General features: G+C 66.1%; 59 protein-coding genes and 1 tRNA gene (2 of these 60 cut by a window edge). 33 read left to right on the top strand and 27 right to left on the bottom strand.

Annotated elements, in window-relative coordinates; all coding sequences use genetic code 11:
• A protein-coding gene (locus DXK21_RS03810) for a DUF2336 domain-containing protein (RefSeq protein ID WP_245945088.1) crosses the window boundary here: on the bottom strand, window positions 1-818 show its 5' portion. 319 nt of this gene lie to the left of the window's left edge; 818 of the gene's 1137 nt are visible here — the first part of the coding sequence; it begins with the start codon at window positions 816-818; its stop codon lies beyond the left edge, outside the window.
• A 164-nt stretch (window positions 819-982) separates the two neighbouring features.
• On the opposite strand from DXK21_RS03810, the gene DXK21_RS03805 reads away from it, so the two are divergent.
• From DXK21_RS03805 to DXK21_RS03790, 4 genes are all read left to right on the top strand, one after another.
• Window positions 983-1747 carry a class II aldolase/adducin family protein gene (locus DXK21_RS03805; protein WP_114816444.1) on the top strand — a complete coding sequence of 255 codons (765 nt, stop codon included), beginning with the start codon at window positions 983-985 and terminating at the stop codon, window positions 1745-1747.
• Complete coding sequence (locus DXK21_RS03800; protein WP_245945087.1) at window positions 1744-2520, top strand: hypothetical protein; 777 nt, start codon at window positions 1744-1746, stop codon at window positions 2518-2520. The genes DXK21_RS03805 and DXK21_RS03800 overlap by 4 nt, the downstream gene beginning before the upstream one ends.
• Window positions 2521-2630: 110 nt before the next feature.
• Window positions 2631-3788: an efflux RND transporter periplasmic adaptor subunit gene (locus DXK21_RS03795; protein ID WP_114816443.1), complete on the top strand. Its 1158-nt coding sequence runs from the start codon at window positions 2631-2633 to the stop codon at window positions 3786-3788.
• Window positions 3788-7021: an efflux RND transporter permease subunit gene (locus DXK21_RS03790; RefSeq protein WP_211305962.1), complete on the top strand. Its 3234-nt coding sequence runs from the start codon at window positions 3788-3790 to the stop codon at window positions 7019-7021. Before DXK21_RS03795 ends, DXK21_RS03790 begins: the two co-directional genes overlap by 1 nt.
• Before the next feature lie 18 nt (window positions 7022-7039).
• On the opposite strand, the gene DXK21_RS03785 is transcribed toward DXK21_RS03790, so the two are convergent.
• On the bottom strand, window positions 7040-7573 hold the full coding sequence (locus DXK21_RS03785) for a c-type cytochrome (protein ID WP_114816480.1): 534 nt from the start codon (window positions 7571-7573) through the stop codon (window positions 7040-7042).
• A gap of 148 nt (window positions 7574-7721) precedes the next feature.
• Here DXK21_RS03785 and DXK21_RS03780 point away from each other — a divergent pair, with 148 nt between their 5' ends.
• Both DXK21_RS03780 and feoB read left to right on the top strand, forming a co-directional pair.
• Entirely contained in the window at window positions 7722-7994 is a 273-nt protein-coding gene (locus tag DXK21_RS03780) for a FeoA family protein (RefSeq protein WP_114816479.1), read from the top strand.
• Complete coding sequence (gene feoB, locus DXK21_RS03775; RefSeq protein ID WP_114816441.1) at window positions 7994-9865, top strand: ferrous iron transporter B; 1872 nt, start codon at window positions 7994-7996, stop codon at window positions 9863-9865. Before DXK21_RS03780 ends, feoB begins: the two co-directional genes overlap by 1 nt.
• A gap of 144 nt (window positions 9866-10009) precedes the next feature.
• Here feoB and DXK21_RS03770 read toward each other — a convergent pair whose 3' ends face one another.
• Both DXK21_RS03770 and DXK21_RS03765 read right to left on the bottom strand, forming a co-directional pair.
• Window positions 10010-10636, bottom strand: coding sequence for a TetR/AcrR family transcriptional regulator (locus DXK21_RS03770; RefSeq protein WP_114816440.1), 627 nt, complete (start codon window positions 10634-10636; stop codon window positions 10010-10012).
• Between the two features lie 22 nt (window positions 10637-10658).
• Window positions 10659-10734, bottom strand: a tRNA-Thr gene (locus DXK21_RS03765).
• A 51-nt stretch (window positions 10735-10785) separates the two neighbouring features.
• On the opposite strand from DXK21_RS03765, the gene DXK21_RS03760 reads away from it, so the two are divergent.
• Entirely contained in the window at window positions 10786-11136 is a 351-nt protein-coding gene (locus DXK21_RS03760) for a DMT family protein (RefSeq protein WP_105564781.1), read from the top strand.
• Here the strand turns inward: DXK21_RS03760 and DXK21_RS03755 are convergent, their stop codons facing one another.
• Complete coding sequence (locus DXK21_RS03755; RefSeq protein WP_114816439.1) at window positions 11137-11574, bottom strand: HIT family protein; 438 nt, start codon at window positions 11572-11574, stop codon at window positions 11137-11139.
• Window positions 11575-11689: 115 nt separating this feature from the next.
• Here DXK21_RS03755 and DXK21_RS03750 point away from each other — a divergent pair, with 115 nt between their 5' ends.
• Window positions 11690-12043, top strand: coding sequence for a phage holin family protein (locus DXK21_RS03750; protein WP_114816438.1), 354 nt, complete (start codon window positions 11690-11692; stop codon window positions 12041-12043).
• A 70-nt stretch (window positions 12044-12113) separates the two neighbouring features.
• Complete coding sequence (locus DXK21_RS03745) at window positions 12114-12689, top strand: DUF2239 family protein (RefSeq protein WP_114816437.1); 576 nt, start codon at window positions 12114-12116, stop codon at window positions 12687-12689.
• On the opposite strand, the gene DXK21_RS03740 is transcribed toward DXK21_RS03745, so the two are convergent.
• Window positions 12686-14134, bottom strand: coding sequence for a D-alanyl-D-alanine carboxypeptidase (locus tag DXK21_RS03740; RefSeq protein ID WP_114816436.1), 1449 nt, complete (start codon window positions 14132-14134; stop codon window positions 12686-12688). The genes DXK21_RS03745 and DXK21_RS03740 overlap by 4 nt on opposite strands.
• A gap of 265 nt (window positions 14135-14399) precedes the next feature.
• Here DXK21_RS03740 and DXK21_RS03735 point away from each other — a divergent pair, with 265 nt between their 5' ends.
• On the top strand, window positions 14400-14870 hold the full coding sequence (locus tag DXK21_RS03735) for a phasin family protein (RefSeq protein WP_114816435.1): 471 nt from the start codon (window positions 14400-14402) through the stop codon (window positions 14868-14870).
• A 65-nt stretch (window positions 14871-14935) separates the two neighbouring features.
• Here the strand turns inward: DXK21_RS03735 and DXK21_RS03730 are convergent, their stop codons facing one another.
• Window positions 14936-15478, bottom strand: coding sequence for a nuclear transport factor 2 family protein (locus DXK21_RS03730; RefSeq protein ID WP_245945086.1), 543 nt, complete (start codon window positions 15476-15478; stop codon window positions 14936-14938).
• 140 nt (window positions 15479-15618) lie between these two features.
• On the opposite strand from DXK21_RS03730, the gene clpS reads away from it, so the two are divergent.
• Entirely contained in the window at window positions 15619-15948 is a 330-nt protein-coding gene (gene clpS, locus DXK21_RS03725; RefSeq protein ID WP_105564763.1) for an ATP-dependent Clp protease adapter ClpS, read from the top strand.
• A 13-nt stretch (window positions 15949-15961) separates the two neighbouring features.
• Complete coding sequence (gene clpA, locus DXK21_RS03720) at window positions 15962-18262, top strand: ATP-dependent Clp protease ATP-binding subunit ClpA (RefSeq protein ID WP_114816434.1); 2301 nt, start codon at window positions 15962-15964, stop codon at window positions 18260-18262.
• Window positions 18263-18334: 72 nt separating this feature from the next.
• Here clpA and DXK21_RS03715 read toward each other — a convergent pair whose 3' ends face one another.
• The 4 genes from DXK21_RS03715 to DXK21_RS03700 form a co-directional block, all read right to left on the bottom strand.
• Window positions 18335-18640, bottom strand: coding sequence for a CsbD family protein (locus tag DXK21_RS03715; protein ID WP_114816433.1), 306 nt, complete (start codon window positions 18638-18640; stop codon window positions 18335-18337).
• Window positions 18641-18727: 87 nt separating this feature from the next.
• Window positions 18728-19960, bottom strand: a complete 1233-nt coding sequence (locus DXK21_RS03710) for a GNAT family N-acetyltransferase (RefSeq protein ID WP_114816432.1) — start codon at window positions 19958-19960, stop codon at window positions 18728-18730.
• Window positions 19957-20415 (bottom strand): RidA family protein, encoded by a 459-nt coding sequence (locus tag DXK21_RS03705; protein WP_114816431.1) that lies wholly within the window; start codon window positions 20413-20415, stop codon window positions 19957-19959. The genes DXK21_RS03710 and DXK21_RS03705 overlap by 4 nt, the downstream gene beginning before the upstream one ends.
• 55 nt (window positions 20416-20470) lie before the next feature.
• Window positions 20471-21727 (bottom strand): DNA polymerase IV, encoded by a 1257-nt coding sequence (locus tag DXK21_RS03700; protein ID WP_376856803.1) that lies wholly within the window; start codon window positions 21725-21727, stop codon window positions 20471-20473.
• Window positions 21728-21853: 126 nt separating this feature from the next.
• Here DXK21_RS03700 and DXK21_RS03695 point away from each other — a divergent pair, with 126 nt between their 5' ends.
• Together DXK21_RS03695 and DXK21_RS03690 are read left to right on the top strand one after the other, a co-directional pair.
• On the top strand, window positions 21854-22219 hold the full coding sequence (locus DXK21_RS03695) for a response regulator (protein WP_114816429.1): 366 nt from the start codon (window positions 21854-21856) through the stop codon (window positions 22217-22219).
• 4 nt (window positions 22220-22223) lie between these two features.
• Complete coding sequence (locus DXK21_RS03690) at window positions 22224-23588, top strand: PleD family two-component system response regulator (RefSeq protein WP_114816428.1); 1365 nt, start codon at window positions 22224-22226, stop codon at window positions 23586-23588.
• Between the two features lie 101 nt (window positions 23589-23689).
• Here DXK21_RS03690 and rpmG read toward each other — a convergent pair whose 3' ends face one another.
• Complete coding sequence (gene rpmG / locus DXK21_RS03685; protein ID WP_003164451.1) at window positions 23690-23857, bottom strand: 50S ribosomal protein L33; 168 nt, start codon at window positions 23855-23857, stop codon at window positions 23690-23692.
• Between the two features lie 135 nt (window positions 23858-23992).
• Here rpmG and DXK21_RS03680 point away from each other — a divergent pair, with 135 nt between their 5' ends.
• Window positions 23993-24550, top strand: coding sequence for a hypothetical protein (locus DXK21_RS03680; RefSeq protein ID WP_376856800.1), 558 nt, complete (start codon window positions 23993-23995; stop codon window positions 24548-24550).
• 46 nt (window positions 24551-24596) lie between these two features.
• Here DXK21_RS03680 and DXK21_RS03675 read toward each other — a convergent pair whose 3' ends face one another.
• Both DXK21_RS03675 and rnr read right to left on the bottom strand, forming a co-directional pair.
• Window positions 24597-25304, bottom strand: coding sequence for an NUDIX hydrolase (locus DXK21_RS03675; RefSeq protein ID WP_114816426.1), 708 nt, complete (start codon window positions 25302-25304; stop codon window positions 24597-24599).
• 184 nt (window positions 25305-25488) lie between these two features.
• The gene (gene rnr / locus DXK21_RS03670; RefSeq protein ID WP_114816425.1) at window positions 25489-27816 is read right to left on the bottom strand and encodes a ribonuclease R; all 2328 of its coding nucleotides are present in this window, start codon (window positions 27814-27816) and stop codon (window positions 25489-25491) included.
• A gap of 114 nt (window positions 27817-27930) precedes the next feature.
• On the opposite strand from rnr, the gene DXK21_RS03665 reads away from it, so the two are divergent.
• Window positions 27931-29334 carry a pyridoxal-phosphate dependent enzyme gene (locus tag DXK21_RS03665; RefSeq protein ID WP_114816424.1) on the top strand — a complete coding sequence of 468 codons (1404 nt, stop codon included), beginning with the start codon at window positions 27931-27933 and terminating at the stop codon, window positions 29332-29334.
• Between the two features lie 4 nt (window positions 29335-29338).
• On the top strand, window positions 29339-30502 hold the full coding sequence (locus tag DXK21_RS03660; RefSeq protein ID WP_114816423.1) for a cystathionine gamma-synthase: 1164 nt from the start codon (window positions 29339-29341) through the stop codon (window positions 30500-30502).
• 22 nt (window positions 30503-30524) lie between these two features.
• On the opposite strand, the gene DXK21_RS03655 is transcribed toward DXK21_RS03660, so the two are convergent.
• From DXK21_RS03655 to DXK21_RS03630, 6 genes are all read right to left on the bottom strand, one after another.
• Entirely contained in the window at window positions 30525-30785 is a 261-nt protein-coding gene (locus DXK21_RS03655) for a hypothetical protein (protein WP_114816422.1), read from the bottom strand.
• 101 nt (window positions 30786-30886) lie between these two features.
• Entirely contained in the window at window positions 30887-31099 is a 213-nt protein-coding gene (locus DXK21_RS03650; RefSeq protein WP_114816421.1) for a cold-shock protein, read from the bottom strand.
• Between the two features lie 270 nt (window positions 31100-31369).
• On the bottom strand, window positions 31370-31582 hold the full coding sequence (locus tag DXK21_RS03645) for a cold-shock protein (protein WP_003167329.1): 213 nt from the start codon (window positions 31580-31582) through the stop codon (window positions 31370-31372).
• 169 nt (window positions 31583-31751) lie between these two features.
• On the bottom strand, window positions 31752-31985 hold the full coding sequence (locus DXK21_RS03640) for a hypothetical protein (RefSeq protein ID WP_114816420.1): 234 nt from the start codon (window positions 31983-31985) through the stop codon (window positions 31752-31754).
• 52 nt (window positions 31986-32037) lie between these two features.
• Entirely contained in the window at window positions 32038-32733 is a 696-nt protein-coding gene (locus tag DXK21_RS03635) for a TorF family putative porin (protein WP_114816419.1), read from the bottom strand.
• A 30-nt stretch (window positions 32734-32763) separates the two neighbouring features.
• Entirely contained in the window at window positions 32764-33690 is a 927-nt protein-coding gene (locus DXK21_RS03630) for an NAD(P)H-dependent flavin oxidoreductase (protein ID WP_114816418.1), read from the bottom strand.
• Between the two features lie 434 nt (window positions 33691-34124).
• Between DXK21_RS03630 and queF the strand changes: the two genes are divergently transcribed.
• From queF to DXK21_RS03615, 3 genes are all read left to right on the top strand, one after another.
• On the top strand, window positions 34125-34586 hold the full coding sequence (queF, locus tag DXK21_RS03625) for a preQ(1) synthase (RefSeq protein ID WP_114816477.1): 462 nt from the start codon (window positions 34125-34127) through the stop codon (window positions 34584-34586).
• Between the two features lie 161 nt (window positions 34587-34747).
• Window positions 34748-35746, top strand: a complete 999-nt coding sequence (locus DXK21_RS03620; RefSeq protein ID WP_162790568.1) for a ParA family protein — start codon at window positions 34748-34750, stop codon at window positions 35744-35746.
• A gap of 33 nt (window positions 35747-35779) precedes the next feature.
• Entirely contained in the window at window positions 35780-36652 is an 873-nt protein-coding gene (locus tag DXK21_RS03615) for a DUF817 domain-containing protein (RefSeq protein WP_114816416.1), read from the top strand.
• A gap of 113 nt (window positions 36653-36765) precedes the next feature.
• Here the strand turns inward: DXK21_RS03615 and DXK21_RS03610 are convergent, their stop codons facing one another.
• Complete coding sequence (locus DXK21_RS03610) at window positions 36766-37362, bottom strand: nitroreductase family protein (protein ID WP_114816415.1); 597 nt, start codon at window positions 37360-37362, stop codon at window positions 36766-36768.
• Between the two features lie 45 nt (window positions 37363-37407).
• On the opposite strand from DXK21_RS03610, the gene DXK21_RS03605 reads away from it, so the two are divergent.
• The 3 genes from DXK21_RS03605 to DXK21_RS03595 all read left to right on the top strand — a co-directional run bounded on the left by DXK21_RS03605 (window position 37408) and on the right by DXK21_RS03595 (window position 39191).
• Window positions 37408-38037 carry an NUDIX domain-containing protein gene (locus DXK21_RS03605; RefSeq protein WP_114816414.1) on the top strand — a complete coding sequence of 210 codons (630 nt, stop codon included), beginning with the start codon at window positions 37408-37410 and terminating at the stop codon, window positions 38035-38037.
• 27 nt (window positions 38038-38064) lie between these two features.
• A complete protein-coding gene (gene cysE / locus DXK21_RS03600) occupies window positions 38065-38886 on the top strand; it encodes a serine O-acetyltransferase (RefSeq protein ID WP_114816413.1) in 822 nt (273 codons plus the stop codon).
• A 95-nt stretch (window positions 38887-38981) separates the two neighbouring features.
• Window positions 38982-39191: a DUF3126 family protein gene (locus DXK21_RS03595; protein ID WP_105564438.1), complete on the top strand. Its 210-nt coding sequence runs from the start codon at window positions 38982-38984 to the stop codon at window positions 39189-39191.
• A gap of 218 nt (window positions 39192-39409) precedes the next feature.
• On the opposite strand, the gene DXK21_RS03590 is transcribed toward DXK21_RS03595, so the two are convergent.
• Complete coding sequence (locus DXK21_RS03590; RefSeq protein ID WP_162790567.1) at window positions 39410-40021, bottom strand: hypothetical protein; 612 nt, start codon at window positions 40019-40021, stop codon at window positions 39410-39412.
• A gap of 79 nt (window positions 40022-40100) precedes the next feature.
• Between DXK21_RS03590 and DXK21_RS03585 the strand changes: the two genes are divergently transcribed.
• The 5 genes from DXK21_RS03585 to DXK21_RS03565 all read left to right on the top strand — a co-directional run bounded on the left by DXK21_RS03585 (window position 40101) and on the right by DXK21_RS03565 (window position 45092).
• Window positions 40101-40967 carry a 50S ribosomal protein L11 methyltransferase gene (locus DXK21_RS03585; RefSeq protein WP_114816411.1) on the top strand — a complete coding sequence of 289 codons (867 nt, stop codon included), beginning with the start codon at window positions 40101-40103 and terminating at the stop codon, window positions 40965-40967.
• A gap of 163 nt (window positions 40968-41130) precedes the next feature.
• Window positions 41131-42954 (top strand): aminopeptidase P family protein, encoded by a 1824-nt coding sequence (locus DXK21_RS03580; RefSeq protein WP_114816410.1) that lies wholly within the window; start codon window positions 41131-41133, stop codon window positions 42952-42954.
• A gap of 4 nt (window positions 42955-42958) precedes the next feature.
• On the top strand, window positions 42959-43327 hold the full coding sequence (locus DXK21_RS03575) for a CidA/LrgA family protein (protein WP_114816409.1): 369 nt from the start codon (window positions 42959-42961) through the stop codon (window positions 43325-43327).
• Complete coding sequence (locus tag DXK21_RS03570) at window positions 43324-44016, top strand: LrgB family protein (RefSeq protein WP_114816408.1); 693 nt, start codon at window positions 43324-43326, stop codon at window positions 44014-44016. The genes DXK21_RS03575 and DXK21_RS03570 overlap by 4 nt, the downstream gene beginning before the upstream one ends.
• A 92-nt stretch (window positions 44017-44108) precedes the next feature.
• On the top strand, window positions 44109-45092 hold the full coding sequence (locus DXK21_RS03565; protein WP_114816407.1) for an aldo/keto reductase: 984 nt from the start codon (window positions 44109-44111) through the stop codon (window positions 45090-45092).
• Window positions 45093-45153: 61 nt separating this feature from the next.
• Here the strand turns inward: DXK21_RS03565 and DXK21_RS03560 are convergent, their stop codons facing one another.
• The 3 genes from DXK21_RS03560 to ligA form a co-directional block, all read right to left on the bottom strand.
• Window positions 45154-45576 carry a DUF2147 domain-containing protein gene (locus tag DXK21_RS03560; RefSeq protein WP_114816406.1) on the bottom strand — a complete coding sequence of 141 codons (423 nt, stop codon included), beginning with the start codon at window positions 45574-45576 and terminating at the stop codon, window positions 45154-45156.
• 308 nt (window positions 45577-45884) lie between these two features.
• A complete protein-coding gene (locus DXK21_RS03555) occupies window positions 45885-46496 on the bottom strand; it encodes a 3'-5' exonuclease (protein ID WP_114816405.1) in 612 nt (203 codons plus the stop codon).
• Window positions 46497-46695: 199 nt separating this feature from the next.
• Window positions 46696-49239 (bottom strand): NAD-dependent DNA ligase LigA, encoded by a 2544-nt coding sequence (gene ligA / locus DXK21_RS03550; RefSeq protein ID WP_245945092.1) that lies wholly within the window; start codon window positions 49237-49239, stop codon window positions 46696-46698.
• Window positions 49240-49381: 142 nt separating this feature from the next.
• Between ligA and DXK21_RS03545 the strand changes: the two genes are divergently transcribed.
• From DXK21_RS03545 to DXK21_RS03535, 3 genes are all read left to right on the top strand, one after another.
• On the top strand, window positions 49382-50338 hold the full coding sequence (locus tag DXK21_RS03545) for a M28 family peptidase (protein WP_114816403.1): 957 nt from the start codon (window positions 49382-49384) through the stop codon (window positions 50336-50338).
• Window positions 50339-50430: 92 nt separating this feature from the next.
• On the top strand, window positions 50431-51054 hold the full coding sequence (locus DXK21_RS03540; RefSeq protein ID WP_114816402.1) for a methyltransferase family protein: 624 nt from the start codon (window positions 50431-50433) through the stop codon (window positions 51052-51054).
• An 8-nt stretch (window positions 51055-51062) separates the two neighbouring features.
• Window positions 51063-51614, top strand: coding sequence for a hypothetical protein (locus tag DXK21_RS03535; RefSeq protein ID WP_245945085.1), 552 nt, complete (start codon window positions 51063-51065; stop codon window positions 51612-51614).
• 155 nt (window positions 51615-51769) lie between these two features.
• On the opposite strand, the gene DXK21_RS03530 is transcribed toward DXK21_RS03535, so the two are convergent.
• Window positions 51770-52234, bottom strand: coding sequence for a peptidylprolyl isomerase (locus DXK21_RS03530; protein WP_114816401.1), 465 nt, complete (start codon window positions 52232-52234; stop codon window positions 51770-51772).
• Window positions 52235-52314: 80 nt separating this feature from the next.
• On the opposite strand from DXK21_RS03530, the gene DXK21_RS03525 reads away from it, so the two are divergent.
• Complete coding sequence (locus DXK21_RS03525) at window positions 52315-53037, top strand: RlmE family RNA methyltransferase (RefSeq protein WP_114816400.1); 723 nt, start codon at window positions 52315-52317, stop codon at window positions 53035-53037.
• Window positions 53038-53167: 130 nt separating this feature from the next.
• Here DXK21_RS03525 and DXK21_RS03520 read toward each other — a convergent pair whose 3' ends face one another.
• Complete coding sequence (locus DXK21_RS03520; RefSeq protein WP_114816399.1) at window positions 53168-53719, bottom strand: DUF2061 domain-containing protein; 552 nt, start codon at window positions 53717-53719, stop codon at window positions 53168-53170.
• Window positions 53720-53847: 128 nt separating this feature from the next.
• Between DXK21_RS03520 and guaB the strand changes: the two genes are divergently transcribed.
• On the top strand, window positions 53848-54083 hold the 5' portion of the coding sequence (guaB, locus tag DXK21_RS03515) for an IMP dehydrogenase (protein ID WP_114816398.1). It continues 1222 nt past the right edge of the window; the window shows 236 of its 1458 coding nt (coding positions 1-236); it begins with the start codon at window positions 53848-53850; the stop codon falls past the right edge of the window.

Here is a 54083-nt window from a genome sequence, read left to right as displayed (position 1 = left end):
GGGCGCAACTGACCGGCCGCGTGCAGCTTGGCCACCAGTCGCGCGTCGATGTCGTCGGCGGTCGGGGGCGGGGCGGCGCCCCATTCGGCGGCGGTGCGGCTGGTGGTCTGGGCCGCGCTCTGGACGGCTTGCGCCAGACGGGCGGGGTCGATGGTGAAACGGTCGCTGATGGCCTGGCGCAGGGCCTCGCCGACCCACTGATACAGGCGCAGCGCCAGATCTTCGTCCAGCGACGGGTGACGGGTCAGCGGCGCGCGCAGGGCGGCCAGTTGACGCGACCGCTCGACCAGGTCCGCGAAGGCGGCGGGTTCGATCCGTGCGCTGCGGTTGGTGGCCAGGGCGGTCATCACCGCCGGATCGCCGCCGGCAATGATGGCCTGGGCCACGACGGCGCCGAGGTCGGGACGCAGGGCGACCTGTATCTGATGCTCGATCGAACAGTCGGTCAGCATTTGCAGCAGGTCGTCGTCCAGCAACAGAGGGCTTGCCGCGATCACGGGGCGGGCGATCTGGATCTCGTCGGCGGCCAGCATCCGCACCAGGGCGACGGGCGCCCATTCCACCTTGGCCAGCCGCTGGGCCAGGACCTGGCGGATTTCGCGTTCGGCGCTGCGGGTCAGGGCGACGAAGATATCGGCCAGGGCTTCGGGGGCGCCGCCATGGTCGGCGGCGGATTCGTAGAGCCCGGCCACTCCCATCAGCAGGCGATGCTGATCGTCAGGGGAGCGTGTCTTGGCCAGATCCAGCAACTGATTCAGGCCCGCCAGGGGCACGGCCTGAGAGGGCTTTTCGGGGTCTAGCGGAACGACTGTGGACACTGGCGGCTCCGCTTATCGAAAGACGGCCGCCTTGGCCGCGCGGCATACTCATCCTGATGACGTGAAAACAGGGTTAACGAAAACCTTCCGCGACGAACGCGGGTCGCTTGACGCCGCGACGGCGCGGGGCGAGGCTCAACCGAACAAGGATAAGGGAGGTCGTCATGGCGGACGGATCGGCGGCGTCGCTGAAGTCGCGGGTGTCAGAGGCTGAGTGGCAGGCGCGGGTCGAACTGGCCGCCCTGTATCGGCTGGTGGCGCTGCACGGCTGGGACGACATGATCTTCACCCATGTCTCGGCCCGCGTGCCGGGGCCGGAGCATCATTTTCTGATCAATCCCTACGGCTGGTATTTCGATGAAATTACAGCCTCTTCTCTGGTGAAGGTCGATCTGGACGGGAACATTGTTCAGGACACGACCAGTTTCATCAATCCGGCGGGCTTCACCATCCATTCGGCGGTCCACGCCGCGCGCGAGGACGCCAAGTTTGTCATTCACCTGCACACGGTGAACGGGGTGGGGGTGGCGGCGCAGAAGGACGGCCTGCTTCCCATCAGCCAGAACGCCTGTCTGTTGCAACATCAGGTCGCCTATCACGGCTATGAAGGGCTGGCGCTGAACCACGACGAGCGCGAGCGGCTGGTGGCCGACTTGGGCGACAAGCCGCTGATGCTGCTGCGCAACCACGGCACGATGGCGGTCGGCGAGACGGCCGCCCAGGCCTGGGTGGGGATCTTCTTCCTGGAGCGGGCCTGCGCCCAGCAGGTCGCGGCCCTGTCGGGCGGACGCGATCAGGTGCTGATCGCGCCGGACGCCGCCCAGGCCGAGACGAAGGATCAGGGACGCGGGATCGGCTTTATCTCGGCCCTGGCCTGGCCGGGCGCCCTGCGTCAGCTGGAGCGAAAATCTCCGGGCTACGACGTGTGAGAGCAGTCGGGGGGCTGCTGATCGGTTTGGCGGGGCTTGCGGTCGCATCTGAGGCCGGGGCCGGCGCGTGGAACCTGCCCAAGGGGCACGGGCAGGCGATTGTGAAATACGAGGACATGCGGGCCGACCAGCAGTTCGGCCCCGGTGGTCGGACGGACCTGCCGGCGGAACGCGTGGACCGTGCGGCGTCGCTGTTTGTCGAGTACGGCGTGAGCGACCGGCTGACCCTGCAGTTCAAGGGAGATTGGCAGTCGGGGCGCGACGACTATGCCGACTACGAGGGGCGCGGGCCGCTCGAGATCGGCGCGCGGTGGCAGGCGTATCGGGACGAAGCGAATGTCGTGGCCGTCTATGCGGGCTATGCCCAGGGCGGGGCGGGGCGCAACGCGGGCTACGCCCAGCCGGGGGCCGGCGACAGCGACTGGGAGGCGCGGCTGCTGGCCGGACGTGCGATCGACGGCTCGGGCGCAAAGTGGATGCCGCAACGCAGTTTCGTAGAGGCGCAGGTCGCGCGGCGCTGGCGTCAGGGCCTGCCGGACGAGGTGCGGCTGGACGTCACAGCGGGGGCGCACGTCAGCGAGAACTGGATGGTGATGGCGCAAGGGTTCGGCGGAGCGGTGGACGGGGACGGCGCGCGCTGGCTGTCAGTCGAGTTGTCTGTCGTCCGGGATTTCGGTCCCTGGAGCCTTCAGGCCGGATGGCGTCAGGCGGTCGCTGGCCGAGAAACGCCCGTGGCCGGCGGGCCCGTCGTCGGGGTCTGGCGCCGTTTTTGACGCGGATTTCCGCGACGGAAACCGAACGCGCCAACGTTACAGGAACTTTATTTGCGTAACGACCGCGACCCGTTAAGCGGGACCGCTTGTCGTCGGGGAGACTGCGTCGCGTGTTCAAACGCCATTTTTTCATCATCGCTGCGGCCTGTCTGGTTGGACTCATGGTCCTGGCGGCGGTTCTGAAGATCACGCTCGCTGACGACAGCAAGGGCGGCGCAGGCGGTCCCGGTCGGGGCGGCCCCGGCGGCGGTCCGGGCGGCGGACGTGGTCAGGTGGTGGCTGAGGCGGTCGTGATCCCGCGCGAGTTCGCCGATCAGATCCGGGTCCTGGGCGTGGCGCGCAGCCGCAAGTCGGTCAACATCACCTCCAACACGACCCAACTGATCACGCGGGTCATGTTCACGGACGGTCAGCGGGTTGCGGCGGGGACGCCCCTGGTCGAGCTTCAGGCGCGTGAAGAGGACGCTGACCTGATCCAGGCGCGGGCCCAGCTGACGCAGGCGCAGCGCGAATATGATCGCTACAAGATCCTGGCCGAACGCGGCGTCGCGCCGCGCGTGACCGCCGAGACCGCCGAGACGGCCTTGCAGTCGGCCCGCGCCGCCGTGGCTGCTGCGGAAGCCCGTCGCGGCGACCGGGTCATCCGGGCTCCCTTCACAGGGGTTCTGGGTCTGACCACGGTGACGCCTGGGACGCTGATCTCGCCGGGGTCCGTCATCACCACCCTGGACGACACCAGCGCCATTCGCGTCGATTTCCCCATGCCGGAACGTTACCTGGGCGTGCTGCAGGTCGGCACGCCTTTGGTCGCCTCGGCTGACGCCTATGCGGGCGAGAGCTTCTCGGGCCGCATCGCCTTGCTGGACACACGGATCAACGAGCAGACCCGCGCCGTAATCGCGCGCGCCGAGTTCGCCAATCCGGGCGGTCGCATTCGTCCCGGCATGATGATGCGCGTCGCCGTGCAGCAGGGCCGGCGCCAGAGCCTGGCGGTGCCCGAGGCCGCGGTTCAGTATGAAGGCCAGGGCGCCTTCGTCTATCGCATCGCACGCGGCGAAAACGGCACGACGGCTCAACGCGTCGAAATCCAGGCCGGCGCCGTCGAGGGCGGCTATGTTGAAATCCTGTCGGGGCTGGACAGCAATGATCGCGTTGTGGCCTCGGGCCTGAACCGCATTCAACCGGGCGCGCCCGTCCGCGTCGGCGCCGCCAGCGACAAGAACGGTCAGAAGGCCGGAACGCCGACCGCCGAGGCGGCCCGCAAATGATGCTGTCTGATCTTTCGGTTCGGCGCCCCGTCTTTGCGGCGGTGGCGGCCATCGTCCTGTGCGTCATCGGGCTGGCGGCCTTCTTCTTCCTGCCGGTTCGGGAACTGCCGGACGTCGATCCGCCGGTGGTGTCGGTCAGCACCAGCTACGCCGGGGCCTCCGCCGAGGTCATCGAGAGCCGGATCACTGAGCCGATCGAGCAGCAGATCGCCGGCATCCAGGGCGTCGAGCGCATCAATTCGTCCAGCCGCGACGGCCGTTCCAATGTGAACATCGAGTTCTCGCTGGACCGCAACATCGACGACGCCGCCAACGACGTGCGCGACCGCATCTCGCGCGTGGTCGGGCGTCTGCCGGATCAGGCGGACCCGCCGGAAGTGGCCAAGGCCGATTCCGACAGCCAACCGATCATGGTCATGTTCCTGCGCTCCACGACGATGAACCGTCTGGAGCTGACCGACTACGCCGACCGCTATCTGGTGGACCGCTTCGCCACCGTGCCGGGGGTGGCCCAGGTGCAGATCTATGGCGAGCAGCGCTACGCCATGCGCATCTGGCTGGACGCCGCCGCCATGGCCGCGCGCGGTCTGACGGTCAGCGACGTCGAAACCGCCCTGACCAACCAGAACGTCGAGCTGCCGGCCGGTTCGCTGGAATCGACGCAGAAGGACTACACCGTCCGCGTCGCCCGCACCTATGCGCGGCCCGCCGACTTCGCCCAGCTTCCCATCGGGACGCGGGGTTCGGCCTCGACCGCCACGGGGGCCCAGGCCTCCGGCACGCTGGCGGGGGCGACGACCGCCATGACCAACGGCGTCACCGGCGCCCTGTTGGGCAACGCCGCCTATGTCACGCGTCTGGGCGACATCGCCCGTGTCGAGGAAGCGCCGTCCGAGGCGCGTCGAATGTTCCGCGGCAATGGTCTGGATCAGATCGGCCTGGCCGTCACGCGTCAGGCCCAGTCGAACGACCTGGCCATTTCCGATGGCGTGCGCGCCCTGATGGCGCAGGTGCAGCCGACCCTGCCGCCCGACACGACGCTGGAGATCGGTTCGGACAACTCGGTCTTCACCTCTCACGCCATTGACGAGGTCTGGATCACCATCGGTATTTCGATGGCGTTGGTGGCCCTGGTCAACTTCATCTTCCTGGGCAGTCTGCGGGCGGCGATCATCCCGTCGGTGGTGGCGCCCATCTGCCTGCTGGCGACCTTCATCGTTCTGGCGCCGCTCGGTTTTTCTCTGAACCTCCTGACCCTGCTGGCCTTGGTGCTGGCCATCGGCCTGGTGGTCGATGACGCCATTGTCGTGGTCGAGAATATTCAGCGCCGCCTGGACCTGGGCGAACCGCCGTTGGTCGCGGCCGAGCGCGGGGCGCGTCAGGTCTTCTTCGCCGTCGTGGCGACGACCGTGGTGCTGCTGTCGGTGTTTGCGCCGCTGCTGTTCCTACCAGGCTATGTGGGGCGTCTGTTCGTCGAACTGGCGGCGGCCATCGCCGCAGCCGTGGCCTTCTCGGCCTTCCTGGCGCTGAGCCTGTCGCCCATGCTGGCGTCCAAGATCCTGAAGCCTGCTCACACCGGCGGCTGGGTCGCGCGTCGGGTCGACCGGGCCATGGACGCGCTGAAGACCTCTTACGCCAACTCGTTGAACGCTCTGCTGGGGCGTCGTGCTGCCGTGGGCGGCGTGGTCGGGCTGATCGTTCTGGTGGCGGCCGGGGCCGGGGGCATCTTCCTGACCCTGCCCAATGAACTGGTGCCGCCCGAGGACCGGGGCCGCGTCGGCATTCGCGTGCAGGGGCCGGAAGGCGCCGGCTATGACTACACCCGCAAGATCATGCTGGGGCTGGAGCCGATCCTGGCCGAGTACAAGGAAAACGGCGAGGTCGATTCCTATCTGGTTTCGGCGCCTGGATTCGGCGGCGGCAGCTACAACTCCGGCAACGCCAGCCTGACGTTGAAGGACTGGTCCGAGCGCAAACGCTCGGCCGATGAAATCGCCCAGGAACTGAACGGCAAGCTGCGCGGTCAGACCGACGCCCAGGTCAACGCCTCGACCCCCGGCGCCTTCCAGCGCGGCGGCGGCAACTCGAACTCGATCGAGATGATCGTCACGGGCTCCGAATATGGCCCGATCTATGATTGGCTCCAGCCCATCCTGGCGGCGGCGCAGGAGAACCCCGGCTTCTCGCGTCCGCGCCTGAACTATGAGCCGAACGCGCCGCGTCTGCTGGTCGATGTCGATCCGCAGAAGGCGGCGGCTCTGGGCGTGTCATCGCAGCAGATCGGCCGGACCCTGGAGACCATGTTCGGGTCGCGTCGCGCCACCACCTACATCAAGGGCGGTCAGGAATACGACGTCATCCTGCAGACCGAGCGCGACAACCGCCGCGAAGTGGCCGACCTTGAGGCCCTCTATGTCTCGACCGGGGCCGGGCAGCTGGTGCCGCTGTCGGCGGTGGTCACGACCCAGACCTCGGGCGATACGCCTGATCGCCGTCGTCTGGATCGCCAGCGGGCCATCTCGCTGCAGGCCGACCTCAACCCCGGCATGACCATCGACGACGCCATCACCTTCCTGAACGCAGAGGTCGCCAAGCAGCCGCAGGGTCTGGCGACGATCCGTTGGGGCGGCGCGGCGCGCGATCAACAGGAGGCGGGCAGCGCCGTGGGCTGGGCCTTCGCCCTGGCTCTGCTGCTGGTCTTCCTGGTGCTGGCGGCCCAGTTCGAAAGCTGGATCACCCCGGCGGTCATCATGCTGACGGTGCCCCTGGCGGCGGCGGGCGGGTTGTTCGGTCTGTTGATGGCGGGCTCCAGCCTGAACATCTACAGCCAGATCGGCCTGATCATCCTGATCGGGGTCGCAGCCAAGAACGGCATCCTGATCGTCGAGTTCGCCAACCAGTTGCGCGATCAGGGCCGGTCCATTCGCGAAGCCATCATCGAGTCGTCGGCGCTGCGTCTGCGTCCGATCATTATGACCTCGATTGCGACGGCCTTCGGCGCCCTGCCGCTGGTGCTGTGGCAAGGCGCGGGCGCGGGCAGCCGTCAGACCATCGGCGTGGTCATCTTCTCGGGGGCCATGTTCGCCACCGTCCTGACCCTGTTCGTGGTGCCGGTCATCTATGGCGTGCTGGCGCGCTTCACCCGGTCGCCGGAATATACCGCGCGCAAGATCGAGGAATGGGAGGCCCAGGAGATCGCCGAGGGCAAGACCCCGGACATGAGTCCGGGGTAGGGCGCTTAAGGCTAAAGATCAGGAAGCGGGGGCCGTCGCGACAGCGGCGGCCTTCGCCGTTTCGGGGGCATAGCCGGTTTCCACCTTCAGGAAGGCGATGACGTCGCGGCGGTCCGTGGCGTCGCGCAGGCCGGCGAAGGTCATCTTGTTGCCGGGCAGGAAGGTCTTGGGGTTTTCCAGCCAGTGATCCAGCTTTTCGGCGTCCCAGGTGAAGCCCGCCGTGCGCAGGGCGTGCGAGTAGCTGTACTTGTCCAGCGCCCCGGCTTGCCGTCCGAAGACACCGTAGAGGTTCGGGCCCGCCATGTTCGGGCCGCCCGGTGTAATCGTGTGGCAGGAGCGGCAGCGGGCGAAGGCGCGACGGCCGTTCTCCAGGTCGCCGGCGTTATAGGGGGCGGGCAGGGCGGCCAGAACGGCGACCTTTTCAGCCTCAGTCAGAGCGGGCGGCGGCGGGGCCTTGGGCGTCGCATCGGCAGCGGGCGCTGAGGTTTCGCCGCAGGCGGCCAGGGCCAGCGAGGCGGTCAGGACGGAGGAAAGGATAAGGGTGGTGCGCATGCCGGACTCCATAGGCCAGACGTCCTTGATAGCCGATGGGCGTTTAGTCGCAACGGCGCCGGTTATCGTTACTGGACGCGAACCGTTCGCAGCTGATAATCACTGTCAACTTAAGTGAGCGGCGCCGGGCGCCGTCGTAATGAGCGCCATGACCGACACCATCAAACTCAGCCAGGCCCGTCGCGGCGACCGCGGCGTCATCGTTCAGGTCGGCACGCACTGCCACCATCAGGATCACGAGATCGAGCTGGAGCGTCGCCTGCTGGAGCTGGGTTTTGTCGAGGGCGCGCACGTCGAGTTGCTGCACGAAGGCCTGTTCGGTCGCGACCCCATCGCCATCAAGGTGGACGATATGCGGGTAGCCCTGCGTCGGCATGAGGCGGCCAGTCTGACCATTCGTCTTGATGAGGGAGGCCTCTGATGGACATGGCCGTTCGCACCGCCCGTATCGCATTGGTCGGCAATCCCAACAGCGGCAAGACCGCTCTGTTCAACGCCCTGACCGGCGCCCACCAGAAGGTCGCCAACTACGCCGGCGTGACCGTCGAGCGTAAGGAAGGCCGCATCCACGCCGCCGACGGCCGCAGCCTGTCGGTGCTGGACCTGCCGGGCACCTATTCCCTGCGCGCGCGCAGCCTGGACGAGGAAGTCACACGCGACGCCGTTCTGGGCGCTCTGCCGGGCGAGACGCCGCCGGACGTGGTGGTCTGCGTCGCCGACGCCACCAACCTGCGGCTGGTCCTGCGTCTGGCGCTGGAGCTGAAGCAGGTCGGGCGGCCGATGGTGCTGGCGCTGAACATGTACGATATCGCCCAGCGTCAGGGTCTGCGTATCGACCTCGAGAAGCTGTCGGCCGAGATCGGCGCGCCGGTGGTCACGACCGTGGCGACGCGCAAGCGCGGCATCGCCGAACTGGTCGCCGCCGCGCAAGGACAGGCCGATCTGGCCGTGGGCGAGACCCACAGCGAATGGCATGCGCCGTCCGCCACAGAAATCCGCGCCGCCCACCGCGAGGCCGAGCGCATCATGAAGGCCTGCGTCCGCGCGCCAGAGCGGCCGGACACCCTGACCGGCAAGATCGACAGCGTCCTGCTGCATCCGGTCGCGGGGCTGGTGATCCTGCTGGGCGTCCTGTTCGTCATGTTCCAGGCGGTCTTCACCTGGGCCACGCCCGCGATGGACGGCATCGAGGCCCTGTTCGCCCTGGTCGGCGGCTGGGTCGCGGCGGTCGTGCCCGACGGCCTGCTGCAAAGCCTGATCGTCGACGGCCTGATCGGCGGGGTGGGCAGCGTCCTGGTCTTCCTGCCGCAGATTATGATCATCTTCCTGTTCATCATCGTGCTGGAAGACTTCGGCTACATGGCGCGTGCGGCCTTCCTGATGGACAAGATCATGGGCGGGGCAGGGCTGCATGGCCGCGCCTTCATTCCCCTGCTGTCCAGCTTCGCCTGCGCTATTCCCGGCATCATGGCGACGCGGGTGATCGAGGCGAAACGCGACCGGCTGACCACCATCCTGATCGCGCCGCTGATGACCTGTTCGGCGCGGATTCCCGTCTATGTCCTGATCATCGCCGCCTTCATTCCGAACGAGACGGTCTGGGGCTTCGTCAGCCTGCAAGGTCTGGTCATGTTCGGCCTCTACGCCGCCGGCATTATCAGCGCGCTTCTGGTCTCGGTGGTCATCCGCAAGGTCTTCTGGCGTGGCGCGGTCGAGCCCTTCATGATGGAGCTGCCGGCCTACAAGATCCCCGACATCAAGAGCGTGCTGTTCAATCTGTGGCTGCGCGCCAAGATCTTCATGCGTCGCGCGGGCAAGATCATCCTGCCCTTGATGATCATCGTCTGGGCGCTGTCGACCTTCCCCTATCCGCCGGAAGGCGCGACGGGACCGGCCATCGACTATTCCTTCGCCGGCATGATCGGCAAGACGCTGGAGCCCATCTTCGCCCCCATCGGCTTCAGTTGGCAGATGGTCGTGGCCCTGGTGCCCGGCATGGCGGCGCGCGAAGTCGCCGTGGCGGTCCTGGGGACGGTCTATGCTGTCGCTGGCGCTGAAGAGAACGTCGGCGCCCTGGCCTCGGTCCTGTCGGCGGACTGGTCGCTGGCCACGGGTCTGGCCTTCCTGGCCTGGTACGTCTTCGCGCCGCAGTGCCTGCCGACCATCGGCGTCGTGCGCCGCGAGACCGGCTCGATGAAGTGGACTCTGATCATGGTGGGCTACATGTTCGGCCTGGCCTACCTGGGCGCCTTCATCGTCTATCATACGGCGGTGGCGCTGGGCGGGGGTTAGGCATCTTGGCGGCCTAACGCGCTTCGCGCTGCTTGAGGCGATAAGGCCGCGTCGGGTCGAGACCCGAAGGGCGGCGCGCAGCAGTCAAGGCGGAGCCTTCTGACCGCGGCCCACCAGGAATGAAGCTGACGCCTTTTGGGGGCGTCAGCGTCCCGTCGTCAGCTTGACCACGATATGGGCCGTCGTGTCGACGATGGCCTCGGCGGTGTCGGCGCGGCGCATCAGGGCGAAGCCGGCGGCGACGGATTCCACCAGATTGGCGGTCTCGTAGGAGGTCAGGCGGGGACTCAGGCCCTGGGGGTGCATGCCGTTGGCCTTGGCCTGGGCGATGCGGCGTTCCAGCGCCAGGTGCAGTCGGCGCATCCGCCTGATGCGGCTTTCGGCGAATTCGGGCTCGCCCTTGTCCGCCAGCATATGCTCGACCCGCAGCACCGGCCCGTGGTCGCCCCACAGAGCCAGCACTTCCAGCACATAGGCGCGCACCGCCTCGAAGGCGCGGTCGCCGGTCCAGTCGGCGTGAATATGCTTGGCCAGACGCTGGAAGTCCTCGCCGGCCTCTTCGCAGAGGATCAGCAGCCCTTCTTCGACGGACTTGAAGTAGGTGTAGAAGGTCGGGGCGGAAACGCTCGCCGCCAGGGCCACGTCAGCGGCGCGGATTTCGCCCAGATGCCGATGGTTCAGAAGGCCGCGCAACGCGTCAAGGATGGCCCTACGGGTTCGCGCCCCGCGCGCCCCGATCTTGTGGCCCAGCTTGTTGGTCGTCTCGGTCATGGAGGGAGGCGGCCGAAGAGGATGGTGCCGGCTGCAGGAATCGAACCCGCGACATCCAGTTTACAAAACTGGCGCTCTACCAACTGAGCTAAGCCGGCCGTTGGCGCCTTATGCTGGTGGAATCGTCAGGACGCAAGCACAGTCCGCGCATGCCGATGACGCCCTACCTCACGCCGATCCTTTTGCTGGCCCTGTCCAACGTCTTCATGACCTTCGCCTGGTACGGGCATTTGAAATTCGGGGCCAAGCCGCTGTGGATCGTGGTGATCCTGAGCTGGGGTATCGCCTTCTTTGAATACTGCCTGGCCGTGCCCGCCAACCGCATCGGCCATCAGGTCTATTCGGCGGCCGAGTTGAAGACCATGCAGGAGGTGATCACCCTGCTGGTCTTCGCCGTTTTCTCGGTGCTCTACCTCGGCGAAAAGCTGACCCTGAACCATCTGGTCGGCTTTTCGCTGATCGCGGGCGGGGCCTTCTTCATCTTCAAAGGCCCGCTGTAGTCAGTCCAGTTCGGCGGCGATCCGGGCGGCCAGGGCCTGGAGCTGTTCGGCCTCGGCCATGGGGGCGTGGCCGTGACCCTTCATGGCGCGGTCGCCCCAGCGCGGGATGATGTGGAAATGCAGGTGGAAGACGGTCTGGCCGCCCGCTTCGCCGTTGAACTGCATCAGGCTGAGACCGTCCGGCTTCAGCGCCTTTTCCACCGCACGGGCGGTGCGCTGAACGGCGACGGTCAGCTTGGTCAGGACCTCGGGCTCGATCTCGAGCAGATTGCGCGCCTGCGAGGTCTTGGACACCACCAGGACATGACCTTCGGACTGGGGGAAGACATCCATGAAGGCCAGGACGTCGTCGTCTTCCCATACCTTCACGCTGGGGATCTCGCCGCGCAGGATCTTGGCGAATATGTTGTCGGGGTCGTAGGCGCCGTGAAGGCTCATGGGGAGGCTCCGTCAGAGGTGTCGCGTCGAGGCTAGCAGGGCAGGGCGAATTTCGCACGGGAGCGAAACGCCATCTGAGGCACTATATGGTCAAGGTTCACGGAGATCGCCTTCCATGCTGCGTTTCATCATTCAAGCCGTCGTCACCGCCCTGGGGCTGTGGCTGGCGGCCCAGATCGTGCCGGGGGTGGACTTCACCTCGACCGGGAGCCTGGTCGCGGCGGCGGTTCTGCTGGGTCTGGTCAACGCCATCGTGCGGCCGATCATGGTCATCCTGACCCTGCCGCTGACCATTGTGACGCTGGGCCTGTTCCTGCTGGTGGTGAACGCGGCGATGATCGGGCTGACGGCTTGGTTCCTGGGCGGGTTCGTTGTCGATGGCTTGTGGGCCGGGATCGGCGCGGCCATCATCACCGGACTGGTCAGCTGGGTCGCCGGCGCGTTCAGCAGCGGCGAACGCTCGCGGTAAATAAATCCGGGTAATATTGACGCGCATTTTTTGCCCGGATAAATCGTCGCAGCCCTTCGAGGAACTGACGATGACCACCGCTGCCTGCACCGCTTTCGCCGGAGATCGCATGATCGCTTCGGGCGCGCCGTCCCAGGTCGCCGCTGCCGTCAAGGCCGCGCACGACGCGGGTGAGGTGGTGCTGGTGTTCGACGACGCCCACGCCCGTCCGGTCGAGTTTGATCTGCGCGGCGATCTGGACGCGGTTCTGGCGCGTTTGGCGCCGTCAGAGCCGGTCGAGAAGCGAGGGCCGGGGCGGCCCAGGCTGGGCGTCACGGCGCGCGAAGTGACCCTGCTGCCGCGTCACTGGGACTGGTTGGCGGCCCAGCCGGGCGGAGCGTCTGTGGCGCTGCGGAAGCTGGTGGAAAACGCCCTGCGCGAGGCTGAAGGGCCGGATCGCGTGCGCGCCAGCCGCGAGGCCGCCTATCGCTTCATGACGGCCATGGCGGGCGACCAGCCCGGCTATGAGGAGGCGACGCGGATGCTGTTCGCGGGCGACTGGGCGGCGTTTGACGCCGCCATCGAGGCCTGGCCGTCGGACGTGGCCGACTACGCCCGGCGTCTGGCCGAGGGCGGTTGGCGCAACGGTCAGGGCAGGGGCATCTAGCTGGGGCGAATGACCATGCAGGTGACGCGGCGTTCGCCCAGGGTCTCGCAGGCGGCTTCGGCGGCGGCCTGGGTCATGCCGGTGAAGCGCGAGCGGTACCAGCCGTCGGCGTTCTGAACGTCGCGTTGCGCCTCTGTGAACTGGGTGCGGAAGCGGCGGCTGACATCGTTCAGCCAGGTGCGCGCTACGGCCTCGTCACGGAAGGCGCCGACCTGAACCGTCCAGCGACCGGCCGGGGTGCGGGCGGCTTCGCGAGACGGGGTGCGTGCGGGCGTGGCGGCGGAAGAGACGCGGCGTGTGGACGATGAAGAACCGCCGTTGAGCGAGGCGGTCAGGTTTTCGGGCGTGCGCGGGGCTTCCGCGCGCTGGGCCGGCGCCGTGGCGCGAGGGGCTGCGGCGGCTCTGGCCGAGGGCGGCGGCGTCACCTGGGTCGGCAGGTTGGCGGGGGGCGGGCCGGCGACATAGGCCACAGCGGTCGCGCCCACGCCTTCGCCGTCTTCGCTTGAGGCCGAGGCGTATTCAACCGGCGGGTTGGGATCGGCGCTGATGCCGTATCCGCGCTGCTCGAAGAAGGCCTGGGCCACCTGGATGCGCTCGCCCTGGCCGCGGCGGCGCTGGACTTCGAAGCCGGTGTCCATCAGCTCGGCGACGTGGGCGTTGCGGCTGGCGGTCGAGCGGCCGCCCATGACGATGGTGATGATCCGCTTGCCGTCCCGCACCGAGGAGGCGGCGAGGTTATAGCCCGAGGCGTTGGTGAAGCCGGTCTTGATGCCGTCGTAGCCGCGGTTCGTGGCCAGCAGGCCGTTGGTGTTCCGATAGTCGCGACCGTTGTAGTACCAGTCGTGCAGGCCGAGGTAGCGATAGTACTGCGGGTAGTCGCGCATCACCGCGCGGCTAAGGATCGACAGGTCGCGCGCCGTGGTCGCCTGACGCGTGTCGGGCAGGCCGTTGGCGGTGGTGAAGCGCGTGTGGTCCATACCCAGTTCGCGGGCCTTGGCCGTCATGCGGGCGGTGAACTGGGCCTCGGAGCCGCCGATGTGCTCGGCCAGGACCACGGCCATGTCGTTGGCGCTGCGGACCGCCGTGGCCTTCATGGCGTCGTCCAGGCTGATCGACTGACCAGCGGCCAGGCCCAGCTTCGACGGCGGTTGCGAGGCGGCGCGAGGCGAGACCGTCAGATTGTCGGTCAGTTTGACCTTGCCGGATTCAAGCGCCTCGAAAACCAGGTACAGGGTCATGACCTTGGTGATGGAGGCAGGGTAGCGCCGGGCATCGGCGAAGCGCGAGAACAGCACCTCGCCCGAGGCGGCGTCGACCACGATGGAAGCGTAGCGTGAGTTGTCCGAGGACTGGGCGACCGGCGGCGGCGCGCCGAGAGCTGGCGTGAGAACCACGCCGCCCAGAACAAGGGCGGCCAGGAAGCGACGGCGGAATACGGCGTTCATGGTCAATCTACTAGCCTCGTCACTGTGGCGCGATGACGACCCTGATCACCGCGCGTTACAAAGGCTAACATCGGCTCTGCGGGTTTCGAGAGGGTAAACAAGCCGTCAACGGAGTTGTGATCGGCTTGGCCGTCAAGGGTGATCGGCGTTCATATGTTGCGTCGCACAATTTTCACTTGAAGTCACTTCGCACATGCACCATATGACCCCTGTCGCGATGAACGCCGTTCTTCGCGAGACCCTTTATCGCTTCAGGAGAGTCCCAATGGCTGACGCCGCCGAGACTGTTAAGAAGACCGTCGAACAGAACACCGCCAAGGCCAAGGCCCAGGCAGAGAACATCCAGGCTGCGGGCGCCAAGGCTTTCCGCGAAGGCGTGGACAAGTCCGTCGCCTCGCTGACCGAGCTGAATGCGCACGGCAAGAAGAACCTCGAAGCCGTCGTCGAGTCGGCCGCCGCCGCCCAGAAGGGCGCCGAGGCCCTGTCGCAAGAGACGCTCGCCTTCTCCAAGAAGAGCTGGGAAGACGGCGTCGCCGCCGCCCAGTCCCTGAGCCAGGCCCGTTCGGTGCAGGAACTGGTCGAACTGCAGACCTCGTGGGCCAAGTCGGCCGCCGAGGCCTATCTGGCCCAGTTCGGCAAGGCGACCGAGATCTTCACCGCCTCGATGAAGGACAGCTTCAAGCCGATCAACGAGCGCGTCACCGCGACCGTCGAGAGCTTCCAGGCCGCCCGCTAAGCCTGACGATTTTCAGTAAGCGTACAATCTGGCCCCGGCGGAAACGTCGGGGCCTTTTTGCATCCTCAGGGCGCAGCGTCGGATGCTGGCGCGTGGTCGATGCTGAAGGCGCGGGCCAGACGCCAGTGGCCGTCCTCCAGCCGCCACAGCATCGAGAAGCGGGCGCGACCGACCAGGGTTTCCGGCCCGTCGCCCTGACGCTCATAGAAGAGATGACTGGCCTCCTCGACGGCGCCGACGCCGGGGATGGCGAAGACGCGCATCGAGCCGGGCACGAGTTCGCGGCGCGAGCGCCAGGCGTCGAGGGCTTTTCGCGCTTCGCAACCCTTGGCGTAGTCGGCGACGAAGACGGCCCGTGTCGCCGTCAGCCCGCCTCGGTCGTGGTAGAATTCCAGATCGTCTGTCACCAGATCGGCCAGGGCCGCCGGATCGCAGCGGTCGAACATGGTGCTGAACAGAGCTGTGTCGCGCTCGGCGATGATCGGCATCAGCTTCGCCTCGTCCGGGATGACGGGCGCAGCGGCAGGGGTCTGCGCCAGAGCCAGTGCGGCGATAAGTCCAGCGATCAGGGTCATGAGGGCGTCCATCGAGGCGAATTCGAGGCCCATTGGTGCGATCCCGGCTCGTCGATGTCCCGTGAATCTTTGGTTAGCTGGGCTGCTCACGCACCCTGTGACTGGACGCCCCTACAAATCAGGCCATCATTGCCTATCTGAACCATCGACTCTCCCCGAAGTACGGACAACGAATGCCTACGAGACGGCCAGGTGAACAAGGCGGAGGCGCAGGCGCCGCCGTCGTCACCGAAACAAAGCCGAAGCTTCAGCGGCCCTCGCTCTATCGGGTGCTGATTCTGAATGACGACTACACCCCCATGGAGTTCGTCATCTATGTGCTGGAGCGGTTCTTCCAGAAGAGCCGCGAAGACGCGACCCGCATCATGCTGCATGTGCATCAGCATGGCGTCGGGGTTTGCGGCGTCTTCACCTACGAAGTGGCCGAGACCAAGGTCGCCCAGGTGGTCGAGACGGCGCGCCGTCACCAGCATCCTCTGCAATGCACGATGGAAAAAGACTGAGAGGATCCTTCCCATGCCCTCCTTTTCTCGTCCTCTCGAAGAGACCCTGCACCGCGCGGTCAGCTATGCGAACGAGCGTCGGCACGAGTACGCCACGCTGGAACACCTGCTGCTGGCCCTGATCGACGACACGGATGCGTCGGCGGTCATGACGGCCTGCAATGTGGATCTCGTGGCGCTGAAAACCGCGCTGACCCTCTACGTCGACAACGACCTGGCCGCCCTGGCCACGGCCGATGGCGACGACGCCAAGCCGACAGCGGGCTTCCAGCGCGTGATCCAGCGCGCGGTCATCCACGTCCAGTCGTCGGGCCGCGAAGAAGTGACGGGGGCCAATGTCCTGGTCGCCATCTTCTCGGAGCGCGAAAGCCACGCCGCCTACTTCCTGCAAGAGCAGGACATGACGCGCTATGACGCGGTCAACTTCATCGCCCACGGCATCGCCAAGAAGCCGGGCGCGACCGAGACCCGACCCGCCAAGGGCTCCCCCGAGGAGGCCGAGGACGCCGCCGCTGTGAAGTCGGGCGGAGAGGCGCTGGAGGCCTATTGCGTCGACCTCAACGAGAAGGCGCGCAAGGGCAAGATCGATCCCCTGATCGGCCGTCATGCCGAGGTCGAACGCTCGATCCAGATCCTGTGCCGCCGTACCAAGAACAACCCTCTGCTGGTCGGCGACCCCGGCGTCGGCAAGACGGCTATCGCCGAGGGCCTGGCCCGCAAGATCGTCAATGGCGAGGTGCCCGACGTTCTGAAGGACGCCACCATCTACTCGCTCGACATGGGGGCGCTGCTGGCTGGCACCCGCTATCGCGGCGACTTCGAGGAGCGGCTGAAACAGGTCGTCAAGGAACTGGAGACGCATGAGAACGCAGTCCTGTTCATCGACGAAATCCATACGGTGATCGGCGCCGGCGCGACCTCGGGCGGGGCGATGGACGCCTCCAACCTGCTGAAGCCGGCTCTGGCCTCGGGCAGCCTGCGCTGCATGGGTTCGACCACCTACAAGGAGTACCGCCAGCACTTCGAGAAGGACCGCGCCCTTGTGCGTCGCTTCCAGAAGATCGACGTCAACGAGCCGACGATCGAGGACACGGTGAAGATCCTCAAGGGGCTGAAGACGACCTACGAGACCCACCACAAGCTGCGCTACACCGACGCCGCCATCCGCACGGCGGTCGATCTGTCGGCTCGCTACATCACCGACCGCAAACTGCCGGACAAGGCCATCGACGTGATCGACGAGGCGGGGGCGTCGCAGATGCTGCTGCCCGAGTCCAAGCGCAAGAAGGTCATCGGCCAGAAGGAGGTCGAGGCCGTCATCGCCAAGATGGCCCGCATCCCGCCGAAGTCAGTCTCGAAGTCGGACACGGAATCTCTGCGCGAGCTGGAAACTGATCTGAAGCGGGCGGTCTTTGGTCAGGAACAGGCCATCGATCAGGTGTCGGCGGCGATGAAGCTGGCGCGGGCGGGTCTGCGTGATCCGAACAAGCCCATCGGCGCCTTCCTGTTCAGCGGTCCCACTGGCGTCGGCAAGACCGAGGTGGCCAAGCAGCTTGCCGCCACGCTTGGCATCGAGATGCAGCGCTTCGACATGTCGGAATACATGGAGCGCCATACGGTCAGCCGCCTGATCGGCGCGCCTCCGGGCTATGTCGGCCACGACCAGGGCGGCCTGCTGACCGACGCTGTCGATCAGCACCCGCACTCGGTGGTGTTGCTGGACGAGATCGAGAAGGCCCACCCCGACGTCTACAACATCCTGTTGCAGGTGATGGACAACGGCGTCCTCACCGACGCCATCGGCAAGAAGGTCGATTTCAGGAACGTCATCCTGATCATGACCACCAACGCCGGGGCCGCCGACAATGCCCGCGCCTCCATCGGCTTTGGCCGGGGCAAGGTCGAGGGCGAGGACGACAAGGCTATCCAGCGTCTGTTCGCGCCGGAGTTCCGCAACCGTCTGGACGCTATCGTGGCCTTCAAGCCGCTGGGCGCCGAGACGATCCGTTCGGTGGTCGGCAAGTTCATGATGCAGCTGGACGGCCAACTGGCGGACCGCAACATCACCATCGAACTGACCGACGAAGCGACCGACTGGCTGGCCAAGAACGGCTTCGACGAACTGTATGGCGCACGGCCCCTGGCCCGCGTCATTCAGGAACACATCAAGAAGCCGCTGGCCGACGACATCCTGTTCGGTCGCCTGACGCGCGGCGGACACGTCAAGGTCGAGCTGAAGGACGGCAAGATCGCCTTCGACATCACCCCGACCAAGGGCGCGGCGGTGAAGGAAGAGGAAGAAGAAACGGCCTGACTTCTATCAGGCCCAAAGAGAAAGGCCCGGGCATAACGCCCGGGCCTTTTTTGTTCGCTTTGTCTGCGTCTTTTAGCGGCGACGGCCCAGAGCGCCCAACAGCACGGCGGCGCCGGCGAGGATGCCGGTCGTCAGCAGGGGTTTGCGGCGGGCGAAGTCCAGGCCCTTGCGGGCCGGATCGCGCAGGTCGACGGGGGCCTTGTCGACCATGCCGTCCAGGCCGTCGATGACGCGGCCATAGGCGTCGAGCGCCTTGCCCTTGACCTCGTTCAGCTTGCCTTCAACCTGCAGCTTGCTGTCGCCGGTCAGGCGGCCGAGGCCGTTCTGGGCCTTGCCTTGAAGTTCAGTCGCGACGGCTTCGATACGTTGATCGGTCATGGTGATTCCTGATGTGAGGAGGAGACTCACAGGGGAAGCGTATTGCGACGCAGCAAGTTCCGTAGAACTTCGCGATGCGACGACCTGTCAGCGAGCGCGATAGGGCGACAGGTCCGTCGTCATCGCCGCCATCTCAGCCGCGACCGCCGGGCGCTCGTTGTCGAGGTAGCGGGCGACGGGATCGCGCAGGGCAGGGTCGGCGATCCAGTGGGCGGAATAGACGGGGGAGGGCAGGTAACCGCGCGCGATCTTGTGCTCGCCCTGGGCGCCCGCCTCGACCCGCGACAGGCCGCGCGCGATGGCGAAGTCGATGGCCTGATAATAGCAGAGCTCGAAATGAAGAAAGGGGACCTCCTCCAGCGCGCCCCACTGACGGCCATAGAGGGCGTCGCGGCCGATGAAGTTCAGGGCGCCGGCGATGGGCGTCTCGTCTCTGAAGGCCATGACCAGGGCGATACGATCGGCCATGGTCGCGCCGACGCGGGCGAAGAAGTCGCGCGTCAGGTAGGGGCGGCCCCATTTGCGGTCGCCGGTGTCCATGTAGAATTCGAAGAAGGCGTCCCAGTGGGCCTCGGTGATCGCGGCCCCGGTCAGGACGCGGATGTCGAGCTCGGCCTGCGCCTCTCGCCGTTCGCGCCGGATGGTCTTGCGCCGATTGGACGACAGGGCGGCGAGGAAGTCGTCGAAGGTCTGATAGCCGTCGTTGCGCCAGATGAACTGGATGTCGCAGCGCGGCAGCAGGCCCGCCCCGGTCATGGCGCGCCATTCCGGCTCCGTCGGGAAGTTGACGTGCAAAGACGAGACGCCGAGGCGCTCGACCAGGGTCAGGGCGCCTTGCAGCAGGGCCTCCCTGATCGCGTCATCCCGGCCGGAGCGAAGCGCAGAGCCGGGACCGCCAAGGGCGCCGCCGTTTGCGTCTTGGGCGGCCCCGGATAAGCCTTGCAGGCTTTCCGGGGTGACGGGTTTCACCAGAAAGCGCGGCCCCGTCGCGGGCGTGAAAGGCACGGCGGCCAGAAGCTTGGGATAGTAGCGGCCGCCGGCGCGTTGGTAGGCGTCGGCCCAGCTGTGGTCGAAGACGTATTCGCCCTGGCTGTGGCCCTTCAGATAGAGGGGCATGACGCCGATCACGGCGCCACCTTCGTCGTGCAGGGACAGATGGCGCGCCGCCCAGCCCTGTGACGGGGCGGCGCTGCCGGACGCCTCGCAGGCGTGCAGGAAGTCGTAGGAGACGAAGGGATCGCCGGTCGGGGCCGCGCAGGCGTCCCACGCGTCCCGGCCTATGTCGGCGATCCCGTCGTGAACCTGAAGCGTGAAGCTCACTTCACCTCGATGATGGCGTCGATTTCCACGGCGAAGCCGAGCGGCAGCTTGTAGACGCCGACGGCCGAGCGGGCGTGCTTGCCCGCGTCGCCGAAGACTTCGACCATCAGGTCCGAGCAACCGTTGATGACGGCGGGGATGGCGATGAAGTCCGGTCCGGCCTGGACGAAGCCGCCCAGCTTGACGATGCGGACGACGCGATCCAGGTCGCCGTCGACGGCGGCGTTGATCTGGGCCAGTAGGTTGATGCCGCACAGGCGGGCGGCCTCGGCGGCCTGCTCCGGGGTCACGTCGACGCCGACAGTGCCCTTGATGCCGCCATTGGCGTCGTTAGACAGCTGGCCCGAGATCAGGACCTGATTGCCCGACTGGACGTAGGAGACGTAGCTGGCGACCGGCTTGGCGGGCTCGGGCAGGGTGATGCCGAGTTCGGCGATGCGGGCGTGGATGCTCATGTCGGAGACTCCGTTGAGGGGTTCGGGCGGGGTGTAGCGCGCCGAGCGGTCCGCGTCATCCGGGCTTCTTCAGCGCACGGCCCGCGACCACGGCGGCGGCCCCGAATTTGGCGCGCAGGGCGTCGATGGCGGTTTCGGTCTTCAGGGCGCGGGTCTCAGGCGTCGCGAACAGTCCGGCGGGCGCGGCGCCCGCCTCTGCGATCTCGGCCAGACCGATGCCGATCAGACGATAGGGCTCGCCCAGTTCGGGTTTCAGCAGGTCGCGCCCGGCGGAAAACAGCACCCGCGCCGTCTGCACGGGCTCGGCCAGGGTGATGCGGCGGGTGACGATTTTGAAGTCGGCCTTGCGCAGCTTCAGCACCACCACTCGGCTGGCCACGCCGTCTCGCCGCGCCTTGGACGCCAGCTTCTCGCACAGGGGCCACAGTTCGGCCTCCAGATCCTCGGCGGAGGTCAGGTCGTCGTTGAAGGTGGTCTCGGCGCTCATGCCGCGCCGGTCGTGGTCGGGCCGCACGGGGCGGGCGTCGCGGGCGTGGCTTAGGTCGTAGAGGCGCAGGCCCGTCTCCCCATAGCGCCGGATCAGATCCTTGACGTCGGCGGCGGCCAGATCACCCACGACAGCGAAGCCGTCCGAGCGCAGGGTGCGGCTGAAGACCGGGCCGACGCCGGGGAGGATGTTGACCGGACGCGAGGCCAGCAGGGACTTGGCCTCGGCCGCGCCGATGACCGAGAAGCCGCGCGGCTTGTCCAGTTCCGACGCGATCTTGGCCAGGAAGCGGTTGGGTGCCAGGCCGATGGAGACGGTCAGGCCGGTCTCCTCCTCGATCCATTTCTGCAGCCGGATCAGTTGGAAGGCGGGCGCGCCCCCGTTGAGACGTTCTGTACCCGACAGGTCGATCCAGGCCTCGTCCAACGACAGGGTCTGGACCAGGGGCGTCAGCCGCCCCACCGCGCCGAAGATGCGCTCGCTCTCGACCACGTATTTGCGGAAGTCGGGCTTGATGACCACCGCGTCGGGACAGGCCTTCAGCGCCTTGAACATGGGCATGGCCGAGCCGACGCCGTGCAGGCGGGCGACGTAGCAGGCGGTCGAGACCACGCCGCGCTTGCCGCCGCCGATGATGACGGGCTTGTCGCGCAGTTCCGGGCGGTCGCGTTTTTCGACCGAGGCGTAGAAGGCGTCGCAGTCGAGATGGGCGATGGTCAGATCGCCGAGTTCATCGTGGGCGATCACCCGACGCGAGGCGCACGAAGGACATCGCTCGACCTTGCGGTCGCCGGTCCACAGGCAGTCGCGGCAGGCGGCCTTCAGGCTCAAAATGAACTCCGGTTCCTCAGCTTCATCTCAACTTAAGACTGCGCGCGTCACAGTGCATCCGAAGAAGGCGAAAAGCCCTGCGCACGTGCGCAAATTGTTGGCGAAACAGCCGGGTGGCGGATGTCCAAGAAAGTCCTCATCGTCGAGGATAACGAGCTGAACATGAAGCTTTTTCATGATCTGCTCGATTCCCAAGGCTACGAGACCTTGCAGACCCGCGAAGGGCTGCAGGCGCTAGCGATCGCGCGCCAGCACCGTCCCGATCTGATCCTGATGGACATTCAGCTGCCGGAGATTTCCGGCCTGGAAGTGACCAAGTGGCTCAAGGACGATGAGGAGCTGAGCCATATCCCGGTCATCGCTGTCACCGCCTTCGCCATGAAGGGCGATGAGGAGCGGATCAGGCAGGGCGGCTGCGAGGCCTATATCTCCAAACCGATCTCGGTGGTGTCCTTCCTCGAGACGATCCGCAAGCATCTGGGGTAGCGGCATGAGTGCGCGCATCCTGGTCGTGGACGACGTCGAGACCAATGTCCGACTGCTCGAAGCCAAGCTGACGATTGAATATTACGATGTCCTGACCTGCGGCGACGGGCTGACGGCCATCAGTCTGGCCATGGCGGAACAGCCGGATCTGATACTGCTGGACGTCATGATGCCCGGCATGGACGGGTTCGAGACCTGTCGCCGCCTCAAGGATGAGCCTAAGACGCGGCATATTCCCGTGGTGCTGGTGACGGCGCTGGACGGGCGGCATGACCGTATCCGGGGGCTTGAGGCGGGCGCCGACGACTTCCTGACCAAGCCCCTGGATGACGTGATCCTGATGGCGCGGGTCAAGAGCCTGACCCGGCTGAAGATGGTCATGGACGAGCTGCGCGAGCGCGAGGAAAGCGGGCGACGCGTCGGCGTCGACACCGCCGGCGTAGCGCGGCTGAAGGGATCGGGCGGGCGCGTTCTGGTGGTGGACGACAACGCCCTGCAAGCGGCCAAGGTGGCGCAGGAACTGGCGGTCGAGCACCGTCCCCTGGTCGAGGCCGATCCCGTCGTGGCGCTGGAGGTGGCGCGCGGGGCGGTCGATCTGATGATCGTCAATGTCACGTCCGAAGGCTTCGACGGCTTGAGGCTGATCGCCCAGGCGCGCTCGAAGGAGCCGACGCGGCGGTTGCCGATTCTGGCCCTTGTGGATTCGCAGGACCGGCCCCGGCTGCTGAAGGCTCTGGACCTGGGCGCCAGCGACATCCTGACGCGACCAGTGGACCCCGAGGAGCTGTCGGCGCGGGTGCGGACCCAGGTGCGGCGCAAGCGCTATGGCGACTTCCTGCGCGAAAAGCTGGACCACAGTCTGGAGATGGCCGTCACGGACGCCCTGACCGGCCTGCACAATCGCCGCTACATGACCAACCAGCTGCAAGCCCTGGTGGCGCGCACCAATCGCGGCGGCGAGCCGGTGGCGGTGCTGGTGCTGGACATCGACCACTTCAAGGCGGTCAACGACGGCTTCGGCCATGACGCCGGGGACGAGGTGTTGCGCGAATTCTCGGTGCGTCTGGCGACCAATGTGCGAGCCGTGGATCTGCCGTGCCGATTCGGCGGCGAAGAGTTCGTCGTGGTCATGCCCGGCACGACGCTGGAAGACGCCCAGCGGATCGCTGAACGGATCAGGCGCGACGTCGGCGCAGCGCCCTTCCGAGTCATGGACGGAAAGGCTCACCTGAACATCACCGTTTCGGTTGGCGTAGCGGCGACAAGCGGCGTCGAGGATACGCCCGAAGCCCTGCTGAAGCGGGCGGACGAGGGAGTCTATGAGGCCAAGGCTTCAGGCCGGAACAAGGTGGTCGCCCGCGCGGCCTGAACCGCTTAACCGCTGATCGGACAACGAAAAACGCCCGGCTGAAAAGCCGGGCGTTTTGAATTATGCAATCAAGGGAGCCGCAGCTCCGGGCGGTTAGGCCATTACTTGATCTTGCCTTCTTTGAACTCGACGTGCTTGCGGACGACGGGGTCGTACTTCTTGACGACCATCTTTTCGGTCATCGTACGGGCGTTCTTCTTGGTGACGTAGAAGAAGCCGGTGTCAGCGGTGGAGTTCAGGCGGATCTTGATGGAAGCCGGTTTGGCCATCGGAATTACCTTTGCGACGGCGAAAGCCGCATGAAACGAGAGGCGCGGAACATACTCAGGCGGAGATCAAAGTCAACGCCCGCGATGTCACGTTGAGGATTGGCTTCTAGCGGCTAGGCTGCCGGAATGAAAGCCATGACCTCGATCGCCCTTGCGGCCGCCGCCCTGACCCTGTCCGCCTTGCCCGCCGCCGCGCACGCGGAGACGGCTCAGGACGCCTTCTTCAAGAACCTGAGCGCCCTGTGCGGCCAACGGTTTGAGGGCAGGGTGGTGACTACCAACGCCGCCGATTCGGACTTCGCCAGCCAGAGACTCTTGATGCACGTGCGCGACTGCTCGGCCGAAGAGATTCGCATTCCCTTCTGGGTCGGCGCCGACCGCTCGCGCACCTGGGTTGTGACGCGCACGGCGACGGGCCTGAGGCTGAAGCACGATCACCGCCACGACGACGGCACGACCGATGTCCTGCACTGGTACGGTGGCGACACGGCGGGGACGGGCACGGCCGAGCGGCAAGAGTTCCCGGTCGATCAGGAATCCATCGACCTGTTCAACGCCAACAATGCGTCAGTCTCGACCACCAACACCTGGGCGATGGAAGTCCATCCGACGCAGATGTTCGCCTATGAGCTGCGTCGTCCCAACCGCCACTTCCGGGTCGAGTTCGACCTGAAGAAGCCCGTCGCCCAGTAAGAACGAGAGAGCCTTCTCCCCTCCGTGGGGAGAAGGGAAACAGGCGTCAGTCCCTGTGTTCAACCACATGCTGGCCGCGCACCATGCGGACGAAGGGCAGGGGACGGTCGGGGTGAGTCAGCCGCTCGGCCATCTCACCCAGGACGAAACGGGTGATGGCGGGCAGGTCCAGGGCGCGGGCCTCGTCCAGCGGCAGCCAGGCGATCTCGTCCAGTTCGCCTGAGCCCTCGATTCGGTCGGGATCGCGCAGGCCCTCGACCTGAGCCATGAAGAAGCGGGCGTCGAAGCGCCGCGTGCGGCCCGGCGGGGTGATGGCGCGGGCGATGTAGGACAGGACTGACAGGTCGGGCAGGGCGCCCGCCTGACGGTATTCGCGCCACGGCCCGGCGACGGAGGCGGGCGGGGCCGGGCGACCCAGGATCAGCCCGGTCTCCTCAAACGTCTCGCGCACGGCGGTCAGGGCCAGGGCGCGGGCGCGGCGGGCAGGCATTTCCGCCTCCAACCGCCGGGCGACGTCTGACGACAGTTCGCCCGTCGCGGCGGCGGTGAAGTCGGATCGGTCAATGCGCCCGCCGGGGAAAACCCATTTCGAGGCCATGAAGACATGGCCGGGCGCGCGTCGGCCCATCAGCACCTCGGGCCGATCGCCGCCGCGCGTCAGGATCAGGGTGGCGGCGTCCTTGGGCTTCTGGCCGCCTCCGGTGCGCGGGGCGTCAGCGAGGTCCTGAGCGGCGTCGAAGGGCTGGGGTTTCATGGGTGAATTCTCGTCCTTCTCCCCTCCGGGGGAGAAGGTGTCGTGCGGAGCATGACGGATGAGGGGGAGGCCAGCTGTACGCTCGACGTCAACCGTTTTGCGCGCTGAAATGGTCCCCTCATCCGAGGCGCTCCGCGCCCCACCTTCTCCCCCAAGGGGAGAAGGGAGCAGGATTGTTTGGTTTTCACTTCCGCTTGCCCTTGCGAACCCCCTTCAGCCCGCCGGAGGGCTTGACGCCGTTGCGGGGCTTGGGACCGCCGGGGCGACCCTTGCCACGCTTGGGCGGGCCGTCGCCCCCACCGCGGTCATTTCGGCCACGGATGCCGTAGCGCGGGGCCGGGGCGTTGGGGTCGCGGGGGTCAGGCTCGGACACCATTTCCAGCACCAGACCGCCGGTGACGGGCGTGGCCTCCATCAGCTTCACCTCGACGCGACGGCCCAGGGTGAACCGCTTGCCGGTGCGCTCGCCGACCAGGGCGTGGGCGCGGTCGTCGTGGGTGAAATACTCGCTGCCCAGGGTCGAAACCGGCACCAGACCGTCGGCGCCCGTCTCGTCCAGCCGCACGAACAGGCCGAAGCGGGTGACGCCGGTGATGCGTCCGCCGAAAGTAGCGCCGACGTGGTCTTCCAGGAAGGCGGCGATGTAGCGGTCCATGGCGTCGCGCTCTGCGGCCATGGAGCGACGCTCGGTGCTCGTCACTTGCTCGGCGATGGCGGTCAGTTCGGCGATCTCGCGATCCGTCAGGCCGTCCGAGCCCAGGTTCAGGCCGCGGATCAGGCCGCGGTGAACGATCAGGTCGGAATAGCGCCGGATCGGCGAGGTGAAGTGGGCGTAGCGGTCCAGGTGCAGACCGAAGTGGCCGACATTGTTCGGGGAATAGACGGCCTGCATCTGGGTGCGCAGGACCACCTCGTTGACCACCTCGGCGTGGGGGCCGTCGCGAGTCTCGTCCAGCAGCTTGTTGAACCGCTTGGTGTTGGCCGGTTCGCCCTTGTTCCAGGGCTTGCCGATGGTGTGCAGGAAGTCGGCCAGGTTGAAGATCTTCTCCTGGCTGGGCGCTTCGTGGACGCGGTAGATCAGCGGCGTGCGCGTCTTTTCCAGCGTCTCGGCGGCGCAGACGTTGGCCTGGATCATCATCTCTTCGATCAGGCGGTGGGCCTCCAGCGACTTGCGCGGCTCGATGGCGGCGATGCCGCCGCCGGGAGCCATGATGACGCGGCGCTCGGGGCTTTCGATGGCCAGGGGGCTGCGGCGCTGGCGGCCCTTCAGCATGGTCGAATAGGCGTTCCACAGCGGATAGAGGATGGCGTCCATGATCGGACCCGTCACATCATCCTGCTGGCCGTCGATGGCCGACTGGGCCTGTTCGTAGCTGAGCTTGGCGTGGGACCGCATCAGGCCGCGCATGAACTTGTGCCCGGTCTTCTTGCCGTCCTTGTCGAAGATCATGCGCACGGCCATGCAGGCGCGGTTCTCGCCCTGCTTCAGGCTGCACAGGCCGTTGGACAGGACCTCCGGCAGCATGGGCTCGACGCGGTCGGGGAAGTAGGTCGAGTTGCCCTTGTCGCGCGCCTCGCGGTCCAGCGCTGAGTTGGGTCGGACGTAGGCGGCGACGTCGGCGATGGCGACCCAGACGATCCAGCCGTCGGGGTTCTTGGGGTCCGTGTCGCGCTCGGCATAGACGGCGTCGTCGTGGTCGCGGGCGTCAGCGGGGTCGATGGTGATGAAGGGGACTTCACGCAAGTCCTCGCGGCCCTTCAGCGTCGGTAGGGCCTGATCCTCGGCCTCGCGCTCGACCTGTTCCGAGAAGCCGGTCGGCAGGCCGTGGGCGTGGATGGCGATGATGGAGGCGGCGCGGGGATCATCCTCGCGGCCGATGGTCTCGAGAATCTTGCCGCGTTTCGGTCCGTGGCGATGGTCGCTCTTTTCGATCGAGGCCAACACCAGGTCGCCGTCGCGCAGGTCGCCCGCCAGGGCGCTGGGGATCAGCAGTACGTCCTTGGAGCGCTTGTCGACCGGCTCGACGCGGGTCTCGCGCGCCGATTTGCGGATCACGCCCAGGACGCGGTTGGTTCCGGCGTCCAGCCGCTTGACCAGTCGGGCCTCCCAGCCCTCGGTCCCGCGCGAGAACTTGACCAGCAGGCGGTCGCCCATGCCCGGCGCGGGCGTCTTGCCCTCGCGGTCCGGCAGCAGCAGGGCGCGCGGCGCGTCCTCGCCGCCCTTGACCAGTTCGACGTAGAGCTCGCCGTCGGCGTCGCGGTCGACCACGTCGGCCACGCCGACGGCGGGCAGGGCGCCGGCTTCGGAAAAGCCCTTGCGGCCGCGCTTGCCCAGCACGCCTTCGGCCTCCAGCGTCTTCAGCATTTCGCGCAGTTGACGGCGTTCGATCCCCTTCAATCCGAAGACGCGGGAGATGTCGGCCTTCTCGGCCTCGCCGGCTTCGCGCAGGAAGGCGATCAGGGTGTCTTTGTCGGGCAGGCCCGCGGCGGGGCGTTTCGGCGTCTTGGTCATTGCGTCCTTTGTACTGCGCTTCGGGGCAAATAGGTGAAAACTTGCGTGAGTTGACCGCGAGGGCGACGACGCCCAGCTTCCGCCGCTAAACACGCTGTTTTCGGAGCCTTCCGCATGTCGATGTCCGACGCCCCCGTCCTGATCCGCCCCGTGGGCTCTCTGCTGGACCTGATCGGCAAGACGCCGATGGTCGAGGTGACGCGGATCGACACCGGCCCCTGCCGGCTGTTCCTGAAGCTGGAGAGCCAGAATCCCGGCGGCTCCATCAAGGACCGCATCGCCCTGTCGATGATCGAGGCGGCGGAAAACGCGGGCTGGCTGAAGCCGGGCGGCACCATCGTGGAAGCCACGGCGGGCAATACCGGCCTGGCCCTGACCCTGGTCGGCAAGCAGAAGGGCTATAACGTCCTGCTGGTCATCCCCGACAAGATGTCGAAGGAGAAGATCCAGCATCTGCGGGCCATGGGCGCCGATGTCCGCCTGACCCGTTCGGACGTGCCGCACGGCCACCCTGAATACTACACCGACATGGCCGAGCGCCTGGCTCAGCAGATTCCGGGCGGCTATTTCGTCAACCAGTTCGCCAACGACGCCAACTCCGAGGCCCACTTCAAGACGACCGGCCCCGAGATCTTCGAGCAGATGGAGGGCAAGGTCGACGCCTTCGTCGCCGGCATTGGTTCGGGCGGCACCATCACCGGCATCGCCCGCTATCTGAAGGCGCAAGGCTCGGACGCCCAGATCATCCTGGCCGACCCGGTCGGTTCGGCCTTGGCGGGCCTGATCAACGAGGGCGTGGCCGGGCCGGACGGCAGCTATTCGGTCGAAGGCATCGGCCAGAACTTTATGCCCGAGACGGCTGATCCCGACCTGATCGACAAGGCCTATTCCATCCCGGACTCGGAGGCCATCGCCACGGTGCGAGACCTGCTGCTGAAGGAAGGCATTCTGGCGGGCTCGTCGTCCGGCACCCTGATCGCCACGGCCCTGCGCTGGTGCAGGGAGCAGACCGAGCCGAAGCGGGTCGTGACCTTCGTGTGCGATACCGGGGCCAAGTATCTGTCCAAGGTCTATAACGACGCCTGGCTGGCCGATCAGGGCCTGACCCAGCGCGAACTGCACGGCGACCTGTCGGACCTGATCACGCGCAAATACGCCAATGGCGACGTGGTGGTGATCGGCCCCGACGACACCCTGGACACCGCCTTCAAGCGGATGAAGGGCGACGGCGTTTCGCAACTGCCGGTCATTCAGGACGGCCGCCTGGTCGGCATCCTGGACGAGAGCGACATCGTCCACATCATGAATACCGACGAGATCACCCGTAAGGAACGCTTCGCCAAGCCGGTGTCCTCGGCCATGACCCGCGACCTGGACACTCTGCAGGTGTCGGAATCGCTGGACGCCCTGATTCCGATCTTCGACCGCGACCGCGTGGCCATCGTGCTGGACGGCGAGACCTTCGTCGGCCTGATCGCCCGCACCGACCTGATCAACCACCTCAGCCTGAACCGGTAAGCCCATGTCGGACCTGAAGAACAGCCAGGGTTTCTCGACCCGCGCCATCCATGCAGGCCAGAAGCCCGACCCGACGACGGGGGCGGTGATGACGCCGATCTACGCCACCTCGACCTACGCCCAGGAAAGCCCGGGCGTGAACAAGGGGTATGAGTATGCGCGGGGCAAGAACCCGACGCGCGAGGCCTTTGAGGCCTGCATCGCCGATCTGGAGGGCGGGGTTCAGGCCTTCGGCTTCGGTTCGGGCATGGCGGCGACCTCGACGGCGCTGGAGCTGCTGGACGCCGGTTCGCACATCGTCACCGGCGACGACCTCTATGGCGGCTCGTGGCGGCTGTTCGAGCGGGTGCGGCGCCGGTCCATGGGGCTGGACTTCAGCTACATCGACCTGACTGACCTGGCGGCGGTCGAGGCGGCCATCACGGACAAGACGCGGATGCTGTGGGTCGAGACGCCCACCAACCCGCTGATGAAGCTGGCCGACATCGCGGCCCTGTCGAAGATCGCCAAGGCGCACAAGCTGATCCTGGTGGTGGACAACACCTTCGCCACGCCGTGGAGCCAGCAGCCGCTGGCGCTCGGCGCCGACGTGGTCATGCATTCGGCGACCAAGTATCTGAACGGACACTCCGACATCGTCGCCGGGGTTCTGGTGGCCAAGGACGCCGAGGTGGCGGCGCAGATCAAGTTCTTGCAGAACTCCATCGGCGGCGTCATGGGGCCGTTCGACGCCTTCCTGGCCAACCGGGGGCTGAAGACCCTGGGTCTGCGCATGAAGGCGCACAACGAGAACGCCATGGCCGTGGCGCGCTGGCTGGAAGAGCGTGCTGGCGTCGCGAAGGTCATCTATCCGGGGCTGATCAGCCACCCGCAGCACGAACTGGCGGCGCGCCAGATGAACGGGCGCTTCGGCGGCATGGTCACGGTGCTGATCGACGGCGATCTGGAACGGACCAAGCGGGTGCTGGAGCGGGTGCGGGTCTTCACCCTGGCGGAGTCGCTGGGCGGGGTCGAAAGCCTGGTGAACCACCCGGCGATCATGACCCACGCCAGCGTGCCGAAGGAGGTGCGCGAGGCCGGCGGCGTCACCGACAACCTGATCCGTCTATCGGTCGGGGTCGAGGACGTGGAAGACCTGATCGCCGACCTGGATCAGGCCCTGAGCTGAAGGACTCAGGTCTGAACTGAAGTCAGGCCGTCTTGTCGGGCAGGGCGGTCTGATGGCCAGTGACGGGGGCCAGCTTCTTCTTGGGCGCGGCGCGTTTGCGCACGACAAGGGGTTTGGGCGCGGAGGCGATTTCGGCCAGGCGGGCGTCGATCAGCGGCAGGATGTCAGCGGCGGTCGTCACCTGGACGGCAGAGCCGTGCTCGACCAGGCGGGCGGCGTTGGCGCGCAGGGCCTTGAGGTCGGATTCGTTCAGGGTCGGGATTTTATCGGCCAGGGAAGTCATGGGCGTCTCCAGATGGCGTCAGGGCCGGCGCACATGCGACCGGCCCCTCAGCGAATAGAAAGCGATCTCGGCGGCCATACGGTCGCCGATCAGGGCTGAGATTAGTCAGCAGCCTGAAGGCGACCGGCGGATTCTTTACCGCTGCGGCTGTCGCGTTCGATTTCGTAGGAGATCTTCTGACCTTCGTTCAGCATGCCGAGCGAAGAGGCTTCGACGGCCGTAGCGTGGACGAAAACGTCCTTGCCGCCGTCGTCAGGCTGGACGAAGCCGTAGCCCTTGGTGGAGTTGTACCATTTGACAGTGCCGGTAGCCATTTTCAGGACTCCCCGTTTGAGTAGCCACAGGAAGGATATCCTGGAGGCCTGTCGGGTCTGAATGGGATCGGCTTTGGACCTCGGTGCGCGATGCAAAGGGGCAGCAGCGTTTCGCAGAGAGATCGACAAGAAGAAGGTGGGCGCTTTGGAGCCCATTAGCAAGGGCGGGGCGTCATTTGAGTGAAACAGGTCGCCACAAACGAAAACGGCGGCGACAGCCGAAGCCATCGCCGCCGTTCGAAATCCGCGCCGAATGAACGGCGCGAGAAATCAGCCTTCGGTCTTCAGTTGACCGGCCGATTCCTTGCCCGAGCGACGGTCGCGCTCGATTTCGTACGAAACCTTTTGGTTTTCGTCGAGGCCACGCAGGCCGGCAGCTTCGACAGCCGAGATGTGCACGAACACGTCTTTGCCGCCGTCATCGGGTTGGATGAAGCCGTAGCCTTTGGTGGAGTTAAACCATTTAACAGTGCCGGTAGCCATTTTCAGGACCTCCGCTAGTCGTTGGCCAAAAGGAACATCCCTTCGGCCTGTCGGGTCTGAATGGATCGGCTTAGTCCTCGGTGCGCAGAGCAAAGGGCAGCAGCGTTACGCAGAGAGATCGACAGGGAGAATATGGACGGACTTGGCGCCCAAATCAAGACCCTTGATGTCAGGCGTCCTCTTCTTCTTCCTGATCGGCGGCGGCGGTTTCAGCGGGGCCGCCGACGTAGTGCGCCTGGCACAGCTTGCGCAGGGCGGCGGTGATGGTGCCGCCGTACAGGCTGTCCTGAATGCGATCATAGCCCTCGATCTGGAGGGCCTGTTTGACATCGCTGACGGTGCGGCAGGCGCCGCTCCCAGCCAGTTGATAAGCACGTTCTAAGGTCGTCGGACGGAAAGTCATGCCTGTAACGTAGGCCCTTTCCGCCGATTAGCCACCGATGATCGCCAGAAAGTCAGAAGGCGAAGTTGATCCCGGCCACCAGGGCGCCCTTGTATTGCTCGCCCGGAACGTCGGCGTCGGTGTCGTGCCAGCGCAGGTCCAGCTCGACCTTGGGCGTCAGGGCGTAGGCGCCGCCGACGTTCCAGCCGGTGTAGTCCAGGCTGTTGTCCTGTTCGCGACGGCCGACCTCGGCCGAGACGTTGAGCTTGTCGGTGAAATCCCAGCCGCCGCGCAGCGCGACCCAAGTCCAGGCCTTGGTCGAGCCGGTGCCGTCGGGCGAGTGCTGCAACCGCAGGCGGGCGCTGGCCGGGCCGATCGAGCGCTTCATGTCGGCGGTGAATTCCCAGGCGTCGTTGTCATAGCCAGGGTCGGCGTCGAAGCGATTCTTGTGGGCGACGTTCAGGTCGAAGTCGAAGCCGGCGAACTCGGGACGGACGCCGGCGACCAGCTCGGACTCCAGCTTGGAGCCGCCGCCGTCGATGGTTTCCAGACCGCCCGAGCCATAGAAGAGCCCGCTGGCGCTCTCCCATTCCGCCGCGCCATAGGCGAAGGGGTTTCCGTCGGACTTGGACGCGGCCTTGGAGCGGTTGTCGGTCGCGGCGCCGGCCGAGAAGGACCATTTGCCCGCATCCTGGGCGTGAGCCCCGGAGGCCAGCAGGACCAGGGGGGCGGCGGCGAGCCGGGCGGCGTTCGTCAGGGTGCGGAGCATGGGGGCCTCGTGAAAGCGACGATGCCGCTCCTAGAGGCGCTTCTTGTCGAATTTGTCACAGGCTTGCGAAAATTCATCCGTCAACCGCGCGACAAGCTGGGCCGTAGTGGGAATGTCGTGCACCGCGCCCGACCCCTGACCCGCTGACCAGACGGTCTTCCAGGCCTTGGCTTCCTCACCCATGTCCAGCTTGTGTTCGGGCAGGGATTTCGGGTCGATCTTGTTCTCGACCAGGGAGGGGGTCAGGAAGTTGGCCGGGATGCCCGAGACGGCGGGGGTATAGGTGATGTCGGCCGAGCCAGAGGCGACGATCAGGTCTTTGTAGTGCGGCTGCGCCTCGCTCTCGGTCGTGGCGATGAAGCGGGTGCCCATATAGGCGAAGTCGGCGCCCATCATCAGGGCCGCGGCCACGTCCTGACCCGTCGACAGGCAGCCCGCCAGGATGATGGCGCCGTCATAGAAGCTGCGGACCTCATTGATCAGGGCGAAGGGGTTGACCACGCCCGCATGGCCCCCCGCGCCGTTGGCGACCAGGATCAGGCCGTCGACGCCCGCCTCGGCGGCCTTTCTCGCATGGCGGACATTGGCGATGTCGTGGAAGACCACGCCGCCGTAGCCGTGGACCGCATCCACCACGTCGCGCACAGCGCCGAGCGAGGTGATGATCAGCGGCACTTTTTCCTCCACCGAAACCATCATGTCAGCCATCAGGCGCGGATTGGTCGGGTGGACGATGTGGTTGACGCCATAGGCGGCGGCGTCGGGTTTCAGCCGCGACTTGATCTCTTGCAGCCAGTCCCGATAGCCCTCGGTCGTGCGCTGGTTCAGCGAGGGGAAGGTGCCGATCACGCCCGCATTGCAGGCCTCGACCACCAGATCCGGGCCGGACACCAGGAACATGGGCGAGGCGATGACCGGCAGCTTGAGGCCGGACTGCAGGGAAGCGGGAATGGCCACGGATCGTTTCCTCGGGTGGTTTCTGCGGGTTGTTTTAAGGGACGCTAACCGGGTGTCGCGGGGGAAGGCAATCACGCTTTCCTTCCATGACTGCGGCTTTCCATTTCCGCTCATCCCCGCGGAGGCGGGGACCCAGTAAGAGCCTCACGCGCCGCGTTCGGAACGGAGCCCGATGTTTTCCGCGCGGCGTTGGCTGCCAAAACACTGGGTCCCCGCCTCCGCGGGGATGAGCGGATATTTTGGGGCAGCGCTTCGCCGGGAAGCCGCGCCAAAAAAACGGAGTCCAATTCGTCTGAATCGTCTGAAATCCCCCTCAGGCCCATCCGTTCGCGACCGGCATTCTACCACGGCTGAAAGGAGCGCCAGGTCGATTGTGGAAACGCCCGTGCGGCGGCAGGATTTTCTTTGGCGGTGCAAGCGCCTAAATGGCGGGCATGACGCACTATACCGACAGCCTGTCCCAGCTCGGCGCCCAGACCGCCGCCCCGACCAATCCCGAAGAGGCGGTGCTGGAGCGCGTGCCCAATCCGCACGCCGACACGCTCTATGTGGCGCGCTTCACCGCGCCCGAGTTCACCAGCCTTTGCCCGGTGACGGGCCAGCCCGACTTCGCCCACATCGTCATCGACTATGTGCCGGGCGACTGGCTGGTCGAGTCGAAGTCGCTGAAGATGTACCTGACCAGCTTCCGCAACCACGGCGCCTTCCACGAGGACTGCACCGTGGCCATCGGCAAGCGCCTGGCCGACCTGCTGCAACCGAAATGGCTGCGCATCGGCGGCTATTGGTATCCGCGCGGCGGCATCCCCATCGACGTCTTCTGGCAGACGGGCGCGGCGCTGGAGGGCGTGTGGCTGCCGGATCAGGGCGTGGCGACCTATCGCGGGCGGGGGTGAGGGCTGACACGCCTGTGTGTGCATTGATGCCGTCGGGGACAAAATAGGCCGCAACTATAAGTTTGTATCGAATTCTCTGCGGTGTAATCTGCTTACCATATTCAGTTCCAGTATGGCGTTCCGGTATGGGTAGGCAGAAATCAGCTAATCGCGGGAAGACGATGATCAGAATTGCGCTTTTTAATCACAAGGGAGGCGTCGGTAAAACGACGCTTACTGTAAATATTGCGGATGCTCTTTCGGACCTTGGCAAGAAGGTTTTGATCGTAGATGCTGATCCTCAGTGTAACGTAACTTCATTCTACCTAAATGAGCCCCAGCTAGAGAAGCTGCTTGGGGAATCTGGCGAAGACGGTGCCAGCTCAACGATCTGGTCAGCGTTGAAGCCAGTGGTTGAGGGGCGTGGGGATGTGGCCCCTATCGCCTACTGGAATGTTCCTAACGGTGTTTCTCTCCTTCCTGGAGATGTCCTGCTCTCCGATTATGAGGAAGAGCTCCCGACGGCATGGACGGAGTGCTTTGCGCGTAGGCAGCGAGGTTATTCCGTAACGACTGCGCTCTCGCGTCTTGTCACGACGACTGCCACGGAAGTCGGGGCCGATGTTGTTATGTATGATGTCGGACCAAATGTTGGGGCTCTCAACAGAGTCGTACTTTTGGACTGTGATCTTTTCATCACGCCAGTCGCGGCTGACCTGTTTTCTCTTCGTGCACTTTCCACAGTGGGAAGATCAGTGGCGAAATGGATTATTGACTGGCAAACCATCAGGTCGCTCGCTGCGCCCGATGATCGTGATGCGATTTTCCTCGGAAAACCCAAATATGGCGGGTATATTACTTCCGCCTTTAAGATTCATTCGGGTGCGAATGCTGCAAACCCTCATGCGCTTTGGGAAAAAAAGATCGCTCCTCGAGTTCGTGACCGCGTGGTCAATGTTCTCGGCGCTGTGGATTGGGATTTGGCGCCAAGTTACACTGGAGGAAATAAGTTAGGGCAAGTAAAGAACTTTCATAGTTTGGCGCCAAAGGCGCAGGAGAAGGGTGTTGGCATCGGCAAGCTGCGCGGCCATGTGAACCCTGGTCACTACGAGACTGTCGACGATGCAAAGGAGACGTTCCAGCACCTCGCCAAGGAGATCATCAAGCGCGCTGGAATCTAACGTATTCTGTTGGTTGTCGAAATTTAGGCGCCCATGACCCCATCCCCCCGTCTCCCGCTAGAAGCCTGGGGCCGCCGCCTGATGGTTCACGCGGAGGCGTGGGCGGATCAATCGCGGTGGCGGGGGTATGCCTATGAGTTCCTGTGGTTCGGGCTGAAGCAGGGGTGGGCCTGTCTGTTCGGCGGGGCCATGCTGGTGCTGCTGGTCGGGACGCATCTGCTGTGGCCGGTCTTCTGGCCTGAAGGCGGGGCGCCGGTCGCGCGCTATGACGTGCTGGTGATCGGGGCGCTGATCATTCAGGGGCTGATGCTGGCCTTCCGGCTGGAGAGCTGGGAGGAGGCGCGGGTCATCTTCCTGTTCCATGTGGCCGGGACGATCATGGAGCTGTTCAAGACCTATCACGGGTCGTGGCTGTACCCTGAGGACTCGCTGTTGCGGATCGGGGCGGTGCCGCTGTTCTCGGGCTTCATGTATGCGGCGGTGGGCAGCTATATCGCGCGGGTGCAGCGCATCTTCCATATCCGGGTGCGGGGGTATCCGCCGCTATGGACGACCTGGGTGCTGGCGGCGGCCATCTATGTCAACTTCTTCGCCCATCACTGGCTGTCGGACGTGCGGATCGCGCTGTTTGCGGCGACGGTGCTGCTGTTCGGGCGGGGCTGGTTCTACTTCACCGCAGACCGGCGGCGGCGGTCGATGCCGCTGCTGCTGGGCTATGGGCTGGTGGCGCTGTTCATCTGGTTCGCCGAGAACCTGGGGACGTTCGCGCGGGCCTGGGTCTATCCGGGGCAGGAGAGCGGGTGGGAGATGGTCAGCCTGAACAAGCTGGGGGCGTGGTTCCTGCTGATGATCATCTCGGTGGTGCTGGTGTCGCTGGTGCATCGGCCGGAGGAGGAGGGGCGCTAAGGCGTCATCCCGGAAGCGGCGAAGCTGCTATCCGGGACCGCCGGAAAAGCCGAGGGCGGCGTCTTGGGCGGTCCCGGCTCTGCGCTGCGCTTCGGCCGGGATGACGGGCTGGGCTACGCCCTGCGCTCGACCTTGTGCGCCATGTTGGGGCGGGGGCGTTCCAGCGGGGGCTCGGCGAGGGTTCCGATGTGGATGAAGCCCGCGATGGTCTCGCCGTCCTGGACGCCGAACAGGGCGACGGCGGCGGGGTCGTAGGCGTACCAGTCGGTGATCCAGCTGGCCGAATAGCCCAGGGCGTCGGCGGCGTGTTCCAGGTTCATGCAGACGGCGCCGGCGGACAGCTGCTGCTCCCAGACCGGGACCTTGTGGCCCTGGATCGGGGTCGAGACGACCATGATGGTCAGGGGCGGATTGGCCAGCTTGGCCAGGACGGCAAGGTCCTTGTCGATACGGCCTTGCGTTTCGGCCAGGACGGCGAGGGCCTCGGACAGGTCGGCGCGGCTCTGCGGGCCCAGCACCACGAACCGCCATGGGAAGAGCTTGCCGTGGTCGGGGGTGCGAGCGCCGAGGTGGAGGATCTGCTCGATCTCGGCCTCCGACGGGCCGGGGGCGGCCAGCAGCTGGGCCGAGGCCGAGCGGCGGTTCGCCAGGCGGGCCAGAACTTCGTCGGAGCGGACGGGCAGGGGCAGGGCGGCGTTGAGGTCGGTCATGCCGTCTAGCTAGGATTTCATCGCGCCGGGCGCCATAGCGGAGGGATGCACGATATTCCCGACATCAAGCCCCGCTGGGCCGAAGACCTGCCCGAACCGCCGAAATGGGTCAGCCACGGCGAGAGCGTCCTGATCGACACGCCGTGGATGACGGTGACGCGGCATCCGGCGACGGCGCCGACCGGAGCGTCCGCTGACTATGTGGCGATGCGGCCCAAGAACGTGGGGACCGGGGTCCTGCCCCTGCACGAGGACGGGACGGTGACGCTGGTCGGGCAGCATCGTTTCACCCTGATGCGTTATTCCTGGGAAATGCCCGAGGGCGGGGCGCCGATGGACGAGGACCCGTTCGACGCCGTGCGCCGCGAACTGGCCGAGGAGGCGGGGTTGGCGGCCGAGCATTGGCGAGCGGCGCTGGATATGGACCTGTCAAACTCGATCACCGACGAGCGGGCCATGACCTGGGTGGCCTGGGGGCTGAGCACGGTTCCGGTCGATCCCGATCCGACCGAGGTGATCGTGTCGGCGCGCGTGCCTTTCCGCGACCTGCTGGCCGAGATCGAGCGCGGGGCGGTGCGCGACAGCCTGACGGTGGCGACGGCCTACAAGGCCTACCATATGGCGCGGGAAGGCGCGCTGCCCGCCGCGCTGGCGCAGGCCATGCTGGGGGCGTAGGATGGCATGACGGAAACGGGAGGCCCGATGGCCAAGCTGGAAATCGTGCCGCAACAGCCGGACCTGTGGGCGCAACTGCGCATGGCGGCCGAGGAGGCCGCGCGCGAGGAGCCGCGTCTGGCCTCGCAGCTGAACGCCGTGGTGCTGGCGCATGACGATATGGCGGGGGCGCTGAGCTTCCAGATCGCGCGGAAGCTGGGCGACGCGGAGCTGGGGGCCATGTCGTTGCGCGAGGTGGCGCTGTCGGCCTTTGCGGCTGATCCCGGCATCCTGACGGCGGCGGAGGCGGACCTGAAGGCGGTGCAGGACCGCGATCCGGCCATCCGGTCGCTGTTGCAGCCCTTCATGTATTTCAAGGGATTTCAGGCGCTGCAGGCATGGCGCGTGGCGCATTGGCTGTGGGGGCAGGGGCGCGACACCCTGGCGTTTCACTTCCAGAGCCGGATTTCGGAGCTGTTCCAGCTGGACATCCACCCGGCGGCGCGGATCGGTTCGGGCGTCTTTATCGACCACGGCACCGGCATCGTTATCGGCGAGACGGCGGTGGTCGGCGACGAGGTGTCGATGCTGCACGCCGTGACCCTGGGCGGGACCGGGGCCGAGCGCGGCGACCGCCATCCGAAGATCGGGCGCGGCGTCCTGCTGGGGGCCGGGGCCAAGGTTCTGGGCAATATCGTGGTCGGGGACTACGCCAAGGTGGCGTCCGGGTCGGTGGTGCTGAAGCCCGTGCCGGCGGGCTGCACCGTGGCCGGGGTGCCGGCGAAGGTGGTGGCCTGTCCGACCGACGCGGCGCCCGCGCGGACGATGGACCATACGCTGGCCGACATCGCCTATGATTATGTGATCTGACCCTGCCGCCTGTGGACGCCCGATACGCGGGCTTCCCATGAGGAAGCGGCTTCTCTAGGTTCCGCCGTCAACGAGACACCAGCGAGGCTACCCCCGTGAAAGAATCTGATCTGAAGCGCGTCGAGACGCACCTGAAGCGCACCTTCAACCACGGCGGCATCAAGGTGAAGGCCCGTAAGGTCGCCGACTCCGCCGAGGTCTATGTCGATGACGAGTTCATCGGCGTGGTGTTCGAGGACGAGGACGAGGCTGGCTCGTTCATGTTCGAGATGGCGATTCTGGCCGAAGACCTGCCGCAGGACTAAGGCCGCGCCTCCAGGGCTTTCTCTGGAAGCACGCACGAAAAAGGCCGGAGGGGCGAACCCTCCGGCCTTTTGTCGTTTCAGGATCACCCCGCGCCGTCATCCCCGGGCTTGTCCCGGGGATCCAGAAACATGACGCCGAAAGTTCAGGCGTAAAGTTGAGGCGTCGCGTGTCTGGATTCTCGGGACAAGCCCGAGAATGACGGAGGGCGTGTTTCAGGTCACAGACCGAACAGGCGGGCGAAGAAGCCCTTCTTCTTTTCAGGCTGAGGCGCAGCGGCGACGGGCGCCGGTTGCGGGGTCGGGGCCGGAGTGGGGGCGGGCTTGGGCGCTTCGACCGGCTTGGGAGCCGGAGCGGGCTCGGCGGCGACCGGAGCAGGCGCAGGCGCAGGCGTCGGAGCCGGGGCAGTGGCGGGCTTGGCCGCGGCGGCCGGCTTCGGCGCAGCAGGCTTGGGAGCGGCGGCGGCCTTGGGCGCAGCGGCCTTCTTCGGAGCAGCGGGCTTGGCGGCGGCGGACTTGGTAGCGGTCTTGGCCGGAGCCGTCTCAGGCTTGGCGGCTTTGGGGGATGCAGCGGTGCTCTTGGCGGCGGCGGGTTTCGCGGCGGCCTTTGCAGCCGTCTTGGGCGCAGCGGGCTTGGCAGCGGCTTTGGGCGCAGCGGCCTTCACGGCAGGCTTGGCGACGGCGGCCTTGGGCGCGGCGGTTTTCGGCGCAGCCTTCGGTTTTGCAGCGGCCTTGGGCGCCGCAGCGCTCGACTTTGCCGCTGGTTTCGGCTTGGAAGCGGCAGGCGCCGCCTTCGGCGCAGCAGTTTTCGATTCAGACGGTGCTTTAGCCATGGATACCCGGACCCCTCAATGGATACGGGCGATCCGCACGCCCGCACTCGTGATTCGTTATCATAACGGTGTTTGAGAAATGTCCGAGTCCGCTCTTCAGGTAATCGCACGCGGCGAACGCGAGCCCGCCGAGGCCGCCGCCGCCATGATCGACGCCGACCCCATGCTGGAAAACGCGACCTATTCGATCCTGGAAGAGGACGAGGACAAGGGCGTCTGGCGCATCGACGCCTTTCCGACCACGGACGAGGAAGCCGAGGGCATAGCCGCCATCCTGCGTGCGCAGGGCGAACTGGAAGTGATCGTCGAGAAGCTGGCCGACGCCGACTGGCTGGCCATGAGCTTGTCCGGCCTGCCGCCGGTCGAGGCCGGGCGCTTCTTCGTCTATGGCGCCCATGATCAGGGCAAGATCCCCGAGGGTCGGGTCGACCTGAAGATCGACGCCGGCGCGGCGTTCGGCACCGGCCACCACGGCACGACGGTCGGTTGTCTGGAAGCCTTCGACAAGCTGTTGCAGACCGAGACGTTCGACAAGGTGCTGGACGTCGGCTGCGGCACGGGCGTGCTGGCCATCGCGGCGGCCAAGACCGGCTCGCCCATCGCCGTGGGCACCGACATCGACGAGCCCTCGGCTCGCATCGCCAACGAGAACGCCCAGATCAACGACGCCAAGTGCGAGTTCTATTTCGCCGACGGCCTGAGCGATGCGCGCATCGCCCAGCACGCGCCCTATGATCTGGTCTTCGCCAACATCCTGGCCGCGCCGCTGGTGTTCCTGGCCCCCGAGATCGGCGCGGCGCTGAAGTCGGGTGGCGTCGCCATCCTGTCGGGCCTGCTGCGCACGCAGGAAGAGCGGGTGCTGGAAGCCTATCTGCCGCTGGGCTTCGTGGTGGAGCAGACGATCCATCACGATGCGTGGAGCGCGCTGCAACTGCGGAAATCCTGATCCTTCTCCCCTTGTGGGAGAAGGTGGCATGCGGAGCCTGACGGATGAGGGGGAGGGTGGCTTCGCGCGCGACTTCCCCATCATGCCCGCTGAAACCGCCCCCTCATCCGAGCGCCTCCGGCGCCCACCTTCTCCCTCGAGGGGAGAAGGGATAAGGAACAATATGCGCCAGACATTCGACGAAACCACCGATCCGTCCTTCGGGGCCAAGCACCTGCCATTGCTGCGCGCCGAGATGGCCAAGCAGGGCGTGGACGGCCTGCTGATCCCGCACGAGGACGAGCATCAGAACGAATACCTGCCCGACGCCAGCGAGCGTCTGGCCTGGGTCAGCGGCTTCACCGGCTCGGCCGGGGCGGGCGTGGTGCTGATGGACAGGGCGGCGGTCTTCGTCGACGGCCGCTATACGGTTCAGGCCAAGGCCCAGACGGACGCGGCCCTGTTCGAGCGGGTCGAGCTGAACAAACTGGCCGCCTGGCTGGAGGGCGTGAGCGCCGGATCGGTCATCGGCTATGATCCGCGCCTGCACAGCCCCGATGCGCTGGCGACGTTGCGCGCGGCGGTCGAGAAGGCCGGGGCGACACTGAAGGCGGTCGAGCCCAATCCCATTGATCTGGCCTGGGGCGACGCCCGTCCGGCCCAGCCGCAGGCGCCGGTCGTGCCGCACGACGACCGCTATACCGGCGAGAATGCTGCGCTGAAGCGCGCCCGTATCGGTCAGGCCATCGCCGCAAAGGGCGCGGACGTGGCGGTCCTGACCTCACCTTCTTCGCTCGCCTGGCTGTTCAACATTCGCGGCGGCGACGTGATCCGCACGCCCCTGCCTCTGGGACAGGCGGTGGTGAAGGCGGACGGCACGGCCCAGGTCTTCCTCGACCCCGCCAAGATCACCAACGAACTGCCCGGCTGGCTGGGCGACGCCGTGACGCTGGAGGCGCCCGAGGCGCTGCCCGCCGCGCTGGACGCCCTGTCGGGGCAGAAGGTGCTGATCGACCCGGCGGTGTCCTCGGCCTGGTATTTCGACCGACTAGAAGCGGCGGGCGCCAGCATCGTTCGCGGCATGGACCCCTGCGCCCTGCCACGCGCGCAGAAGAACGAAGTCGAGATCGAGGGCAGTCGTCAGGCCCACATCCGCGACGGCGCGGCCCTGACCCGCTTCCTGCACTGGGTCGATACGGTGGCCCAGAAGGACCTGCCGGACGAGCGGGCGGTGGTCGAGGCGCTGGAGGGCTTCCGCGAGGCGACCGGGATGCTGAAGGACCTGTCCTTCGACACCATCGCCGGGGTCGGGCCGAACGGCGCCCTGCCGCACTACAAGCCGGTCGGGGCCAAGATCCGTCCGATGGAGGCGGGTTCGCTGCTGCTGGTGGACGGCGGCGGTCAGTATCTGGACGGGACCACGGACGTGACCCGCACCATGGCCATCGGCGAGGGCACGGCGGATCAGCGCCGCATGTTCACCCTGGTGCTGAAGGGTCATATCGCCATGGCGGTGATCCGCTTCCCCGCCGGGACGACGGGGCATCAACTGGACGCCGTGGCGCGTCAGCCGCTGTGGAACGCGGGCTTTGACTTTGACCACGGCACGGGTCACGGCGTCGGCTCCTATCTGGGCGTGCATGAGGGGCCGCAGCGCATCGCGCCCTACGTCAACACCCAGCCGCTGCTGACCGGCATGATTCTGTCGAACGAGCCGGGTTACTATCGCGAAGGCGAGTGGGGCATCCGCATCGAGACCTTGCAGGTCGTCACGGCGCCGGAGCCAATCCCGGGCGGCGAGCGGCCCATGCACGGCTTTGAGCAACTGACCCTGGCGCCGCTGGATCGGCGGCTGATCGACGTGGCGCTGCTGACGGCGGACGAGCGGGCCTACGTCGACGCCTATCACGCCGAGGTCCTGGCCAAGGTCGGGCCGCTGTTGGCCGAGGGCGTCCAGAAGGACGAGGCGGCGCTGGAATGGCTGAAGGCGCAGACGGCGCCGCTCTGATCCGATGATCGGCGCCATCGCCCTGTTGCTCGTCTGCCAACTGGCGGGCGAGGTCATCCACCGGCTGACGGGCCTGCCCCTGCCGGGGTCGGTGATCGGCATGGTGCTGCTGCTGGCCTGGCTGGCCCTGGTCCCGCGTGAGCGGCTGACGCTGACCCAGGTGACGGGCTGGCTGACGGCGCACCTGTCGATCATGTTCGTGCCCGCCGCCGTCGGGGTGATGGAGGAGGGGGCGATCCTGTCGCGGTATGGCCTCGGCATCGTCGTGGCGGTGGTGGTCTCGACCCTGTTGACGCTGGCGGTGACGGCCCTGGTGTTTCGCGCCGTGGCGGGACGGGATGAGCCGGATAGCGAAAAGGAGGAGGCGTCGTGAGCGATCTGATCGCGACGCCTCTGTTGTGGCTGGCGGTGACGCTGGTGGTGTTCGAGGCGGCGGATGTGCTGTCGCGGCGCAGCGGGCGCCATCCGCTGTGCCATCCGGTGCTGCTGGCCACGCCGGTGCTGATCGGCGTCCTGCTGGCGACCAAGACGCCCTATCCGACCTATGCCGAGGCGACGCAGGTTCTGGGCTTTTTGCTCGGACCGGCGGTGGTTGGGCTGGCCGTGCCGATATGGGCGCAGCGGGCGACGATCCGGCGGCTGGCCAAGCCCCTGGCCTGCGCCCTGATGGCGGGGGCCTTAACGGCCATCGTCAGCGCGGTGGGCATCGTCTGGCTGTTCGGTGCGCCGGCGGAGATCATGGCCTCCATCGCGCCGCGCGCCACGACCACGCCGGTCGGGATGGCGGTGGCGGCGCAACTGGGCGGGATACCCGCGCTGGCGGCGGTGATCGTGCTGATGTCGGGGGTGATCGGAGCGATGACGGCGACGCCGGTGCTGAACCTGCTCAAGATCAGGGACTACCGGGCGCGCGGCTTCGCGATCGGGGTGTCGGCGCATGGCTTTGGCGCGGCGCGAGCCTTTCAGGTGGATCAGACGGCGGGGGCCTTCGCCAGCCTGGGCATGGCGCTGAATGCGGTGGCGACGGCGACGATCCTGTCCGTCGTCGCCAGTCTGATCTGAGCCGCGCATCTTGAAATAAGGCGCCGCGGCGCCCATCTGCCCGTCGCTGGCGGATGCGCCGTCGGCCCCCTCACATCAGAAGGAATGCGCTCATGAAGATGCGCAAGCTGGGCCAAGGCGGCCCTGAAGTCTCGGCCGTGGGTCTGGGCTGTATGGGCATGAGCGCCTTCTACGGCGGCTCGGACGAGGCCCAGTCCATTGCGGTGATCCACCGCGCGCTCGACCTGGGCGTGACCCTGTTCGACACGGCCGAGATGTACGGCCCCCACACCAACGAAGTCCTGCTGGGCAAGGCGCTGAAAGGGCGGCGAGATCAGGCCTTCATCGCCACCAAGTTCGGCATCAACCGTCAGGCGGACGGGTCGGCCATCACCGACGGCTCGCCCGCCAATGTCCGCCGCGCGGTCGAGGGCAGCCTGAGCCGGCTCGGCCTCGATCACATCGACCTCTATTATCAGCACCGCGTCGACCCCAATACGCCGATCGAGGAGACGGTCGGCGCCATGGGCGAACTGGTGAAGGAGGGCAAGGTCCGCTTCTTGGGCCTGTCCGAGGCGGCGCCGGCCACCTTGCGACGCGGCCACGCCGAGCATCCGATCACGGCGCTTCAGACTGAATATTCGTTGTGGAGCCGCGAGCCGGAGGACGAACTGCTGGCCACGGTGCGCGAACTGGGCATCGGCTTTGTGCCCTACAGCCCGCTGGGCCGGGGCTTCCTGTCGGGGGACATCAAGTCGATCGACGACCTGGCGCCCGACGACTTCCGCCGCACCAACCCGCGCTTCAGCGGCGACAACTTCCAGAAGAACCTGGATCTGGTGGCGGCGGTCGGCGCCATTGCGGCGGACAAGGGCGTGACGGCGGCGCAGTTGGCCCTGGCCTGGGTGCTGGCCCAGGGCGAGGACCTGGTCCCCATCCCCGGCACGCGCCGGATCGCCACGCTGGAGCAGAACGTGGCGGCGGCGGACATCGTGCTGACGGCCGATGATCTGGCGCGGATCGAGGCGGTGTTTCCGCGTGATGCGGCGGCGGGCGAGCGGTATGCGCCGGGCGGCATGAGTTCGCTGAACCGTTGATGTGAAAACGCCTCCCTCGCGACTGCGGGGGAGGCGTCTTTCGTTTGTGCTGTGCGCCTCGCTACTGGATGCGGGTCCAGGTCTGGGTCTTGCACAGGGGGGCGACGATGCAGCCGCGCAGGCGCAGGCTGTTGTCGCCGGTCATGGTGATCGTGCCGCGATAGGTGCCGCCGTCCGCTGGATTATAGACCGAGCCGCCGCGCCATTCGGTCGGGCCGCCGGTGAAGCCGCTGAGCATGGGCAGGCCGCGCAGGGTGCGGCCGCGTTGCGACTCGTCCTTGTTGCGGGCGTCGCGTTGGTTCGGGTCGGCGCGGATGTGATCCGAGGTGATCAGGGTTCCGCACAGGGCCTGGCCGCAGCGGGCGATGCGCACCTGACCGCCATTGGTCGGGGTCTGCCACAGGCCGGTCGGATCAGCGGCGAGGGCGGGCGAGGCCAGGGCAGCGGCGACAACGGCAGCGGCCGCCAGGACAGAGAGCTTCATCGGCGTATTCCTTCAGACGGATCGTTGGCCGATCCTTGTGGGTGAAGGGTGTTCCGGGTTTGGGTCCGAAACAAGGCTCGATTTATGAGCATCGCTCAATGATTACATGACTTTAGGTCAAGTTTTGAGTGTGTTGAGCGACTAAGGTGATGGATTTCCTAGTCTTATTCCTCCCCATTTTATGGGGAGGTGACGCGGCGCCATAGGCGACGTGACGGAGGGGGCGACTCGACGATTGACGTTTGCGCTGCCCCCTCCACCACTTCGTGGTCCCCCTCCCCATGGAATGTGGAGGAAAGGGGTGTTGCTCAGGCGCGCGGTCGGCGCGGACGCGAGCCGGCGGAGGAGCAGGGGCTGTAGCCGCCCGTGTGTAGACGTCCGAGCGTGATGCCCGTCGCGTTTGCCAGCGAGGAGGCGCAGGCGGCTTTATGCAGCCGCAGGGTCTCCAGCGCCACCGAGGCGCAGGCGAAGGCGTCTTCGGCGGCGTCGTGGTGTTTGAACTGGATGCCCAGCTCGGCGCAGACATTGTTCAGCTTGTGCGAGGCGAAGTCCGGCCAGGTGATCTGGGCCAGCTTGACCGTGCAGAGGTAGTCGAACTCGGGGTAGGTCAGGCCGTAGTGGTCACAGGTCCCGCGGATGACGCTGACGTCGAAGGCGGTGTTGTGGGCCAGGACCGTGCGGCCTTGCAGGCGCGGGGCGATGGCGGTCAGGACGGCCGGGAATTCCTCGGCGTCCTCGACCTGCTCCGGGCCGATGCCGTGGAAGGCGATGTTGAAGCGGGCGAAGCGCATCCCCGGCGGGCGAATGTAGTGATGCTCGACGGATTCGATGACGCCGTCGTTTATCCAGGCGAGGCCGATGGAGCAGGGGCTGGCGCGCTGCTCGTTGGCGGTTTCGAAGTCGATGGCGACGGCTTGCATCAGGCGACTCGGCGTTGATGAAGTGAGAAAGCCCTCCCCCTCGATGGGGGAGGGTTGGGTGGGGGTGTAGGCAGGACGGTTCCTTAGCAAGAAACGGGGCGGCGTCAGCGTCTCATGCGCCCAACCAGGGAGGTCTGGCCCACACCCCCATCCCCGCCCTTCCCCCATCGAGGGGGAAGGGAGAAGAAGTGGCCGGTGCTCAAGCGATCAGCGCCAGCCACTCGTCCTCGGTCAGGACGGCGACGCCGTGTTTCTCGGCGTCCTTCAGCTTGGACCCGGCGCCGGGGCCGGCGACGACATAGTCGGTCTTTTTCGACACCGAACCCGAGACCTTGGCGCCCAGGCTTTCGGCGCGGGCCTTGGCTTCGTCGCGGGTGAAGCGTTCCAGCGAGCCGGTGAATACGACGATCTTGCCCGTTACCGGGGTATTGGAGTGCGGTTGTTCGACGTCAGAGACCGAGACTTCCAAGAGTAGGCGATCCACCAACCCTCGTGTCCGTTCTGATCGATAGAAGCTCGCGAGTGTCGTGAGAGAAGCCTGTCTTATGCGTTCTAGTGGCACAACGGAGCGGTAGGCCAGATCGAGGCTTTCAGTTAGGTCGGGAACCGTATTGATCAAGGTTAGCAGGGCTCTGTCGTCGACAGAGAGCGTGGCCTGTTTGCCAGCTAGGTAGCCGATCAAACCCAGCCAAATTGACCGATATCGCTCAATGTAACGTTCTAGCGCAGCCGATACGTCAGCATCTTCGGTCCAGCCAACCATTTGAACCGACTGTGGATTGATTGCTGATGGCAGTACCGACAGGGGCGAGGCTTTGCCGTTGAGCTTGGCGGCCCAGAAATCGATGACGGCTTTGCGCGCTACTTTTGCTCCCACTCGTGGGATGGCCTCCATATGTGATGAGGCCTTGCGCGTTTGTGCGACAGTCGATCCGATGCTTGCAGCTATTGCCCATATGTCATCGTGTTTTTCGGTATTGACACTAATTTTTTCGCCGATGAAGCCGACGATGTCGCGCCACCGAAGCTCTCCTACGAGGCTTAGTTCTTCGACACCCTGTTCGAAACGATTATAGCTGCCGAAATACAGCGCCAGGGCTCTAGATGTTTCTGCTCCGACATGGCGCAGACCAAGGCCTGTGATGAAGCGATCGAGAGGAATGTCCCTTCGAGCGTTTATACTGTTCACGAGATTGGAAACGCTTGTCGTTCCATAGCCGGGCTCAGCTTCTAGCTGCGCGCGAAGGTGGTTATTTGTTGCGAACCGGAAAATGTCGGCAGGCTCTGAAAGCCAGCCTTTTTCCATGAACAATTCAATCTGTTTTTCGCCAATCCCTTCGATATCGACAGCCTTACGGCTAACGAAGTTCTTGAGGTGCTCACGTTTTTGATAAGGGCAGACGAGTTCTCCAGTGCAGCGACGAACAATGGTGTCATCCCCAGCGCTTGTTGTTTCTCTGACGAGTTCCGTTTTTAGGGGGCATTTGCACCGGCTTGGAAAATCGAAAACCTCTCTAAGGTTATGATTAGCGTCCTTTACTACCTCGGTGATCTGCGGAATGACATCACCAGCACGTTGAAGCACAACGGTATCGCCTATCCGAACGTCTAGGCGTTCGATTTCGTCGGCGTTGTGCAGGGTGGCGTTGCGGACTACGACGCCGCCGACCGTGACGGGGTGTAGGCGGGCTACTGGCGTATGCGAGCCGGTGCGGCCGACCTGGATGTCGATGCCTTCCAGAACGGTCGTGGCCTGTTGCGCCGGGAACTTGTGAGCGATGGCCCAGCGCGGGCTTCTGGCGATGAAGCCGAGGCGCTGCTGCCAGTCCAGGCGATCGACCTTATAGACCACGCCGTCGATGTCGTAGCCGAGGCGGGCGCGGTCGGTTTCCAGGCCGCGATAGACCGCAATGAGGCCTTCCGCGCCCTCGACGCGGGTGGAGCGGTCGTTGACCTGGAAGCCCCAGGCGCGGAAGGCCTCCAGCGCACCGTGCTGGGTGTCGGCGAAGGGCGCCGAGGTCTCGCCCCAGGCGTAGGCGAAGAAGGTCAGGGGGCGCTTGGCTGTGATCCTGGGGTCCTTCTGACGCAGCGAACCGGCGGCGAAGTTGCGCGGGTTGGCGTAGGTGCGGCGGCCTTCGGCCTCGGCGGCAGCGTTGAAGGCGTCAAAGGCGTCGTTGGGGGCATAGACCTCGCCCCGGATCTCGATGACGTCGGGCCAGCCCGATCCGGTCAGGGTCTGAGGGATGCTGGCCAGCGTGCGCAGGTTGGCGGTCACGTCCTCGCCGGTCTTGCCGTCGCCGCGCGTAGCGCCCTGGACCAGAACGCCCTTTTCATAGCGCAGGCTGGCCGACAGACCGTCGATCTTGGGCTCGGCGACGAAGGCGATGGGTTCGTCGCCCGGCAGCTTGAGGAAGCGGGCGATGCGGACCACGAAGTCGCGCACCTCGCCCTCGTCGAAGGCGTTGTCCAGCGACAGCATGGGCACGCCGTGGCGGACCTCGGCGAATTGGGTCGAGACGGGAGCGCCGACGCGCTGGGACGGGGTGACGGGGCTGGTCAGGGCCGGGAAGGCGGCTTCGATCGCCAGGGCTCGGCGCTTCAGCTCGTCATAGTCGGCGTCGGAAATCTCGGGCGCGGCGTCGGCGTAGTAGAGGGCGTCGTGGCGGGCCAGTTCGGCGGACAGATGCGCCAACTCCTCGCGGGCCTGGTCTTCGGTCAGGGTTTCGACGGGAGTTTGGGACATGGGAATCGCGCGGTCAGCCTTCATCAGTCGCGCTGTTTAGCACCGGCGGCGGCGGGATCGCAGCGTCCATGACAGAAACGTAATCTGACGCAGGGCGCGACGCTCGTTAGCGTCCCGCTGACTGATTTGCCCGGAGCCCTCCATGCGTCCTGTTCTCGCCAGCCTGACCGCCATCGCCGCCGCCCTGACGCTGGCCGCCTGTGAGACCACGACGCCCGTCGCGACTGAGGCGCCCGTCGCGGCGAGCGCTGACTATGCGCAGTTGATGGACGACCTGCGCATCCTGTCGGCGGACGATATGCAGGGCCGCGACACCGGATCGGAGGGCGGGGCCAAGGCGCGCGAATACATCGTCGGTCGATTGGAGGCCCTGGGCGTCCAGCCGTCGCCGATGGGGCGGCTGCAGCCGTGGGAGATGCAGGGGCGGACGCGCGAGGGGACCAAGACCTTCAGCGGGACCAACATCATCGGCGTCATTCCTGGCACGCGCGTGTCCGACAAGTATATCGTGGTCACGGCCCACTACGACCACGTCGGGGTCAACGACGGTCAGGTGTTCAACGGCGCCGACGACAACGCCTCGGGCGTGGCGACCATGCTGGAGCTGGCCAAGCGGCTGAAGGCCAACCCGCCGGAGCACAGCGTGCTGATCGTGGCGCTGGACGGCGAGGAGCGCGGGCTGCTTGGGGCCAAGCATTTCGTGGAGGCACCGCCGGTGCCGCTGTCGTCGATTTCGATGAACCTGAATTTCGACATGACGGCGCGGGCCGATACCGACGGCAAGCTGTGGGTCACGGGGACTTATCAGCACCCCTATTTCCGCCCGGTGCTGGAGCGGATCGCGCCGCGCGGGACCGTGTCGCTGGCCTTCGGAAAGGACACGCCAGATGACAAGGGCGCCGACAACTGGGTCGAGGCGTCGGACCACGCCGCCTTCCACCGCGCGGGCCTGCCCTTCCTCTATTTCGGCGTGAACTATCACGAGGATTATCACCGTCCGACCGACGATTTCGAAAAGATCGTGCCCGCCACCTTCCAGTCCTCGACCGAGCTGGCGATTGAAGGGTTCCGCGCGCTGGATCAGTGGCTGGATCAATGAGGTTTGCGAGCGCGAGACGGTCGCAAACATAGGTCTTGAAAGCGCCCTCTGAGCGGCGTTCTGTCGCAGCCTCATCAGTCGAGGAAATGCGGATGTCTGCGGTTCAGGGGTTTGATCTTCAAAGAGTGCAGAGGCTGCGCAAGCTGGCGCTGCTGGTCGGTCTGGTCGGCGTCGTGGGGCTGGCCTTTGTCACCCGCTCCATGGGCGGCGAGACCGCGCTGCACGAAGGGCTGGAAGCTTTCGGACTGGCCCTGATCGCCGTCTGCATTGTCGGCCGCGCCTGGTGCTCCCTCTATATCGGCGGGCGCAAGAAGGCCGAGATCGTTGATCGCGGACCTTATTCGATCAGCCGTAATCCGCTCTATATCTTCAGCTTCATGGGCGCATTCGGGGTGGGCGCACAGACGGGCAGCTTGACGCTGGCGGCTCTGTTTCTGATCCTGACGGTCGCGGTCTTCTACGCCACGGTGCGTCGCGAGGAGGCCTGGTTGTCGGAGGCCTTTGGGCCAACCTACCTGGACTATTGCGCGCGGACGCCGCGTTTTGGGCCAGACTTTTCCAAGTGGCGGGACGCCGAGTCGCTGGACGTGCGGCCGCGCTTCTTTCTGACGACCTTGCGCGATGGCCTGGTCTTCCTGCTGGCCGTGCCCCTGTTCGAGTCGGTCGAAAGGCTGCAAGACATCGGCTGGCTGACCGCCCTGATCCGCCTGCCGTGAGATTGCCTGTGAAGATAAAGCGTTTTGTCGCCGTTGCGGCTCTGACCGGGCTGATGGCGCTGACGGCCTGCGAGGGTCCGGTGAAGGTGCCGGAAGCGCCGGCGGCGTCGAAGGCGGCGGCCTTCGCCCACGACCTGCCTGAGGACGTGTCCGGCTACTACATCCCGAGCGAGGAGGTGCGGGTCGATAATTGGCGGCTGCACCATGTCTTCATGGGTCAGGTCCCGGACTTCATCGCCTGGGAGGGCGGTCAGCGTCCGGCGGGCTTTGCGCCGGTGATGATCGAGTTCGAGGACATGGTCGGCCCGCCGCTGGAGAACGGCAACCGGCGTCGGTTGCGGCTGATCCCGGCGGCCTATGACGTGACCGAAGATCGCGTGCGGGTTCAGGCCCTGTCGGGGGGCTTGGGCGCGGTGTCGTTCGATGGAAAGCTCGACCAGGGCGCGCTGGCGACGGCGCGGCGCAATCTGGGAGACAAGGGCGTCGTCCTGAAGGGGACGCTCAAGGTCGGAAACCGGACCTTCAATAACGTATCTATGCGGTGGTGGGCGGGGGACTGATCCGCTGAAGCCTTTCCTCCCCATTTTATGGGGAGGGGGACCACGAAGTGGTGGAGGGGGTGGCGCAAACAGCTAGCGTCGAGCCGCCCCCTCCGTCACGGCGCTGATGCGCCGCGCCACCTCCCCATCGCTACGCGACAGGGAGGAAAAGCAAGTTAGGCGACGGTCGCCTTGACGATCTTGCCCGGAGCGCGGGGCGGCTCGCCCTTGGGCAGGGCGTCGACGTGTTCCATGCCTTCGATCACTTCGCCCCAGACGGTGTACTGGTTGTCGAGGAAGCGGGCGTCGTCGAAGCAGATGAAGAACTGCGAGTTGGCGCTGTTGGGGTCCGAGGTGCGGGCCATCGAGCAGACGCCGCGAACGTGCGGTTCCTTCGAGAACTCGGCCTTCAGGTTCGGCTTCTTGGAGCCCGAGGTGCCGGTGCCGGTGGGGTCGCCGCCCTGGGCCATGAAGCCCGGAATGACGCGGTGGAAGACGACGCCGTCGTAGAAGCCTTCCGAGGCCAGCTCGGTGATGCGGGCGACGTGGCCGGGGGCCAGGTCGTCACGCAGCTTGATCACGACGTTGCGTTCTTCGCCGTCGCCGGTGTCGAGGGTGAAGGTCAGGGTTTGGTCGGCCATCAGGCTCTCCTTGGGGGTGTGCGGGTCAGAATTGTGCGCGGGTCATAGCGGCTGAACGCTGTCACGGCTATGTGGGAAGCATGACTGACGACGAAAAGCCCACCGAGAAGCCGCCGGAACGCCGCCGGATGGTTCGCCCGCCCACGGGCGGCACCGCCGCCGGGCGCGGCCTGGGCCAGAAAATGAAGACGGCCGACACTAAGTCCATGTCGAGCCAACAGTGGATCAAGCGCCAGCTGGCCGACAAGTGGTCCGAGCGGGCGCGGGCCGAGGGCTGGCGCAGCCGCGCGGCCTTCAAGCTGCTGGAAATCGACGACCGATTCCGCCTGATCAAGAAGGGCTCGCGGGTCATCGACCTGGGCGCGGCGCCCGGTAGTTGGATTCAGGTGGCGCTGGATCGTGGAGCGTCGGCGGTGGCGGGCGTGGACCTGCTGATGATCGAACCGATTCCCGGCGCCACCCTGATTCAAGCCGACTTCACCCATCCGGGCGTGGACCAGCAGCTGATCGACGCCATCGGCGGGCGACCGGACCTGGTGCTGTCGGACATGGCGCACAACACGGTCGGCCACCGCAAGACGGACCACCTGAAGATCATCGCCCTGATCGAGATCGCCGCTGACTTCGCCATTCGCACGCTGAAGCCGGGCGGGAATTTCGTGTCCAAGAACTTCCAGGGAGGTGACGCCGGCGGGGTTCTGACGCGGCTGCGCGAGGAGTTCGAGACGGTGAAGTATGTAAAGCCGGAATCGAGCCGCAAGGGCAGCGCCGAGGTGTTTCTGGTGGCGCTGAACAAGCGGTAGATCATTTCGCGTCATCCCGGCCGGAGCCTCGCATCGCGAGGCGCAGAGCCGGGACCGCCCAAGGCTCCGACTTCTGCGTTTGCTGCGGTCCCGGATAGCGGCTTCGCCGCTTCCGGGATGACGGTCGGGGTCAGGCCGCTGCCGCTTCGGCGGCGCGACGGGCCTTTTTCGCCTCGATGCGCGTCCAGATGCGGTCGTGCAGGGTGAAGAAGACCGTCTGGACCAGGGGTTCGACCGTGCCGATGGCCAGGGCGATGCGCCAGTCGCGGGTCAGGGCGAAGGCCACGGCCACCGCGACGGTGAAGTGCATCAGGCCATAGGTCACGGTCTTCAGCGCCACCTGCTTCAGGCTGCGGGGCAGGGCGTGGCTGTGGCCGTGATGGCCGCCGTGGACGCGGTCCTGCTCCGCCATGGTCATCAGCTCCAGGCGGGCGGTGACGGCCTCGGCGGTTTCCTCGAAGCCCGAGCGCATTCGGCGCTGCTCGATCCGGTGCCAGATGCGGTCGTGGATGGAATAGGCGAAGGTCTGGAAGATGGGCTCGACCACGCCGACGGCCAGGGCGATGCGCCAGTCTCGCGTCAGGGCGAAGGCGACCAGGATGGCCACGATCAGGTGCATGAGGCCGTAGCTCGCGATCTTAAGCGCGAGGCGTCGGGCGGTGCTGATCAATATGCGAACCATTCGCAATACTTGGGTCTGGACGCCTCAGGGTGCAAGGCAATTCCTCTTATTCTTCCTATAGCCCGCGCTTGGGGTTGCGGTTCCCCGCCATGGGGCGTTATACGCGGCCCGCAAAACGGAGACTCCCTATGGAGATACGCGAAGGCCTAACCTTCGACGATGTTTTGCTCGAACCCGGCCCGTCCGAGATCATGCCAGCGATGGCGGATGTCTCGACCCAGCTGACGCGCAACATCAAACTGAACATCCCGCTGCTGTCGTCCGCCATGGACACAGTGACCGAAAGCCGCCTGGCCATCGCCATGGCGCAGGCCGGCGGCCTGGGCGTGCTTCACCGCAACATGACCATCGAGGAGCAGGCCGA

The sequence above is a fragment of the Brevundimonas bullata genome, assembly GCF_003350205.1.
Taxonomy (GTDB): Bacteria; Pseudomonadota; Alphaproteobacteria; order Caulobacterales; family Caulobacteraceae; genus Brevundimonas; species Brevundimonas bullata.
The sequence above is the reverse complement of the archived record's forward strand: the minus strand, read 5'-3'. Positions and strand labels throughout refer to the sequence as shown.

Bases quoted from the DNA above. Each gene is read 5' to 3' on its own strand.
- DXK21_RS03805 (WP_114816444.1), top strand. From the start codon at position 983: ATGGCGGACGGATCGGCGGCGTCGCTGAAGTCGCGGGTGTCAGAGGCT.
- DXK21_RS03760 (WP_105564781.1), top strand. From the start codon at position 10,786: ATGCCGATGACGCCCTACCTCACGCCGATCCTTTTGCTGGCCCTGTCC.
- DXK21_RS03590 (WP_162790567.1), bottom strand. From the start codon at position 40,021: ATGGCTAAAGCACCGTCTGAATCGAAAACTGCTGCGCCGAAGGCGGCG.
- DXK21_RS03585 (WP_114816411.1), top strand. From the start codon at position 40,101: ATGTCCGAGTCCGCTCTTCAGGTAATCGCACGCGGCGAACGCGAGCCC.
- ligA (WP_245945092.1), bottom strand. From the start codon at position 49,239: ATGTCCCAAACTCCCGTCGAAACCCTGACCGAAGACCAGGCCCGCGAG.
- DXK21_RS03610 (WP_114816415.1), bottom strand. From the start codon at position 37,362: ATGACCGACCTCAACGCCGCCCTGCCCCTGCCCGTCCGCTCCGACGAA.
- clpS (WP_105564763.1), top strand. From the start codon at position 15,619: ATGCCTACGAGACGGCCAGGTGAACAAGGCGGAGGCGCAGGCGCCGCC.
- DXK21_RS03730 (WP_245945086.1), bottom strand. From the start codon at position 15,478: ATGGGCCTCGAATTCGCCTCGATGGACGCCCTCATGACCCTGATCGCT.
- clpA (WP_114816434.1), top strand. From the start codon at position 15,962: ATGCCCTCCTTTTCTCGTCCTCTCGAAGAGACCCTGCACCGCGCGGTC.
- DXK21_RS03635 (WP_114816419.1), bottom strand. From the start codon at position 32,733: ATGCTCCGCACCCTGACGAACGCCGCCCGGCTCGCCGCCGCCCCCCTG.
- DXK21_RS03780 (WP_114816479.1), top strand. From the start codon at position 7,722: ATGACCGACACCATCAAACTCAGCCAGGCCCGTCGCGGCGACCGCGGC.
- DXK21_RS03690 (WP_114816428.1), top strand. From the start codon at position 22,224: ATGAGTGCGCGCATCCTGGTCGTGGACGACGTCGAGACCAATGTCCGA.
- DXK21_RS03770 (WP_114816440.1), bottom strand. From the start codon at position 10,636: ATGACCGAGACGACCAACAAGCTGGGCCACAAGATCGGGGCGCGCGGG.
- DXK21_RS03705 (WP_114816431.1), bottom strand. From the start codon at position 20,415: ATGAGCATCCACGCCCGCATCGCCGAACTCGGCATCACCCTGCCCGAG.
- cysE (WP_114816413.1), top strand. From the start codon at position 38,065: ATGGCCAAGCTGGAAATCGTGCCGCAACAGCCGGACCTGTGGGCGCAA.
- DXK21_RS03680 (WP_376856800.1), top strand. From the start codon at position 23,993: ATGACCTCGATCGCCCTTGCGGCCGCCGCCCTGACCCTGTCCGCCTTG.
- DXK21_RS03750 (WP_114816438.1), top strand. From the start codon at position 11,690: ATGCTGCGTTTCATCATTCAAGCCGTCGTCACCGCCCTGGGGCTGTGG.
- DXK21_RS03645 (WP_003167329.1), bottom strand. From the start codon at position 31,582: ATGGCTACCGGCACTGTTAAATGGTTTAACTCCACCAAAGGCTACGGC.
- DXK21_RS03520 (WP_114816399.1), bottom strand. From the start codon at position 53,719: ATGGTTCGCATATTGATCAGCACCGCCCGACGCCTCGCGCTTAAGATC.
- DXK21_RS03620 (WP_162790568.1), top strand. From the start codon at position 34,748: ATGATCAGAATTGCGCTTTTTAATCACAAGGGAGGCGTCGGTAAAACG.
- DXK21_RS03580 (WP_114816410.1), top strand. From the start codon at position 41,131: ATGCGCCAGACATTCGACGAAACCACCGATCCGTCCTTCGGGGCCAAG.
- DXK21_RS03540 (WP_114816402.1), top strand. From the start codon at position 50,431: ATGTCTGCGGTTCAGGGGTTTGATCTTCAAAGAGTGCAGAGGCTGCGC.
- DXK21_RS03665 (WP_114816424.1), top strand. From the start codon at position 27,931: ATGTCGATGTCCGACGCCCCCGTCCTGATCCGCCCCGTGGGCTCTCTG.
- DXK21_RS03545 (WP_114816403.1), top strand. From the start codon at position 49,382: ATGCGTCCTGTTCTCGCCAGCCTGACCGCCATCGCCGCCGCCCTGACG.
- DXK21_RS03650 (WP_114816421.1), bottom strand. From the start codon at position 31,099: ATGGCTACCGGCACTGTCAAATGGTACAACTCCACCAAGGGCTACGGC.
- DXK21_RS03555 (WP_114816405.1), bottom strand. From the start codon at position 46,496: ATGCAAGCCGTCGCCATCGACTTCGAAACCGCCAACGAGCAGCGCGCC.
- DXK21_RS03565 (WP_114816407.1), top strand. From the start codon at position 44,109: ATGAAGATGCGCAAGCTGGGCCAAGGCGGCCCTGAAGTCTCGGCCGTG.
- DXK21_RS03735 (WP_114816435.1), top strand. From the start codon at position 14,400: ATGGCTGACGCCGCCGAGACTGTTAAGAAGACCGTCGAACAGAACACC.
- DXK21_RS03745 (WP_114816437.1), top strand. From the start codon at position 12,114: ATGACCACCGCTGCCTGCACCGCTTTCGCCGGAGATCGCATGATCGCT.
- DXK21_RS03615 (WP_114816416.1), top strand. From the start codon at position 35,780: ATGACCCCATCCCCCCGTCTCCCGCTAGAAGCCTGGGGCCGCCGCCTG.
- DXK21_RS03575 (WP_114816409.1), top strand. From the start codon at position 42,959: ATGATCGGCGCCATCGCCCTGTTGCTCGTCTGCCAACTGGCGGGCGAG.
- DXK21_RS03695 (WP_114816429.1), top strand. From the start codon at position 21,854: ATGTCCAAGAAAGTCCTCATCGTCGAGGATAACGAGCTGAACATGAAG.
- DXK21_RS03640 (WP_114816420.1), bottom strand. From the start codon at position 31,985: ATGACTTTCCGTCCGACGACCTTAGAACGTGCTTATCAACTGGCTGGG.
- DXK21_RS03655 (WP_114816422.1), bottom strand. From the start codon at position 30,785: ATGACTTCCCTGGCCGATAAAATCCCGACCCTGAACGAATCCGACCTC.
- DXK21_RS03530 (WP_114816401.1), bottom strand. From the start codon at position 52,234: ATGGCCGACCAAACCCTGACCTTCACCCTCGACACCGGCGACGGCGAA.
- DXK21_RS03605 (WP_114816414.1), top strand. From the start codon at position 37,408: ATGCACGATATTCCCGACATCAAGCCCCGCTGGGCCGAAGACCTGCCC.
- DXK21_RS03785 (WP_114816480.1), bottom strand. From the start codon at position 7,573: ATGCGCACCACCCTTATCCTTTCCTCCGTCCTGACCGCCTCGCTGGCC.
- DXK21_RS03715 (WP_114816433.1), bottom strand. From the start codon at position 18,640: ATGACCGATCAACGTATCGAAGCCGTCGCGACTGAACTTCAAGGCAAG.
- DXK21_RS03790 (WP_211305962.1), top strand. From the start codon at position 3,788: ATGCTGTCTGATCTTTCGGTTCGGCGCCCCGTCTTTGCGGCGGTGGCG.
- DXK21_RS03525 (WP_114816400.1), top strand. From the start codon at position 52,315: ATGACTGACGACGAAAAGCCCACCGAGAAGCCGCCGGAACGCCGCCGG.
- queF (WP_114816477.1), top strand. From the start codon at position 34,125: ATGACGCACTATACCGACAGCCTGTCCCAGCTCGGCGCCCAGACCGCC.
- DXK21_RS03755 (WP_114816439.1), bottom strand. From the start codon at position 11,574: ATGAGCCTTCACGGCGCCTACGACCCCGACAACATATTCGCCAAGATC.
- feoB (WP_114816441.1), top strand. From the start codon at position 7,994: ATGGACATGGCCGTTCGCACCGCCCGTATCGCATTGGTCGGCAATCCC.
- DXK21_RS03560 (WP_114816406.1), bottom strand. From the start codon at position 45,576: ATGAAGCTCTCTGTCCTGGCGGCCGCTGCCGTTGTCGCCGCTGCCCTG.
- DXK21_RS03660 (WP_114816423.1), top strand. From the start codon at position 29,339: ATGTCGGACCTGAAGAACAGCCAGGGTTTCTCGACCCGCGCCATCCAT.
- rpmG (WP_003164451.1), bottom strand. From the start codon at position 23,857: ATGGCCAAACCGGCTTCCATCAAGATCCGCCTGAACTCCACCGCTGAC.
- DXK21_RS03675 (WP_114816426.1), bottom strand. From the start codon at position 25,304: ATGAAACCCCAGCCCTTCGACGCCGCTCAGGACCTCGCTGACGCCCCG.
- DXK21_RS03740 (WP_114816436.1), bottom strand. From the start codon at position 14,134: ATGAACGCCGTATTCCGCCGTCGCTTCCTGGCCGCCCTTGTTCTGGGC.
- rnr (WP_114816425.1), bottom strand. From the start codon at position 27,816: ATGACCAAGACGCCGAAACGCCCCGCCGCGGGCCTGCCCGACAAAGAC.